Raw genomic sequence first — 56,473 nt, 5'->3', positions numbered from 1 at the left:
CGGCAATCATGCTTTGCAAAAAGCGATTCGCGGTGTGTGACATATCGATGAGATTCCTTGGCTGAGGGGGAGGTGCCGACGAAATTTAGTCTCTCCGACGTGCGGTAAGCCAATTGAATCTCTCTAATTCGGCGATAGGTGGTGGTGTTTATGCTGTAACGACGTTGGCAATGAAATTATTTTTCTGCATTGTGGCGGCGCCGGCACGCGACGCCGCCGCGCGGCCGCGCCTGACTCGCCCGCAGCCGATGCCGAATGCTGTCCGAACGTCTACAGGTACCAGTCGAGTGTCTTCAGGGTGCCCGTCTCGAAGGTTTCCGTCGGCTTCCATCGAAGTTCGCGTTCGAGCTTGCCGGCGTCGATCGCGTAACGGCGATCGTGACCGGGGCGGTCGGCGACGAAGTGCTTGAGACGCGCGTGCGGCGCGCCCTGCGGCCGCCGCACGTCCAGCAGCGAGCAGATCGGGTAGTCGATCATCGGCTTGTCGTACACCGGCATCAGCTGCTTCGATACGGAATGCGCGAGCGGATGGAGCCGGGTGCCGGATCCGCCCGCCAGAATCAATCCCTTACGGCCAGTCGCTGTGTGCATGATGTCCTCGCTGTCATGAAGAAGGGCGGCCCGCGGAGGCGTCAATCCGGGTCGATGCGTCTGAACACGATCGCGAAGCCGGCCAGGTAGACGCTCGCGATCACGGCGAAACCGGCCGCGGTCGCGCGCTCCGGGCTGGCGATCGCGTGCAGCACGACCGACGCGATCGCAACGCCGACCAGCGAGCCGATCTGCCGGCTCGCGTTCAGCGATGCGGCGGCAAGATTCGCGTCCGCGGGGCCGGCCGACTGCATGACGACGAGATTCATCGCAGGGATGGCCTGGCCCGCGCCGAAGTTCGCGATGCCGACCGCGATCGCGAGCGCCGTGTAGGGCAGCGCCTCGATGCCGATCAGCGCGGCGCTGCCGAGCGTCGCGAGCGCGAGGCCCGCGAGCAGCGTGCCGCGCGGGCCGAGCCGCGCGCTCACGCGGGCGGAAGCGAGATTGCCGATACCGAACATCGCCATCAGCGGAAACAGCTCGAAGCCGGCGCGCAGTGCGCTCGCGCCGCGCGTCTGCTGCAGGTAAAGGCTCAGCAGGAAGATCTCCGCGAGGATGCCGAAATTGATCGCGAGCCCGAGCAGTCCGCCCGCGACGAAGCGCCGGTTGCGAAGCAGCGCGGGCGGCAGGATCCGGTCGCGGGCGCGACGTTCGCGCCACACGAATGCCGCGCCGGCGGTGAACGTCGCGGCCGCGCCGGCGACGATGGCGGGCGAGCGCCAGCCGGCGCCCGGCCCCTCGATCAGCGTATAGCTGAGCGCCGCGAGCGCGAGCGCGCCGAGCAGATGGCCGAGCGTGTTCAGCGGGCCGGGATGGCGCGGCGAATGCCCGACATGGCGGCGCGTGAGCCACAGTCCGGCGAGCCCGACAGGCAGGTTGACCCAGAAGATCCCGCGCCAGCCGATCGCGTCGACGAGCACGCCGCCGATGCACGGCCCGATCGCCATCGCCGCCGATACCAGTGCGCCCCAGATGCCGATCATCCGCGTGCGCAGCGGCCCGGCCGGAAACGCCAGCGTGAGCAGGCTGAGCGAGCTTGGCATGAAGAGCGCGGCGCCCACGCCCTGCAGCAGCCGCGCGGCGACGAGCATGCCGCTCGTCTGCGCGGCCGCGCACAGCACCGACGCGGCGACGAACAGCGCGAGCCCGGCGACATAGATCGCACGCGGCCTGTAACGGTTCGCGAGCGCGCCGCCGAACAGCAGCAGCGCGGCGAAGCTGAGCGTATAGGCGTCGACGACCCAGACGAGCGCGGTCAGCGACATGTCGAGACTCGCCTGCATCGCCTTCAGCGCGACGTTCACGATGGTCACGTCGAGCATCGCCATCACGAAGCCGCAGGCAAGCGCGACCATCACGTGTGCCGGCCGCGCGGCAGGCGCGCCGGTCGCGCCGGCGGCGGGGGCGGTGTTCGTGCTCATGCCGCGCGCCCGCCGAGATAGAGGCGCCGCATCTCGTCGCTGTCGAGCAGCTCGGCCGACGTGCCCGTCAGCGCGACGCGGCCCATCGTCAGCACCATGCCGCGATCGGCGATGTGCAGCGCCTCGATCGCGTTCTGTTCGACCATCAGCACCGCAATGTGCTCGGTGTCGCGCATCCGCACGATCGCGTCGAACACCTCGTCGACCATTTTCGGCGACAGGCCGGCCGACGGCTCGTCGAGCAACAGCAGCACCGGGCGCGGCATCAGCGCGCGCGCGAGCGACACGATCTGCCGCTCGCCGCCGGACAGCGCGCCCGCGGGCGACCGATAGCGGCGCCGCAGAACGGGGTATTGCTCGCACAGCTCCTCAATTCGCGTTTCGCGAGGGAACGCGGACATCGCGTGGCCGCCGAGCATCAGGTTCTCGCGCACCGTCAGCGCGCCGAACACGTTGTCGGTCTGCGGGACGAAGCCGATGTCGTGTTCGCGGATCTTGCGGTGTACCGGCACGCGCGCGATGTCGTGGCCATGCATCGTGACCGTGCCGGCGCGGGGCAGCACGAAGCCGGCGATCGCCTTGAGGAGCGTCGATTTTCCGCAGCCGTTCGGGCCGAGGATCGTGACGATGTCGACCGGCCCGACGGACAGCGATACGCCGTGCAGGATGTCGATGTCGGCCGTGTAGCCGGCGACCAGGTCGCGAACGTCGATCATGACGCCCCCATCAGGCGGCGCGCGTGGGCCCGGCCCAGGTAGGCATCGAGCACGCGGCGGTTGCTTTCGAGTTCGGCGGGACGGCAGTCGGCGATCGCGGCGCCGCGATCGAGCACGATGCAGCGGTCGCACAGCTCGCGGATGAAGTGCATGTCGTGCTCGATCACGACCAGCGTGACGCCCAGGCCGCGGATGCGGCGCAGCTCGGCGACCAGTTCGCCGCGCAGGTTGGGGTGAACGCCCGCGGTCGGTTCGTCGAGCAGCAGCAGCTTCGGCTCGGTCATCATCGCGCACGCGATGCCAAGCAGTTTCTTCTGGCCGCCCGAGATCGCCGCGGCGCCCAGTTGGGCGACGTGTGCGAGCTTCAGTTCCTCGAGCAGCGCTGCGGCGCGTGCACGCGTCGCGGCTTCCAGCGTGCGTGTCGCGCGGCTGCGCAGCAATGCCGCGATGGGGCCGTGGCGGGCCGACGACGCGGCCATCGCCAGTTCGAGCACCGACATGCGCGCGGGCATCGACGGCAACTGGAACGTCCGGCGGATGCCGAGCCGTGCGATCCGGTACGGCGCAAGCGTGTCGATGCGACGCCCGGCGAAGCGGATCGCGCCGGCCGCGACGGGCGCGAAGCCCGTGATCGCGTTGAGTGCCGTGCTTTTGCCCGAGCCGTTCGGGCCGAGCAGTCCGACGATCTCGCCGTCGCCGACGGCAAGCGAGAGGCCGGACAGCACCGCGTTGTCGCCATAGCGGATCGTGACGCCTTCAAGGTCGAGCAGGGCGCTCATGGGCGAACCTCCAGCCGTTCCGGCACAAGGCCGCGCGGGCGCCACAGCACGCATGCGAGCAGCATCAGGCCGACGAGGCCGAGGCGCACTGCACCCGCGAGGTCGCTGCCGACGCCGAGCCAGTCCTTCAGGAACGGCGCGAATGCGTAAACCGCCTGCACGATGAGCGCGCCGGCCAGCACGCCGGCGTGGCTGCCGAGCCCGCCGACCATGACGATGGTCCACAGCGCGAAGGTTTCCGACGCCACCATCGCGTCCGGGCCGACGTAGCTGATGTACCAGGTGAGCAGCGCGCCCGCGAACGCCGCGGGCAGCGCGCCCGCGACGCTCGCCCAGGTCTTCAGCGCGACCGGGTCGTAGCCGAAGCAGACGGCGAGCGCGGGCTCCTCGCGCATCACCTTCAGCGCGCGGCCGAAGCGGCCGGTGGTCAGCAGCCGGCATGCGGCGTAGGCGACGGCGAGGCCGCCGGCCGAGACGGCGAGGAACGCGAGATCGGCCCACGGCGCGCGCAGTCCGGGAAAGAGCGGCGCGATGCCGCCGATACCCTGGGCACCGCCCGTCAGCCAGCCCTCGTTCAGCGCGAACGTGCGCAGGATCTCGGCGATCGCGAGCGTCGCGATGCCCCAGTAGTCGGCCGACAGATGGCGGCCGAGCCGCGCGATCGCGACGGCCAGCACGCTCGCCGCGCCCGCCGCGAGCGCCACGGCGGCCGGCAGCGGCCAGCCGAGCTGCGACGCGATGCCGGCGGCGTAGGCGCCGAGCCCCGCGAACGCAACGAAGCCGAAATTGACGAGACCCGCGTAGCCTGCCTGCAGGTTCAGGCCGAGCGCCATCGTCGCGTACAGGCACGTGACGGTCAGCAGATGGACGATGAAACTAGACACGACGCACCTCCCCGTCGAAGATTCCGTACGGCCGGAACACGAGCACGACGAGCAGGATCGCGAACGACACCGCGCCGACGTATTCGACCGGAAAGAACGCGAGCGGCCGGCCGACCAGCCCGCCGAAGTCGACATCGAGCGCGGTCGTCTCGGCAAGCGCGATCAGGAATGCGCCGGCCGCCGCGCCGAGCGGATTGCCGAGACCGCCGAGGATCGCGGCGGAAAACACCGGGATCAGCAGCCCGTAGCCGAGGTTGACGTGCACGCTTTCGGTCGCGCCGAGCATCGTGCCGCCGAGCGCCGCGAGCACGCCGCTGGCGAACGTGATCACGTTGGTCACGCGCTGCGCATCGATGCCCGTCGCGAGCGCGAGCGCGCGATTCGACGCGAGCGCGCGCATCGCACGGCCGAGGCGGGTGCGGTACAGCAGCAGCGCGAAAACGGCGAGCGCGACGCAACCGCACGCGATCGAACCCGCCTGCGCGGACGACATCGCGACGCCCCCGACCATCAGCGGCGGGCGCACCGCCTGCGCGTACTGCAGCGGCCGCGAGCCGGCGGTGCCGAGCATCAGCGCGACGGCGAGCAGCGACACGGCGAGCGAGCCGATCATCGCGACCGCGCTGCCGGAGCGCAGCAGGCGCGTGAACACGAACAGGTTCAGCAGCGTCGCGGCAAGGCCGACCAGCGCGCACGACACGGCGGTCGCAAGCGCGAACGGGATGCCGATGCGCTCGAACCCGAGGGTCGCGAACGCACCGACCATCGCGTACTGGACGTGTGCGATGTTCGGGAAGCGAATCAGCGAGTACAGCGTCGACAGGCCGACGGATACCAGCAACAAGTCGGACGTGCGCATCAGGACATCGATCAGGAATTGCAGCATCGCGTGCTCCCGGTGGCTACTGGGCGACGACGGATTGCCGGTACACGACCTTCTCGTACGGCTGCACCAGCCGCTGGCCGTCGGCATCGAAGGCGATCGTGCCCGTCACGCCGTCATAGGGCTGGCTGGCCGCGAGTTCCGCACGCACCTTCGCCGGATCGGCCGAGTGCGCGCGGTTGATTGCCGCGGCGGACAGCATCGTCGCGTCGTACGCGTAGCTGCCGAACGCCGAGCGCGGCGCCTCGTGATACGCGGCGCGATAGGCCGCCGCGTACGCGGCGGCGCTCCCGCCGAGCGCCGCGACCTCCAGGCCGATCTGCCCCTGGGCGATCTGGGCGGGCGTGTCGCTCGTGCACATCGTCAGGTAGATGCCGTACCACGGCCGCTGGTTGAGGCGCATTTCGAACGCCTGCCGGTTCAGCGTCGCGGCTTCCTGGCCGTACGCGCTGTACACGTAGCCGTCGGGCTGCGCGCGCGACGCCTGTTCCAGCTCGCGCCGGTAGGTCGACTGGCCCTCGGTGTAGAGAACCGTCGAGACGATCGTGCCGCCGAGCGCCTCGAAACGCTTCCTGAACTCGGTTGCGATGCCCTGGCCGTAACCGTTGTTCGGCGCGATCAGTGCGATGCGCCGCAGCTTGCGGTCGTACACGTCCTGCGCGGCGAAGCGCGCGGACTGGTCGTCGAGCCCGATCGTGCTGAACGAGCCCGCGCCGATCTTGCGGACCTGCTGGCTCGACGAACCGATGTTGACGTGCACGTCGCCCTGGCGCACGAGGAATTGTCCGACCGGAATCGTCACCGACGACGAGAATTCGCCGAGCACGAGCGGCACGCGCTCGACGGTCGCCAGCTTGCGTGCGGCGTCGAGCGCCGTGTTGGCCGTGCCGCCCGAATCCTCGATCCGTACCTGCAGCTTCTGCCCGAGCACGCCGCCTTGCGCGTTGATCTTCGCGACCGCGAGCTCGATCCCGCGCCGCTGGTCCTCGCCGATCGACGCGCTCGCGCCTGTCAGCGGCAACACGGCGCCGACGCTCACGTCGGCGTACGCAGGAAATGTTGACCACGCGCCGAGCGCGACGCAGATCCCGAGACTCCAGCAACCCAGCTTCATTTTTGCGCTCCTGACTATGTGTTGAATTGCGTTTGAAATACAGAAGTGTCGACAGAATCACAGAACAAAAATCGTTGGCAAACATTTTTTGGACGAATGTTGCGAGGTCCGTAAAGTGCCCCGGAATGAACAAGAAAATGCCTTGTTTTTGCGCACTAAATGCACAATAAGAGCGACAGTAAACACCAGCGACGGGCATATGCGCCAGATTGGATCAACGTCGAATCGTTTTGAAAAAAGTGTATACAGTCGTGAATATTGATGCTTAGAATTCAACCCACTCGACACGGAAACGGAGGCAGTGCGATGGAGATCAAGCGCTATGGCGCGGGGGAACGGATGAGCCAGCTCGTGGTCGCGGGCGGCTTCGCGTTCATTGCCGGACAGGTGGCCGACGACACCGCGCTCGACGTCGCCGGCCAGACCCGCCAGATCCTCGACAAGATCGACCGGCTGCTCGACGGTGCGGGGCTCGACAAGCGCCGGATCGTGTCCGCGAGTATCTGGCTGGCCGATCACCGGAGCTTTGCCGACATGAACCGGGTCTGGGATGCATGGGTGGCGCAGGGCGACGCGCCGGCGCGCGCATGCGTGGAATCGGCGCTCGCGTTTCCCGAGTACACGGTCGAAATCGCGGCGATCGCTGCGCTCTAGCGGAGACGAGTAATGAGGACGATCGTGCTCGGAGGCGGCATCGTCGGTGTGACGACCGCGTACTTTCTCGCGAAGACCGGCGACGAGGTCGTGGTGGTCGACCGGCGCGACGGCGTCGCGCTCGAGACGAGCTTCGCGAACGCGGGACTGATCGCGCCGGGGCATTCCTATACGTGGGCATCCCCGCGGGCGCCGAAGATCCTGCTCAAGTCGCTGTTTTCGGACGGGCAGGCATTGCGTCTCAAATGGTCGCCGGACTGGCGGATGTGGGCGTGGTGTCGCCTGTTCCTGCGGAACTGCACGGCGGAGCGCTCGCGCAGGAACACGTCGATCAAGGTGCGGCTGTGCCGCTATGCGCAGCAGCAGCTCCAGTCGGCGACCCGCGACGAGGTGCTCGCGTACGACCGGATCAGCAGCGGTTTGCTGTATCTGTACCGGGATCCCGCATCGTTCGAGCGCGGCGTCGCGAACATGCGGATTCTGTCCGACAACGGCCTGCCGCTGGAGACGCTCGATTCGCGCGCGGTGATCGAGCGCGAGCCCGCGCTCGCCGGCGCGGCGGACGCGATTGCCGGTGCGATCTACTGTCCGTCCGACGAGAGCGGCGATGCGCATCTGTTCACCCGAGCGCTCGCCGAACGCTGCCGCGCGCTCGGCGTCGAGTTCCGTTTCGGCGCAACGATCGACGGCGTGCGCGCGAACGCGGACGCGGTGGACTACGTGCAGACGTCGCAGGGCCGCGTGAGCGGCGACCGCTACGTGCTCGCGCTCGGCTCGTACTCGCCGCTCGTCGCGCGCGGGCTCGGCTACCGATTGCCGATCTATCCGGTGAAAGGCTATTCGGTCACGCTGCCGATCGATGCACGCCATGAGCCGCCGACGCTCGGCGGCGTCGAGGAAAACCAGCTCGTCGCGTGGGCGCGGTTCGGCGATCGGCTGCGCCTGACCGCGACGGCCGAATTCAGCGGCTACGACACGACCCACACGCCCGCGGACTTCGCGCACATGCTGGCGACCGCGCAGGCGCTGTTTCCGAACGGCGCCGACTACACGAAGCCGTCGTACTGGGCCGGATTGCGGCCGATGACGCCGGAAGGCACGCCGATCATCGGTGCGACCCGCCATCGCAATCTCTTTCTCAACACCGGGCACGGCCACATGGGCTGGACGATGTCGTGCGGTACCGCGAAGATCGTCGCCGACCTGATCCACGGCCGGCAGCCCGACATCGACATTACCGGGATGACACTCCAGTGAGCGAACTTCTATCGACCCCTGTGCAGCATGGCGCCGGTTCGTACGCGCGCTTCGGCTTCTCGCTCGATGCGGGCATCGCGCGCCGCGCGGCGATCGGGCTCGTCGTGCTCGCGACCGACCATACGATCGAATACGAATGGCGGCGCGTGCTCGCGCTCGACGGCGTCGCGTTCTACGAGAGCCGGATCGCGAACTCCGCCGACATCACCGCGGAGACGCTCGCGCGGATGGACGGCGGGATCGCGGCGGCCGTCGAGCTGATCCGCCCGGGCGAGCGCCTCGACGTGGTCGCGTTCGGCTGCACGTCCGCGTCGATGGTGCTCGGCGAGGAGCACGTGTTCGAGCGGATTCGCGAAGCGCGGCCGGGCGTCGCATGCACGACGCCGATCACCGCGGCGCGGGTCGCGCTCGGCGCGCTGGGTGCGCGCGGCGTCGCGCTTCTCACGCCGTATGAGCGCTCGATCAACGAAGCGATGGCCGCCTATCTGCGTGCGCGCGGCGTCGACGTCGTGCGGGCCGGCTCGTTCGAGCATCGCGACGACAACGAGGTGGCGCGGATCGACCGCGCATCCATCGAGCGCGCGGTGCTCGCGCTGGCCGCCGATCCGGCGGTGGATGCGGTGTTCGTGTCGTGCACGAGCCTTCGGCTCGTCGACGCGCTCGCGGAGATCGAGGCGCGCGCCGGCAAGCCGGTCCTGTCGAGCAATCACGCGCTCGCGTGGCATGCGCTGCGGCTCGCGGGCGTCGACGATCCGGTGCCGGGCTTCGGACGCCTGTTGATGCAATGACGGTGGCAGAAGCACCGGAGGCGTCCGCAGGCCGGTCCATGGCCGATAATGACGATCGCCGACAGACGAAGGAGGAGGCGAGATGGCAGCGAATTCCGTGCTTGGCGGCCGCGAGGCGCTGGCGCCCAGGCGCGCGGGCCTTACGGTCAACGAGATTTACGAGCAGTTGAAGCAGATGGCCGTGCTGTACAAGATCCGGCCGGGCGAGCGGGTCAACGAGCTTGAACTGGCGGAACGGTTCGACGTCAGCCGCACGCCGATCCGGGAAGCGCTGAACCGTCTCGTCGCGGAGAACCTGCTGGTCTTCGTGCCGAATCGCGGATTCTTCATCCGCCAACTGGCAGGGAAAGACGTGTTCGATCTCTTTGAGCTGAGGCGTTCGATCGAGTCGACCGCGGTGATGCTCGCGTGCGAGCGGGCGTCCGACAACGACATCAAGACACTGCGCCGCTTCTGGCGGCAGGTGATGAAGAGCGCATCGCGGATGCCGTCGTCGGAGCTCGTCCTGAAGGACGAACTGTTTCACCTGGAGCTTGCCGCGCTGTCGGGCAATGCGGAGATCGGGCGCGTACTGCAGGGCATCAACGCGCGGATTCACTACGTGCGATGGGTCGACGTCGATCAACGGCGCGACGAGGCCTTCACCGAGCACCTGGAGATCCTGGACGCGCTCGCCGCGCGCGACACCGAACGGTGCGTTGCGTTGACCGACACGCACATCCGCTGGCGGATGGAGGAAATCACGCGGGTCGTGGAAGCGAGCGTTGTCAAGCTGTACGCGAAATAACGAGCGGTCCGCGACGCACACGCGCATCGCGAGGCCGCACCGACGAGACGCAAGGCAACGGAGGACGGGCCGCACGCAACCCGGTGCGGCGCATCGCCACGCTTTCGTTGCGAGGTGCCGTCATGAAACATGGCACGCTGTACAAGCCGTCCGCGGCGCAGATCGACCATCTGCTGGGCTTGCCCGCGCACAGCCCGGCCGTCGTTGCGGTCGACAACTCGCCCGTCGTCGAGCGCGAGCTGCACGCGCTGCTCGCCGCGCACGGTGTCGACGTGGTCGCGAACCACAACCGCGGCGGGATCGCCGGTGCGGGCTTGCAATGTTCGATCACCGGTGGACGGTCGAGAGCTTCCGCCCATATGTGCTCGAGGGAATAGACGCGTTCGGCGCCGCGCGATGCATGTTCGCGTCGAATTTTCCGATCGACCGGCTGCATGCCGGGTATCCAGCGCTGTGGCGAGCGTATTCGGAAATCGTCGCAGGAGCGAGCGACCCGGAAAGGCACGCGCTGCTTGTTCGCAATGCCGAGCGGATTTATCGCATCTGATCCGGTCCTTCAGAAATGAAACCGCGCGCATGCAGTCCCATCTCTATTGGTCATGGTCCGCGACCTGATTGACCGCATTGCGAAGCGCATTGGCGAAGGCAAGCATCGGCTCCGACGGTTGCTCGCCTTTGCGCGTGACGATGCCGTAGCGGCTCATTGACCGGCGAATCGGCACCGGGATCTGACCGAGCAGGCCATCGTCGACATATTTCTCGACCGCGGCGCGTGGCTGCAACGACAGGGTGTCTGTCGACTGAAGCAGTTGCAGCGTCGAGAAAATCGACGACGTTTCGATCATCCCCGCGAGCGACCGGATGCCTGCGGCGGCGATCGTTTCCTCGAACAGTCGCCGGATGGCGGTGGCGGGCGGGTAGAGGATCCACGGCCACGCCGCGAGGTCGGCCAACTCGGGCTGCGCGCACGCCCGCAGCGGATGGTGTCGTCCGCAGACCACCCATACCGGCTCGGGTGCCAGTTCCTCGAAGTCGAAGATCGCCTGATGGCGCGGCTCGGTCAGGCGACCGACCATGATGTCGATCTTTTTCTCCTCGAGCCAGACGGCCAGCTGGTCGCTGCTCTGTTCGATCAGCTTGATCACGAGGCGCGGACGCTCGCGCAGGACGTCGCGAATGCCGGCAGTCACGAGTTGCGCGGCGGACGCGGAAATTGCACCGACCGTCAGATGACCGTGTCCGCCCGCTCGCAGCGTGTCGAGCTCACTGACGAATTTGCCGAGATCCGCGATGGCGTTGCTCGCGTAGCGAATCACGAACAGGCCCAGTTCGGTCGGACGCATGTCGCGCGGCAGCCGGGTAAACAGCGGCGCGTTCAGCATGTCCTCGACGTCCCCTAGGATTTTGGTCGCCGCTGGCTGCGTGATGTGCATGTGTTCGGCGGCGACGCGAAGATTGCGTGTGCGCCCGAGCACGTCGAGCAACTGGAGGTGACGGAAGCGCAGGCGTGTCAGGACGGCGGAGGAGGGCGCGGCGGTCGTGGGGCGCATCAGGTAAACCCGATCGAAGCAATAACTGATTGGAATGAATTCTACTGAATAAGCGATTAGATTGTTATCGAAATTCTCCTTAGAGTGGCGGCTATGTCTCGATCGCCCGTCGCGAGTCAGGCGGGCGCGAGACGACTACGACACTGGAGACGACGATGACTTTGCCGCTTGCACTGAATGCCCGGAACACGCTTCCCGAAGACGGCACCGCCGGCACGCTGGTGGGGCGGGCGTGGCTGCCGGCCACCGCCTCGGCGCCCGCCGGGCCGGCGGTCGTGATCGTGCGCACGGACGGCGTATTCGACATTTCAGACGCTGCCCCGACGATGAGCGACCTGCTCGAGCTGGACGATCCGGTCGCCGTGGTACGGGATACGCCGGGACGCTGGGTTGGCACCCTCGACAGCCTGCTCGCCAACGCACCGGCCGACACCGGCCGCGCCGACACTGCGCACATGCTCGCTCCCTGCGATCTGCAGGTGATCAAGGCAGCCGGTGTCACCTTCGCCGGAAGCCTGATCGAGCGGGTCATCGAAGAACGGACGAAGGGCGATCCGCAAGGCGCCGCACACCTGCGCGAGCAGATCCAGGCGCTGATCGGCGAGAGCCTGGCGACGCTGCGGGCCGGCTCCGACGAAGCGCAGGAATTGAAGCGCCTGCTGATCGCGCGCGGCATGTGGTCTCAATATCTGGAAGTGGGCATCGGTCCAGACGCCGAAATCTTCACGAAAGCGCCGGTGCTGTCGTCACTGGGCTCGGGCACCGAGATCGGCGTGCATCCGGGCTCCGCGTGGAATAACCCCGAACCCGAGATCGTCCTGGCGATCGACAGCCGCGGCCGTGTGCGCGGCGCGACGCTCGGCAACGACGTCAACCTGCGCGACTTCGAAGGCCGAAGCGCGCTGTTGCTGGGGAAAGCCAAGGACAACAACGGTTCGTGTGCAATCGGTCCGTTCGTGCGGCTGTTCGACGAACATTTTTCGATCGATGACGTGAGGCGCGCAACGGTGGAACTGCGCGTCGAAGGGCAGGACGGCTTCGTGCTGCACGGCACCAGCTCGATGGATCAGATCACCCGTGACCCGCTGGATCTCGTCGCGCAGGCGATCGGCGCGACGCATCAATACCCGGATGGCGCGATGCTGTTCCTCGGCACGCTGTTCGCCCCGGTCGAGGATCGTGATACGGCTGGCGGCGGCTTTACCCACAAGCCGGGCGACGTCGTGACGATCTCCAGCCGCCAGCTGGGCGCACTGGTCAATCGCGTCGGAACGAGCGATCGCATTGCGCCGTGGACGTTCGGCGTGCGCGCATTGATGGCCAACCTCGCCACGCGCCGGCTGCTCGGCGCGTCGCGCTAAGCCGTTCCCCCTTTTGCGACCCGGCACGCGGACGAGAAGGCCGGGCGCGACCGACACAAGACACAAGACGCGAGCCGCTCATCCGACGGCTCGGCACCGGAGACACACCATGCAAACTCAAGCCGTACACCGCGATCCCCTGGCCAGCGCCGTGCGCAAGGCCCGCTTGCGCCTGGTTCCGTTCCTCGCGCTGATGTTCGCGCTGTCGATGCTCGACCGTTCGAACGTCGGCTTCGTCAAGCAGGCATTGATGGTCGATTCGAATATCGGCAATGCGGCCTATGCGCTGGGCGCGGGCATCTTCTTCATCGGTTATGCGGTGTTCGAGATCCCGAGCAACCTGATCCTGCACCGCGTCGGGGCAAAGGTCTGGCTCAGCCGCATCATGGTGACCTGGGGGCTCGCGTCGGCCGCGATGATGTTTGCGCATGACGAGACCTCGTTCTACGTGCTGCGATTCGTCCTCGGCGTCGCCGAGGCGGGATTTTCTCCGGGCGTGATCCTCTTTTCGACCTACTGGTTCCCGTCGAGCCAGCGCGGCAAGGCGCTCGGCGTGTACTACTTCGGACTGCCGGTCGCGCTCGTGCTCGGCAGCCCGCTGTCCGGCCTGCTGCTCGACGTGATGGGCGGCCAGCTCGGGCTGCGCAACTGGCAATGGATGTTCATCATCGAAGGGCTCGCGGCAACGGTCGTCGGCGTGATCGCGTATTTCTATCTGGTGAGCAAGCCGCGCGACGCGGAGTGGCTCGATGCCGACGAGAAGGCTGCGCTCGCGGCCGCCATTGCCGCCGAAGATGATCACAAGGTAGCGCATGGCCCGCGTACGGCGCTCGGGGCGCTCGGCAACTGGCAGGTGCTGCGCTTCGTCTCGATCTACTTCGCGATTCAGATCAGCGTGTACGGCGTGATCTTCTACCTGCCGACGCGGATTTCGGAACTGACCGGAACGGCGGTCGGCGCGAAGGTCGGCTTGCTGACCGCGATCCCGTGGCTGTGCGCGCTGCTCGCGTTGCGTCCGATCACCGGCATGGCTGACGCGCGAGGCCAGCATCGCCAGTTCGCGATCGCCATGCTGGCGATGGCGGCCTCCGGCATCGCGCTGTCGACGCTCGGGCACGCGCTCGCGCCGGTGCTGCTCGCGTTTTGCTTCGCGACGATCGGTTTCGTCGTCGTCCAGCCGCTGTTCTGGACGCTGCCGACCGCCTACCTGAGCGGCACCGCGGCCGCCAGCGGCATTGCGCTGATCGGTGCGCTCGGCAACCTCGGCGGCTTTATCGCGCCGACACTCAAGACGGCGGTCGAGACGGGCTTTCACAGTCGGCAGGCGGGCATGCTCGCGCTGGCGATCGCCGGCGGGATCGGTGTGCTGCTCCTGGTGAGCGTCGGCGCACAGGCGCGCCGACGGCAAGTGACGACGCTCGGCTCGTCCGAGGCGGCGTGACGCCAAAATTCCATTCCTGTACTTCGGATCCAACTCATGAGTCTCCTTGGACTTCACTACATCGACGGCCAACGCCGCGGCACGGGCCTACCGCTATTCAGTGTGGACGCGATCACCGGCGAGCGTCATGCAGTGAGCTATTGCGAGGCGACGCCCGACGAAGTGTCGGACGCCGCATACGCGGCGGAACGCGCGTTCCCGGTATTTCGCTCGACGTCGCCCACGGCGCGCGCCGCGTTGCTGGAAGCGATCGCGGACGAGATCGATGCACTGAGCGACGTCTTTATCGCGGAAGCAAGCCGCGAAACGGCTTTGCCGGCTGCGCGTCTCGAAGGCGAGCGCAAGCGCACCAGCAACCAGATGCGTCTCTTTGCGGCTACCGTGCGCCGCGGCGATTTTCTCGATGTGCGCATCGACCGCGCACAACCGGATCGCAAGCCGCTGGCGCGTGCCGACCTGCGCCAATATCGCGTCGGCGTCGGCCCGGTCGCGGTGTTCGGCGCGAGCAATTTCCCGATCGCCTTCTCGGTCGCGGGCGGCGATACCGCGTCGGCGCTGGCGGCCGGATGCCCGGTTGTCGTCAAGGCGCATCCCGGCCACATGGTGACGTCGGAATACGTCGCCGATGCGATCGTGCGTGCCGTCGCGCGCGCGGGGCTGCCGGCCGGCGTCTTCAACATGATCCATGGCACGGCCGCAGCCGGCGCGGCGCTCGTGCAGGCGGCGCCGATCAAGGCCGTCGGTTTTACGGGCTCGCTTGCGGCGGGGCGCGCGTTGTTCGATCTCGCGCAGGCGCGACCCGAACCGATCCCGGTCTTCGCCGAGATGTCCAGCGTGAATCCCGTGTTCGTCATGTCTTCCGCGCTCGGCTATCAAGCCGCGGGACTCGCGCGCGATCTGGCGGCTTCCGTCATGGTCGGCTGCGGCCAGCTGTGCACGAACCCTGGTCTCGTGCTGGGCATGCGGTCTCCGGCTTTCACGGCGTTCGTCGGGCAACTGCGCGACGCGCTTGGCCAGGCCACGCCGCAGCCGATGCTGGGCGACGGAATCCGGCGGAACTTTCAGCGCGGTATCGAGGCGTTGCGCGCAACGTCCGGGGTCGAGCCGCTCGTCGACATGCAGGATGGCAATCGCGTCGGCGGGCACTTGTTCAAGGCGAACCCGAGCGTGCTGCTCGATGGCCAGACGCTGCAAGAGGAGGTGTTCGGTCCGTCGACTGTCGTCGTCGAGCTGGACGACGAGCGCGATTTCATTGCGTTCGCGGATGCGATGCGCGGTCAGTTGACTGCCACCGTGCTGGCGGCTGCCGATGAACTGGTTCGCCACGGCGAGTTGGTTGCGCGACTGGAGGCCAGGGTGGGCCGGCTGTTGTTCAATGGCTTCCCGACCGGTGTCGAGGTCAGTGATGCGATCGTCCACGGCGGGCCCTATCCAGCGACGACCGATGTGCGCGGCACGTCCGTGGGCAGTGCGGCGATCGAGCGCTTCCTGCGTCCGGTGTGCTACCAGAACTACCCCGACGCCGCGTTGCCGCCTGCGCTGCGAAATGCGAATCCATGGCAACTGCCGCGCCTGATCGACGGCGTGGCAACGCCGGCCCGAACGCTTGCCACGCAACCGATGGAGATCGCGAAATGAGCGCCGTCGCACCAAACGAAACGCACCTTGAGGCCGATGCCGGCACCTTGCCGGAAGAGCCGGCGATCCTTCTGCATCCCGACGACGACGTCGTCATCGCGCGCCGGCAACTCGTCGCCGGCATGCCAGTCGCGCCAGGAGTCAGCGTGCGTGGCCTCGTGCCGGCCGGACACAAGGTGGCCGTGCGCGGCGTGCCCGCCGGCGCGGTAATCCGGCGCTACGGACAAGTTATCGGATTTGCGACACGCGATATCGCAGCCGGAGAGCACGTCCATACGCAAAACCTGGCGGTCGGCGAATTTTCGCGCGACCACGCGTTCGGCGCAGATGTCAAGCCGACGGCGACAACACGGTACCGGGCCGAGTTCATGGGCATCGTGCGCGAGGACGGTCGAGTTGCAACGCGCAACTATATCGGCATCCTGACCTCGGTCAATTGTTCGGCGACGGCGGCGCGCGCGATTGCGGACCATTTTCGCCGCGATGTGAATCCACGAGCGTTGGCCGATTATCCGAACGTGGATGGTGTCGTTGCGCTGACGCACGGGCAAGGCTGCGCAATGGACGCGCAAGGCGAGGGGCTGGCGCTGCTGAGGCGCACGCTCGCTGGATATGCGCGCCATCCGAACTTTGCGGCGGTGCTTCTGGTCGGGCTCGGATGCGAAACCAACCAGATCGACGGGCTGCTGGACGCGCACGGCTTGCGAGAAGGCGCGACGTTCAAGACGATGACGATCCAGTCGGCCGGTGGCACGGCGCGCACGGTGGCGGCCGGCATCGCGCAGGTGAAGGCGATGCTGGCGAAGGCGAACCAGGTGCGGCGCGAACCGGTCGATGCGAGCCATCTCGTCGTAGGGCTCCAATGTGGCGGCTCGGACGGCTATTCCGGCATCAGCGCGAACCCGGGACTCGGCGCGGCGGTTGACAGGCTCGTCGCGCACGGCGGGACCGCGATCCTGTCGGAGACGCCGGAAATCTACGGCGCAGAGCACCTGTTGACGCGCCGCGCCGTATCGACCGCCGTCGGAGAAAAACTGATCGAGCGGATTCGCTGGTGGGAAGACTACTGCGCGCGCATGGGCGCCAGCATGGACAACAACCCGTCCGCAGGCAACAAGGCGGGTGGCCTGACGACGATTCTGGAGAAGTCGTTGGGCGCCGTCGCGAAGGGTGGCACGGCCAATCTGGTCGACGTGTATCGCTATGCGGAGCGGATCGATGCGCACGGGCTGGTTTTCATGGATACACCGGGCTACGATCCCGTATCGGCGACGGGGCAAGTGGCGGGGGGCGCGAACCTGATCTGCTTCACGACCGGTCGCGGCTCGGCGTACGGATGCGCACCGTCGCCGTCGCTGAAGCTGAGTACGAACAGCGCGTTGTGGCGACGCCAGCATGAAGACATCGATCTGAACTGCGGCACGATCATCGATGGCACGCAGTCGGTCGATGAAGTGGGCGAAGCGATCTTCCGCCTGATGCTGGCGACGGCATCGGGACAGACGTCGAAAAGCGAGGTGCATGGGTACGGACATAACGAATTCGTACCGTGGCAGCTCGGCGCGACCATGTAGGCGTCGGTCGTATCGGGATCGGGGCGTGTCCGCTTCCTGTGGACACGGTCATGCCCGGCTAATACACCTTGCGAGAAGTGCATCCATTTGGGGTTCATCAGGAAGCGGCGGCCGTCGTCGGAAACGGCGAGGCTGAAGTGGTTCGCAACCGCTTCATGCATGCCCAAGCGGGCGAAAGAGCGGTCGCGTGCGAGCTGCTTCATCACCTGCAGCACTTCACCGACGAGTTCCGGATCCAGTGCGGAAGTCGGCTTGTCAAACAGCGATCGGCTTTGGCTGCGCGCTTGCCCAGCAGGCGTGCGGCCGCTATGTACGCGCGGCGATTCGCGTTTATATCGAGCTGTTCCGCGGCACGCCGTTTCTCGTGCAACTGTTTCTGCTGTACTACGGCGGCCCGTCGTTCGGCCTGACGTTCGATCCGTTGACGGCGGGCGTGGTGGGTCTCGCACTCTATGCGGGTGCCTATTTCACCGAGGCGTTCCGCTCCGGCTTCGAGGCGGTGCCGCGCGGCCATGTCGAAGCGGCTTCGTGCCTCGGCATGACATGGTGGCAAACGACCTTTCGTGTGCAATTGCCGGAGATGATGGTACTGATCCTGCCGGCGCTGACCAATCTGACGATCGTGCTGAGCAAAGAGACCGCGGTGTTGTCGATCGTCACGGTTCCCGAGCTGACGTTCGTGCTGACCGGGATCGGCTCCGCGAGCTTTTCCTTCGTCGAGACATTGCTTGCGCTGTCCGTCTGTTATCTGCTCCTGGTCGAAATGTCGACCTGGGCCGGCACCGCAGTCGAGCGCCGCGTCGCGCGCCGGCTCGCCTGATGCTGTTCGTGGCGGCTCGTAGTCGCCGGTTGAACACGGATGACCGACCTCGCCGATGAAAGCGAGGGCGATTTCGTTTTGACTGGCGATCCCCGTGCCACCAGGGAGCCCGTCGCGTGGTCGCTGTACCGGCACCGCCGCTACGACGGCAGCGACGCGCACACGTGGCTGCGCGGCCGCGTCGTCGAGGTCGCGGAAGTGCTCGAGCGGCATGGCGTCGTGGCGGAGGCTTGGACGGGGCACGCGGCTCAGCCGACGAGAAGCAGCGGCGGCAGCGTCGCGACGTCGGGCTGCTCGTCGAGCCGCCACAGGTAATCGAGCGCCGCGCGGATCTGCGTCGGGCTCCAGTGCCGCCGGCAGTTCTTCGTGAACTTCGCCTCGTAGTCGTCGCGCCGCATCGGCCGCGTCGGCGAGCCGGGCAGGTCGTCCACCTGCTTCGTGCAGGTCGTGCCGTCTTCGCACACGGCCGTCACCCGGTTCGGCGCCTGCGCCGGATAGCGGGCGGTCAGCGCCGGGTCCTCGTGCACCGTGACCCGCTCGATCAGCGCGCGCAGCGCCGGATCGTGCAGCGCGTCGTGCCGGTAGCTCTCGGTCGTGATGTCACCGTCGAGCATCGCACGCGCGACGATGTACGGCAGGCTGTGATCGGCGGTTTCGTGGGTCGACGGCGCCCATTTTTCGCGGTCGCGGCCGGCCGTCACGTAGCCTACCTCGGTGGTGTGGATCTCGATGCGTCGGATGCGGCGCAGGTCGCCGACCTGCGCAGCGACGTCGAGCGCGGCCGGAATCGCGGTTTGCGTGAGTCCTTGCGCGGGATAGAACTTCACGAAGCACTTGCCGATCCGGAACGCGCCGCCGCGCCCGCCGAATTCGCGCGTATCGACGGCGAACGGCCCGGACACCTGCGGAAAGAATCCCGCCATGCCTTCGAAGATCGGCGCGGGGCCGGTCAGCCCGGCGCGCGCGAGCTGCGTCGAGAACACCGCGTTGCGCGCCGCGTCCGCATCCGCGAGCGCCTTCCAGTTCGACAGCTGCTGGACGCGCGTCTGGTTCAGCGCGAGATGGCTGTTGATCGACAGGTTTACCGCCTGCACCAGTTGCGGCGCAGGCATGCGCATCAGCTTGCCGGCGGCGAGCGCGACGGCGGGCAGGCTGTAGCACGTGTGGTCCCAGCCGCGCGGGCTGATCGCGGCGGCGTCCATCAGCCGGCACGCGATCTCGTACGCGATCGCGATCGACAGGATCAGGTCGCGGCCGCTCGCATGCTGCGCTTCGGCGACGGCGAGGCACGCGGACATGTTGTCGCTCGGATGGCCGGTTTCCTTGCCGGCGTACGCGTCGTTGAAATCGTAGTAGCGCAGCGCGGTGCCGGTCGCGAACGCGGCGAGATCGGGGCTCGTGCGTCGGTTCGTGCCGACGATCGTCGACACGCCGCCCGGCGACGCGAGCGCCGCGTCGCGCGCGATCTGCACCGGGCGTTCGTCGTGCGCGGCGATCGCGCAGCCGAGCGCGTCGATCAGATGCGCCTTGATCGTCTCGATCGTCGCGGCGTCGAGGTCGCGATACTGCAGCCCGGCCGCGTAGTCGGCGAGCTGTTGCGCCAGATCGGGACGGCCGGCGGCCGCCGGCAGCGAGCCGGCGCGGGCACGGCCGAGTGGTAGCGCGAGCGCGGCGCCGGTCAGCGTGGAAAGGAAGTGGCGGCGGTTCATGGTTTGAAGACTCCGAAGGTTCCTGAAAGGGCGGGAGAGGCGGGCTCAGAACAGCTTGCGCAGGCCGAGTGCCACGCCCGCGCTGCCGGCGCGGTCGGCGGCCAGCGTGTAGTGGAGGAAGTTGTAGTTGTAGTTGTCGAAATCGAGCGCGGCGCGGCGCGCGTAGCCGCCCGCCAGGTACAGCGTGACGGATTTCGACAGGAAGTAGTTCAGTTGCAGCGTGACTTGCTGCGGGTTGGCCGGGTGCGGTGCGCTCGCCTGCGCGTCCGGCGGATTCTGCGCACGGATGTCCTCGTAATAGAACGCGCCGATCGCCTGCAGGTAAGGGGTGATCATGTAGCGCACGCCGGCCCACCAGAACGTGTAGTTCGTCACGACCGACCGCGTGGCGACGCCGCTCTGTCCGTGCGTGACGCCGGCCAGCAGCTGCGCGCGGTCGACGGACACGATCGCGGCGGCGGCGTAGCGGCGGAAATGCGCGAAGCCGCCAGGCTGCGGCGTGTTGACGTTGTCGAATGCGGCGGCGAACGAGAATGCGGCGCCGGCATAATCGAAGCCGGCGCCGTAGGCGGCATTCGACTGGAACGCACCGGGCATGCCGCCGAACGAATAGTGCGTTTCGAGCGTCAGCGAGCCGATCTTCGCCAGGTACTTGGCGACGTTGTTCTCGCGGAAGTTGACGCCGACGATCGCGCCGGCCGGCTCGTACAGCGTCGAGTACGCGCCCGTCGGCGAATAGCGCTCCATGACGTCGAACAGCGTCGAATACTGGTGGCCGAGCCGCAGCGTGCCCCAGCGCTCGTGCTGCAGCCCGATCCACGCGGAGCGGTCGAAGCCGCCCGCGCCGGTGCCGGTACCGTTGTTCAGGTTGATGCCGCTTTCGAGCCGGAATGCGGCCTGCCAGCCGCCGCCGAGATCCTCGACGCCCTTCAGGCCCCAGCGCGAGCCGCTCTTGCCGCCCGACGCCATCCGCACGAGCGATGCCGACGACTTGTCGCCGGGCGCGGCCTGGTGGGTGAGGAATTCCGTATAGATGTCGGCCACGCCATACAGCGTGATCGCGCTCTGCGCGCAGGCGCCGGCCGATATGAGGCCCAGTCCGCACAATGCGGACATTCGCTTGCCCATGGCTTGTCTCCTTCGAGGGTTTGTTGTTTGTTTGATTGCGGCGCCGCGCGGGTCGAGCGGCGCGGCGGTGCTGCGGGCGACGCTATCCGGGCCGGGCGGCGAACCGGCTGCGTCGCGGCGGGACGCACGCGCGCACCGCGCGACGTGCGCATGTGCTGGGGTGAAGCACGGCGACGCAGGGCGGCGCGCGCATCACCGGGGCGCGCCGTCGGCACGCGCCTGCACGGCCGCGTGACGCGCGAGCACGCGCTTCGCGCGCGCGACGCCGGGCGCGTCGACCATCCTGCCGTCGACGCGCAGCGCGCCGCGCCCGTTCGCGCGCGCATCGTCGTAGGCGGCCAGCACCGCGTTCGCGTCGCGCACCGCGTCGTCGTCGGGGCGGAACGCGCGGTTGAGCGCGCCGACCTGCAGCGGATGGATGCAGGTCGCGCCCGCATAGCCGAGCTCCGCGGACGCGCGCGCGAGGCGCTCGAACGCGTCGAGATCGCGCAGCTCGTCGAGGCCGCCGATGAGGCCGAGCGGCAGGACGCCGGCGGCGCGCGCGGCGATGATCAGCAGTTGCTTCGGCACGCGCAGCACGTCGGCGCTCGCGGCGCTTTCGCAGTTCAGCGCGAAGTCGCCGCCGCCCAGCATCATCGCGACGACGCGCGGCGATGCCTGCGCGATCCGGTCCATCGCCTGGAACGCGCGCGGCGTTTCGACGATCGCGACGATCCGCGTGCGGCCCGGCGGCGCGCCGCTTTCCTCTTCGAGCGCGGCCAGCAGTTCGTCGATCGCCTCGACGTGCGAGCCGCCGCGCACCTTCGGCAGCACGACGCCGTCCACGCCGGCCCGGACGGCCGCGCGCAGGTCGGGCACCAGCAGGTCGAGCGGGCCGTTGGCGCGCACCAGCACGTCGCGGCCCGGCGCGCGCAGCGCCGGCACGGCATCGGCCAGCCCGTCGCGGGCGGCCTCCTTGCATGCCGGCGGGACGCTGTCCTCGAGATCGAGGATCAGCGCATCGGCGTCGCTCGCGGCGGCCGAAGCGACGAAACGGGGGACGTGGGCGGGGACGTACAGCAGCGAGCGCCAGACCGGTTGAGACGAGAAATCCATCGTTGATCTCTAAAAATGAAAGTCGCTTTCATTTTTGTGGTGGATGATGGCGTTCGTCAAGATTATCGTTAACGCCTAGTTTTCAAGGGGATTGCAGGGAAGATGAACGAGCGAATCTGTGTTGATTCATGTTGATGTCGTCGAAGATCTGCGTATAATGAAAGTCACTTTCATTTTTTAGATGCCGGTCGCCGCGCTGCGGCACGACTCTTCCGGCATCGCACGAGGTGGATATGAACAAGGTGGAGACAAGCAATCCCGCAGAGGGCGGCGTGGCCGCGGTCAACCGCGCGCTGACCGCGCTGCTGGCGTTCGGCAACGCGCCCGGCGGGCTGATGCTCGCGCAGGTCAGCGAGGAAACGGGGCTCAACATGAGCACGCTGTTGCGGATGTTCGAGTCGCTCGAGCAGTTTCGCTTCATCAAGCGCCTGCCGGATGGGCGCTACGTGCTGGGGCCCGCCGTGTTCCAGCTCGGGATGATGTATCGCGAGTCGTTTCAGCTGCGCGAGTACGTGATGCCGATCCTGTCGACGCTGTCGGCGGAAACCGGCGAGACGGCCGCGTTCTACGTGCGCGAAGGGGATCAGCGTGTATGCCTGTTCCGCATCCAGGCGCAGCGCTCGGTGCGCACGAATCTGCGCGAGGGCGACCGCTTTCCGCTCGACGTCGGCGCGGCCGGGCGCGTGCTGCTCGCGTTCAGCGGCACGCGCGGTGGCGACTACGAGAAGACGGCCGAGCAGGGCTACGCGGTGTCGATCGCCGAGCGCGACCCGGAAAGCGCGGCGATCGCGTGCCCGGCATTCGGCGTCGGTCGCGTGCTGAGCGGCGCGATCTCGCTCGGCGTGCCGCGCTATCGCTTCAACAAGAAGGTGCAGGCCGACTACCTGCCGCGCGTGCAGGCGGCCGCCGCCGAGCTGACGCGTGCGCTGGGCGGCGATCTGCCCGCCGCGGGCGCGGCGTTTCGCGCAGCCGACCAGCTCGGCGCGCTGCTCGAGTAGCGCCGGCGCGCGGCCGAGCGCGCGCACGTCGAAGTCCGCATCGAACGACACACCCACCAATCAGGAGACAAGCATGCTCGTTCCCGACCCGCAGGCCGCTCACGCGGCCGGCGCGCGCCGTCGCGCGTCCACCGGCCCGATCCATCCGAAACCGTTCGACGCCGGCGCGCAGGGGCCGCTCGCGGGCGTGCGCGTCGTCGATCTGTCGCGCCTGATGGCGGGCAACATGCTGAGCGTGCAGCTCGCCGATTTCGGCGCGGACGTCGTGAAGGTCGAGAGCGAGCGCGGCGATACGCTGCGCGCGGTCGGCGCGGGCGGGATCAGCACGAACTGGAAGGTGTACGGACGCAACAAGCGCAGCGTGTGCGTCGATCTGCGCGCGCCCGAGGGGATCGACATCGTCCGCCGGCTGGTGCGCGACGCGGACGTGTTCGTCGAGAGCTTCAAGCCCGGCGTCGCCGAGAAGATGGGGCTCGGCCCGGACGACCTGCTCGCGATCCGTCCCGAGTTGGTGATCGCGCGGATCTCCGGCTGGGGGCAGACGGGGCCGTACCGCCACAAGCCGGGCTTCGGCACGCTCGCGGAAGGGTATGCGGGATTCGCGGCGATCAACGGCTTCGCCGATCGCGAGCCGGTATTGCCGCCGATGTTCCTCGGCGACATGACGGCCGGGCTGTCCGGCGCGATCGCCGTGCTGGTCGCACTGCATGCGCGCGACGCACACGGCGCGGCGGGGCAGGTGATCGACGTGTCGCTGTTCGAGCCGCTGCTGTCGATCCTCGGGCCGGCCGCCGCGAACTACGTGATGACCGGCGAGATCAAGGCGCGCACCGGCAGCCGCTCGTCGAACACCGCACCGCGCAACGCGTATCGCACGCGCGACGGCAAGTGGCTGTGCCTGTCGAGCTCGACGCAGGCGATGGCCGAGCGGCTGTTCCGCGCGATCGGCCGAGCGGACCTGATCGACGATCCGCGCTACGCGACCAACGTGCAGCGCGTGCATCACGCGGAGGCGCTCGATGCGATCGTCGGCGAATTCATCGCCGTGCGCGATCTCGACGCCAATCTCGCATTCTTCGAAGAAGCAGGCGTGACGGTCGGGCCGATCCAGGACATCGCGCAGATCGTTCAGGATCACTACGTGATCGAGCGCGAGGCGCTCGTCGAGTTGCCGGACGACGACGTCGGCAGCCTGCCGATGCACAACATCACGCCGCGCCTGTCGGCCACGCCCGGTGCGTTCCGCCGGCCCGCGCCCGCGCTCGGCGAGAACAATCGCGAGATCCTGCTGCCGCTGCTCGGCGAACGCGAATACGAGCGGCTCGCCGGGCTGGGCGTGATCCGCGCGCGCTAGGCGCGCCGTGCGAGGCGGCCGCAAACGACGGCCGCCGCACCCTGGACATTGCATGGAGGAGACACCATGAAGCCACGCTGGACCCATCGGCCGCCCGGCTCGAACTGGGGGGATTTCGGCCCCGACGATCAGAAAGGGCGCTTGAACTGGCTGACGGCCGACGCGGTGCTGCGCGGCGTCGCGGAGGTGCGCGAAGGCCGCGTGTTCTCGCTGAGCCTGCCGCTCGACGTGCCGCGCGGCGGCGGGCTGAACGCGCGGCGACGGCCGCCGGCGATCATGCCGGCGCTGCTCGGCGACAAGCCGTACTTCGGCTATCGGGCAGACGAACAGGTTGCCAACGCAACCGATGTGGTTTGCGACGATGCGTTCTGCATGCACTCGCAGTTCTCGACGCAATGGGATGCGCTGTCGCACGTCGGCTCGCTGTTCGATCCGGCGGGCGACGGCGAGCGCGCCCGCGTGTTCTACAACGGCTACCGGATGGACGAGCACATCCAGGTGCCCGAAGCGGGTGCGCCGCGCGGCGGTGCGCGTGCGCTCGGCATCGAGGTGATGGCGCAAACCGGCATGCAGGGGCGCGGCGTGATGGTCGACCTGCGCCGCCACTTCGGCGACGAGCGGCGCAAGATCGGCTACGCGGAATGGATGTCGGTACTGCGCGCGGACGACGTGGTCGTCGAGCGCGGCGACATCGTATGCGTGCATACGGGCTTCGCCGATCGCCTGCTCGACGCCGACGCGCGCGGCGAGCCCGGCGCGCCGGACGTGTGCTGCGTGCTCGACGGCAACGATCCGCGCCTGCTCGAATGGATCGACGCATCGGGGCTCGCCGCGCTCGCGGCGGACAACCACGCGGTCGAGGAGCGTCCGCGCCATGCGTCGGCGCGCGAGCGGCCCGGCGCGCTGATGCCGCTGCACGAGCTGTGCCTGTTCAAGCTCGGCATTCATCTGGGCGAGCTGTGGCATCTGACGCCGCTCGCCGACTGGCTGCGCGCGCACCGGCGCAACCGCTTCCTGCTGACCGCGCCGCCGCTGCACCTGCGCGGGCTCGTCGGGTCGCCCGTCAATCCGGTCGCCACCGTATGAACGCCGGCACCGCGCGCACCCGCGCCGGCGCCCTGTCCGCCGCTTCGCGCAGACCGCGCGGGCGGATCACCGAGGAGTCGCCATGTCCCATTCCCATGCGGCGTCGATCGCCGCGCGCATCGACCGCCTGCCCGCGACGGCCAGTATCTGGACGCTCGTGCTGTTCCTGAGCGTCGGCGGTTTTTTCGAGGTCTACGACCTGTTCCAGATGACCTACCTGCCGCCCGGGCTGATCCGCGACGGCATCTTTCACGCGGGCTCGCACGGCGTGCTCGGCATGTCGGACCAAGGCGCACTCGGTGCGGCGACGTTCGCCGGGCTGTTTGTCGGCGAGATGTTCGTGTCGCGCCTCGCGGACCGCATCGGACGGCGCACGCTGTTCACCGGTGCGCTGCTGCTCTACACGGCGGCAAGCCTTGCGATGTGCGTGCAGACGCATGCGCTCGGCATTCTCGTGTGCCGCTTCGTCGCGGGTTGCGGCATCGGTGCGGAGCTGATCACGATCGGCGCGTTCCTGACCGAGCTGGTGCCGAAAGCCGTGCGCGGGCGTGCGTTCGCGCTGTGCTTCGCGATCGGCTATCTCGCGATGCCGGTGCTCGCGCTGGTGTCGTGGCTATGGGTGCCGCGCGATCCGCTCGGGATGTCCGGGTGGCGCTGGGTCGTGCTGCTCGGCGGCAGCGGCGCGGTCGTCGTCTGGTGGCTGCAGTCGCGGCTGCCGGAGTCGCCGCGCTGGCTTGCCAGCACCGGCCGCGAGGCCGACGCCGAAGCCGTGCTGCAGCGGCTCGAGCAGGCGGTCGAGCGGGAATCCGGCCGGCCGCTGCCGGCGGTCCGGATGCCGGCCGTCGCAACGCCGGCCGCGCGGCGCGCGCCGTCGATGTGGGATGCGCGGCATCGCGGCCGCACGGCGATGCTGATCGTATTCAACGCATTCCTGAGCATCGGCTTCTTCGGCTTCAGCCAGTGGCTGCCGACGCTGCTCGCCGCGCAGGGCGCGACCGTCACGAAGAGCCTCTGGTATGCGTTCGTGATCGCGTTCGCGTATCCGGTGTCGCCGTTCGTTGCCGGCGTGCTCGCCGACCGGATCGAGCGGAAGTGGCTGATCGTCGCGTCGGCGTTCGGCGTCGCGCTGTTCGGCACCGCGTTCGCGATGTCGGCGCAGGCGCCGTTCGTGATCGCGTTCGGCCTGCTCGTCACGTTGTCCAACACGGTGCTCGCGAGTAACGGCACCGCGTACCAGTCGGAAGTGTTTCCGACCGAGATCCGCGGGCGCGCGCTCGGCTTCGTGCATTCGATCGGCCGCCTGACCGGAATCGCGAGCAGCTTCATCGTCGCGCTGCTGCTCGAGCGCGCCGGGGTGTCCGCAGTGTTCGTGCTGATCGGCGGCAGTATGCTGATCGTGATGGTGTCGATCGGTGTGTTCGGGCCGTACACCAATAACCGGGCGCTGGACGAGATCACCAGCCGCAGCGACGATGGCGCCGAGAACGCGGCGGTGCGCGGGCTCGCCGCATTGCCGACTCGGCGTGTCGATGGGCGGCGTAAAGGAGCCGGGGACGGGGCGGTGTAACGGCGCCGGCAGCAACGGGGTAAGGCGTGGATTCGAACGGTTTCAAGACGGCAGACACCGTCGCGTAGTCGATCGAGCGTTGCCGCATCGTGACAGGATTGCCCGGTTTAGAAACGCATCGAAAGCCAATGCCCTTTATCCCGGGAGCCGGAAGTCGCGTCCGTCACGAATCTGCAGCGCAATCTGGATGCACGTGATTCCGTGCTCACCGGCGAAACCTGAAGCGGCAGTGCGCCTGCCGGTATCCGTGCCGAGACACCGAGACGCGAATCACGCCGATTCGCCGGATCTGCCCCGATCGTAGAACATCGCGAACAATTCGGATTGCGATCCGACACCCAGCTTCGCGTAAATGTGCTTCTTGTGCGCACGCACGGTCTCGAACGAAATTGACAGCTTCTCCCCGATCGCGCGTGACGAAAATCCGCTCAATGACAGCATCGCGACTTCGATTTCGCGTGTGGTCAACGTGCCGCGCCCGCTCTTTCCGGTCAGCATCCCGAAGCGCGCCTGCGGGTCGGGCGCTTCGCCTTCGGTCACGCGTGGCGCATCCTTTATCGCGAACGTCTCGAAGCGCAAGCGCTGCTGCATCAACGACAGGACCCAGGGCGTGTACAGCGTGAGCAACGCAATCTCGCGATCGTCGTACTTGCTCGTCTTGCCGAGCGAAAAGCCCAGCGTGTGATCGCGATCGATCACGACGTTGAAATGCACTTCGTCGCCGACGATGTTTTTCTTGAAGTACCGCTGGTAGTACTCGGTCATCCGGAAATTGTCCGGCGCGACGTCGGCGAGCGTGTAGAAGCCCGACGCCTGCGTTTCGAACGCGGCGAGATAGAACGGATCGAGTTGATAGAGGGCGGCCAGATAGTCCTGAAACATCAGGTCGATCTTGCCGTCGGGCATCGCCTGCTCGGCAAGCACGAGAGGCGGCGCAGCACGTGCGAAACGCAGCGCGACCCAGTTGTCGAACTCGAGATGCCGCTCGAGCACACGCGTGAGGCGTGCCCAGAAATGCGGGCCATCGAGGGCGTCGATGGCCGAGCCAATCTCCCGATGAAAAGCGAGATCTCGCCATTCGAAGTCCATCGTGTGCTCCAGTGTGGGTAACCCTGGCGGGGAATTTCAGGTCAAAAATAATAACCCGATAATCGGCCTCGCTTCGACAGGCAGGGGTACACGGCCTGTTTCGCTCGACCGCGCGTCGTATCAGAAGGGCAGGGCAGACGACGCGCAGATGAAAGGCTATTGGAAGGAGACGGTTTCATGCAGGTAGAACTCGCGCAACTCTCGCTGATCGACGGCGACGTCGCGCACAACACGCGCAAGGTGATCGACACGATCGGGCGCGTCGACGTGGCAGGCGGCACGAAATTGATCGTGTTCCCCGAGACGACGTTGTCGGGCTTTCCGACCCGGGACAATGTCGCCGAAGTCGCACAGACGCTCGATGGCCCCGGATTATCCGCGGTACGCGACGCGGCACGACAAAAGGGCGTCGCTGTCGCCGTGGGCCTCGCGGAGCGCGACGGCCAACGGTTTTACAACACCACGGTACTTGTCGACGAGCAGGGCGACATCGTGCTGCGCTATCGCAAGACGCATCTGTGGGCGTCGGATGTCGGTGTCTTCACGCCGGGTGACCGCTTCGCGACGTGCATCTGGAACGGCCTGACGGTCGGTCTGCTGATCTGCTACGACATCGAATTCCCCGAAACGGCGCGAGCCGTCGGCGCGCTCGATGCCGATCTGCTGATTGTCACGAACGGCAACATGGACCCGTTCGGCCCGGTGCATCGCCGCGCGATCGCGGCACGCGCGATGGAAAACCAGATGTTCGCGGTGATGGTGAACCGCTGCGGGGCCGGCGACGACAATCTGACGTTCGCGGGCCTTTCCGCGCTCGTCGATCCGTTCGGCGAAACCGCGCTGGAACTGGGCAGGGACGAGGCGGTCGTGCAGGCGAACCTCGACCTGACGCGTCTCGAAGCGAGCCGCGAACACTACAACTACCTGCACGACACGCGCGTGGCGCTTGATCTCGCGCCGCTCGAACAGTCGGACGGACATCGCGCATTCATGATCGAAGCGCGTTGTCAGCGCGGCGAATAATCCGGTTTCGCAGTCCATTCACGGCATCGCGCGGGCGTCATGCGTCGCTCGGGCGTGCCCGTTCAATCGAAATGTCGGCCGAAGGCACACAGGCATTCGCATCGGCCCCGAAGGTCCAGGAGATAACATGCAAGCGTCGTCATCCCATGAATCGCCAAGCCTGAAGCGCACGCTCGGCCTGCCGTCCGTGTTGCTGTTCGGCCTCGCCTATATGGCGCCGCTGATCGTCTACGGTACCTACGGCGTGCTCGCCAAGGCCAGCGACGACACGGCCGCGCTCGCCTATCTGCTTGCGCTGATTGCCATCGCGTTCACCGCGCTCAGCTACGGCAAGCTCGCACGGCTCTATCCGACTGCAGGCTCAGCCTATACGTACACGCGCAAGACGTTCAACCCGCACCTGGGCTTCATGATCGGCTGGGCGACGCTGCTCGACTATTTCTTCCTGCCGATGGTGATCTGGTTGATCGGCGCTGCATATCTGAACGCCGCGTTTCCGCATGTGCCGACCTGGATCTGGATCGTCGCGTTCATCGTGTTGACGAGCGGCCTGAACATAGTCGGCATCGAACTGGCTGCACGCTTCAATATCGTGCTGATGATCGTGCAGCTCGCGATCGTCGTGATGTTCGTTGCGCTGTGCTGGCACTACGCGTCGGCCGCGGCCGGCCCGGGCGGCATCGCGATGGCGGAGCCGTTCTTCAAGCCGCACGTGCCGTTCGGCGCGACGATGGCGGGCGCCGCGATCGCTGCGTATTCGTACCTCGGCTTCGACGCGGTGTCGACGCTGACCGAGGAAACGATCGAGCCGAAAAAGAACATGCCGCGCGCGATCCTGCTGATTGCGCTGATCGGCGGTGCGATCTTCGTGATCGCAGCATACACGATGCAGCTCGCGCACCCGGGCGTCGAATTCAAGGACACGGATTCGGCCGCGTTTGAGGTCGCGAAGATGATCGGTGGCGATGTGTTCGTCACCGTATTCCTCGCGGGTCTGATCCTCGCTCAATTCGCGTCGGGTATCTCCGCGCAAGCGAGCGTCGGCCGACTCCTCTATGCGATGGGGCGCGACGAAATCCTGCCGAAACGCGTCTTCGGTTTCATTCATCCGCGTTTCAAGACACCGGCGATCAACATCGCGCTGGCGGGCGTGGTCGGCCTGATCGCGCTGAAGCTGGACGTCGCCACGTCGACGTCGTTCATCAACTTCGGCGCGTTCCTTGCCTTTACGGCCGTCAATCTGTGCGTGATTCGCCTGTATCTGTCGGGTCATCACGGCGAGCGCCGGATCGGGGTGTTCGGCGGGCTCGTGTTCCCGGTGATCGGCGCGGTGTCCGATATCTGGCTGCTCGTGAGTCTCGAGAAGGCGGCACTGGTCCTCGGCATCGCGTGGTTCGCGCTCGGGCTGGTATATCTGGGCTGGATTACGCGACTGTTTCGTCAGGCACCGCCGGAAGTGGCGATTTGATCGAGGTGAGGGGGGCTGCAGTGAGGTTGCTATCGACCGGTGCCCGTCGTCGACGTGCGAAATGGCTTCCTGGCGTCGGAATGAATGCCGGTGCCAGAGAGCGTGGAACTAAATTTCGGGCATTTTATATAGTGGAAACCGTTGCTGCCCCGTTGGGCAACTTTATAGGTCGGTGTGTGGCCAACGATCACGGCTGACACGCCCTCGATATGCGCGGATGCTTCGCGTCCCTTCCAGCGTCGGCGATCCCACAGTGCTTGCTTCAGGTGACCATTGCGAGGCAATAATAGTGCAGGTTCGCGTTCTGAGGAGATCGAATGCCGAAATCGTTCCCGCGCTTCACGCTCAAAGTGGCGCTTCAGCACATCGATCCGCCCATCTGGCGTCAGATCGAAGTCGAAGGAACTGAATCGCTGCGCAAGCTGCATCACATTCTGCAAGCAGCTTTCGGATGGGAAGACACGCATCTCCACGACTTCCTGATCGATGGCATGACCTACGCCATGTTCGAGATCGATGACGTGGTGGACTTTGCTGACACGGGCACGACTGCAGATGACCGAAAGGTTCGTCTGCAGGCGGTCCTGAAGCCAGGTTCGCACTTCGTTTACCGATACGACTTCGGGGACGGCTGGAATCACAGCGTCGTCGTCGAGAAGATGGAAACGATCGAGGGCCAACCTTGGGGAGAAGCCCAAGTCATTGGCGGCGCCCGTGCTTGTCCGCCGGAGGACGTTGGCGGTCCATCCGGCTATGAGGCGTTCCTGAATACGCTATCCAACGATCCGGACAGTGAAAAGGCAGAGCGTTACCGAAACTGGATCGGGTCCGGCTTCGACGCGGAATTGTTCGATTTGCGCGCTGCCAATGCAGCGCTGTTGCGCATGGCTTCCAACCGTTGGGGCAATCGGTAACTCAAACTGCGTCAAGACTCTGGACGGCATGAAGACGAGCTGCTGGACTTCATGACTCTAACGAGACCGCAGTATGCCGATAGAACCTTAGTGTTGCGCTGAAGCGGCTGATGTTCGGCGCGGGACGCAACACCTCCAAATGCAATCAATGTCGTAGCCATTTCAAGATGTCGTGGCGCCAGCTAAATAGAAATGTCCGGTTTTGAGGTTGGGGTTAGGGTTGGTTTTGCTGCCTGTTTGTCCTGGTTTATTCGTTACGCCGTGTCGAAGGCGGGCGTCTGAACGGGCAGGGCGCTTGCGTCGGATCCACTGTCCCTTGCAGACCGACGGCCAGGTTTGCGGGGTTGCGGTTGCGCCTGCCTGCGCTCAGCCAAATCCACAATCACTTGCTCGACGTCCGCCTGCACGAACTCGCGCTGCTTCTTCTTGCCCGGCTGAGGTTTGTTTCGATCGGTCTTGGTCGAGTCGCCCCGGTTTGTTCGGGATGGGGCTTTACCGATGCGGCTGTTATCGCGTTGCGCCTGAATCGCCTGAGCGACCTGCAATACGTGACTCAGGCGCTTGTGTTCGACGACTGCGGCTTGATCGATCTCGGCCAGCCGATCGTACTGCCTGCAGGGCAACACCTGATCCTCCGTCCGGAGCTCGATGCGCCCGTCCGGGTACTCCCACACGTCGATGTAGCGGTGAATCAGCTTCCGGTTCTCTGGCGTGTCGTCCAGCAGGTACATCACCCGGTCGTACTGCACCGTCAGCGACTTCGTCACTTTCCGCGGTTCGCGCCACGTAAGCGTCAACTCAAGGCTCTCGTCGTCCCGCAGTGGCCGGTGAGCGTCGAAACTGCTCTTCGGTGGCTTCGCGAAACGTGCGTTGTAGGCCGCCATGAAGGAGGGTGCATAGGCGTTCGCCTCGGCCACCGTGCTGATCCCGCGCAGTCGCATTTCCTTGACCAAGCGATCCTGCAGCGTCAGATGTGCTCGCTCGACTCGCCCCTTGGCCGGACTACTGTTTGCGCAGAACGCGTCGATGTTCAGCTCGTACATCGCGCGACCGAAGTGCGTCACCCGATTACCAGTCTTGCCTGGCGTCACGTTGCGGAACACGCTGTACTTGTCGCTATAGAACGCCCCCGGCTTGCCGTGGCACTCGATGTACGCGCGCGTCGCCTCGAAGTAGCTGAAGGTAGATTCGGTCTGCGTGAAATGCAGCATCATCAGCCGGCTCGTCGCGTCGTCGACGTACACCAGCAACGTGCAGGCCGGCGCCCGTTCCTCGAACCACCGATGGTCGCTGCCATCGATCTGGATCAGTTCGCCCAGACATGCTCGGCGCGCACGCGGCTGGTAGACCTTCGGTGGCCGCTGCCGGCGCGGCACCCATAAACCAGCCTCCGTCATCAGCTTCCTGACTGTTTCCTTGGCCAGCCGGATGTCGTGGCATTCGGGGCGCCTTTGATTTCCATGCGCTTCTCCGGTTAGGCGCCTTGAGGCCTGGCAAGGCCTTGCCTTGCAGCCCTAAATATTTATTCCGATAAAACAATGGGTTAGTGTCTACCCTTCGCGAACAAAGCAGAGGGCGTCCCCAGACGTGGCCGCATCGAAGATGAGCGGTCCCTCGACCGGCGGTCCCAGCTCACCCGTCGTTAGGCGCTTCGACTGGTTGACGGAATGGGGTTGTCGGCCGCGATGCTTGGCAAGATCCGCTTTGCGTACAGTGCCACGGGAAAGTTGAAGGTGCCGCGCAAGTTGATGCCCTCGATATGAGTGGGGGCGATTCGCCTGAGTTGGTCGGTTGCGATCGACTGTCCCCGGCTGGCCTCGATGTCCTCCAGGGCTCGTTGCATGTGGGTGGTGTTCCAAGCCATCAAGATGTTCGAGAGCAAGGTCAACGCCGATGACACAGCGGCAAGTGATTCTTGGCGCCGAGCAAGCTCCGCCGGAATGCGACCGATGTGAATTGCGCGTTGCACGGTATGCACCGCTTCTCCCCGATTCAGCGCATGTTGCAACTCCGACCGAAACGAAGCATTGGTGAAGTAGTCGATCAAAAAGATACTTCTGAATAAGCGGCCGATGTGTACGCCGCCATCGTACACAGCCTGACCTCGAGCAGCCGAGCCGAATCTCGCGATCGCTTCGACAGCTGTGCATTGGCCAGAGTGGATCGAGGCGACGATCCTCACGAATTCGTCCCACACGTCGACGATGAGACCGAGTCGGACGTCCCGATCCGTGACCCCTGCGAGCCGCGCCGGGATCGCCTGGCTGCGAGGCACGTGCAGACGTCGGTCGCGAAGGTGTGAGAGGCGAGGGCATAAATCAAAGCCAAGTGCCCGGGACACGCCCATCGCGAAATCGGTGTAGCCGTGCGTATCGACAGCGAGTTGAGCGATGTCCTTGGTGGCGCTTTGCCGGACGACGCCCTCGATTGCGGCACCTGCCTGCCGCTCATTCAGGACGATGGGTTGGTCGTAGAAAATGCCCCAACGATCCAGCACATGCGTGTACATCCCAATGGATGGAGTCCGGCGACGAGGGTCCGCACGCGCTCGCCAAATCGTTCGGGTTGTCTCCAGCGACATCATGTCAGACGATGCTAGATCGGCTCGGCCCCAGTGGGCGGCGATTGGGTGCTCGTGCATGAATTCGAGAACGGCGTCGGCAGCTGCACGCAGCATTCGTTCGTCCGCGAGACGCTTCATCATTTGACGAATCGCTTCGGTTGACACTTCGGGGACCATCCGAGAAATATCAGCAGCCGTCAGAGAGGTGCCGTGAGCCAGTATCGCCGAATACACCATCAGTAACTCGGTGCGTGACCGCGGCTCGCGTCCAAGCAGGATCCAACTGAAGCGTGTCGCACTATCGATCTCGAGGATGATCTCGGGAAATTGGCCTGGCGGATGAGCTTCGAAGATCTGACGGCGAAGTTGATCGGCTTGTGCGTCTGGATCCTGCGCAGCCATCGGGTCGAGGTGGACAGCAGTATCAACACGGATCGAACCATTGACCACGGCATCATCGAGTAGTGCGAGGCGCTGTTCGAGCTGTTCAAGGATTGGTCCGAGAAATTCGTTCGGGTCTTGGGGCAGGCCGAGGTGTCCATAGTGATTGTTACGCTTTGCCTGCCACTGCTCGGCCGAGATCAGCATATGCGCCTGACTTCTGAACGAGAAGCTGTGGTCGATGAAAACCGAGCCGTTGCGCAAAGCGACACGGAGCGCAAAGAGGGTGGCCCACTCGAAGGCAACCATGGCCCGAAGCCGATCGTAGCCATCAATCGCCTCGCGCCACGCACGCCCAAGCCTGATATTGACCCCGTCGGGTAGAAGATAAGCGCGACGTCGATATAGCACACGTAGTAACGAGAGAGCATCGACTACAGGATGAGCACCCTCGGCCTCGAACGGCAGCTGCACGATCCGATTCAAAAGGTTACGGGCGTAGTACCGCTTTCGGACCAGGCACTGCCGGATCTGGCTCCGACGGCTGGTGGGATGCGGTTGCAAAACATCGTCTGCAAGCACACAAAGCTTCTCACCGAGCTGTTCGCGCGAGAGGGTTTCATCATTGGCGAGTGCTTTGACGGCAAGCGCGAACTCGCGGAGTTGATCCGCGGCCTTCATCCGCATCGCATCCACTTCGCGTGACGTGTCGTTGACAACCTTCAGTACCCATCGCCGGAGCATCTCGAGTACCTGATCAGTCGCAACACAGAGTGAATACCGCATGAAACAGGCGGCTTCGATTCGTCGGCTTTGGGGTTCGATTCGCTTGCTGATCGATGGTGGGCGACTTGCACAACGGCGGGCGTAGTGGCGCACCATGGCATCGTTGCATTCAACCGGCCAACGCGTTGCCACCTCGTGCATCGTGAGCAAATTGACTTTGTCGAGGATCTCGCTCATCTGATGGGTCGAGTTGCGCAGCGGGACGGCCCACAGCCATCGCTGGAGACTCGAATGTTCTCCATGGGGTTGAGCCAGAATTCGCGCCCAACTCTCGAGTTTTTCCATACCGACAGCATGCTCGAGTGCGCTGTGCAGTTGCCCCTCAATGTCGCGTACGGCCTGGACGACAAACTGCCTGAGCATGCGCTCCGGTGGTATTACGATGCGATGGTCGTAGAACCAACGTTTGAGATCGTTCGTCAACTGGCCGCGTTCGGGGCGGCCGGTGAGTTGTTCTTTGAGCCAGCGGATGACATACCGACGTTGATGTTCCGCGACGGCGCGAAAATTGATGGCGTCCCGAGCAAAGCACTGGTGGTCGGATAAGGTCTTGAGGTTGCCATCGTAAAGTGAACGTAACGTGCCGAGGTCTGGCGGCTTTACATTCAGTTGCCGGCCAAGATGTCGCCAGAGAACCGTGGGGATCTGCTTGTACGAGCCGAGCGGCCTGCCGGTCATGCGCAGAAAGCCGATGTGCAACGCGACCGCGAGCCGAAAGAGATCGGTGCGTCTTGAATCGATAGCAACACGCTCCCGCTTGGAGAACGTGAAGAATGTGGCGAGCTCGAATTCGCTCAGCTCACGCGGCACTTGTCGGATCCCGAGATAAGCCAATCGCCAGTGGTCCATCAGCGACTCCGAATCGATGACGAGAGCGGCCAAGCGTAGCGAGGCAAAAATTGAGGTGCTACGGGGAAAGTCGGGATGGCAGCTGTAGCTGTCGATCGCCTAAGAATGGTGTCGGAACGAAAACGAGCCGCGGCGCTCAAGCTGAGCGAGCTGTCGTCGTAGAGACCAGATGGCGTGCGTCAACAAGGAGCTTGCTCGACGCAGTATTTTCTTGCGACCCTAAAAAATCGCTAGTTCACCTTATGTAAAATTGGTTAGGATTACATATGGCGTGAGTCGTGGGATGCAGGTCGCGCACCACGCTCGTCAACGGCGGCAGCGCAAGCGGCGATTGCACGACAAACCTTAAAGGTACTTGGTGATGGCTTTCAGCTCGCTCAGCGCGGTGTCGGCGCTCTGCTCGCCAGTCCGGATCGCATGATCGAGGCAATGGTCGATGTGGTCGTGCACGAGCGCGTGCTTCGCGTTACCGACCGCGCTCTCGACCGCCTGCAACTGTTGGGCGATTTCGACGCACGGGCGCCCTTCCTCGAGCATTGCGATGACGCTTCTCAGATGCCCTTCGGCGCGCTTTAACCGTTTGATAATGTCTGGATGTGATTCGTGGATCGTCACGGAACCCCCGCTATTGAATGCGTGGTGAACAGGAACTCGGGAGCGAACAAGCCGCTAATGGGCCGCCCTGCATTATCGGTTCGCCACCTATCCCCCCGGATAGGATGTTACACTAAACCGATTGCGCCCGCCGGACAGGCGGGTCCGACACGAACACAGGTGCATGCAGTGGGACTGGCCCGCGCGGCGATCCACTTCGCCTTTTTGATGACCGTGATTTTGGGTGCGCTGGTGCTTGGAACCGGCGCGCATGCGTCGCTGAACGACAAGTCGGGTCTGTCCGCCGACCTGGTTCACGATCATGGCCAGATGCCGGCTGCGCAAGCCCATGACACATGCGAGCCGGATCACGCGAGCATCTCTCATCCCGACTCACAGCACGAGCACAATCCGTCCGACCATTCACACGAAGTCGCACAGGCATGCGGGCGGCTGGCCGCGACGCGCACCGCGACTGGCATGCCCCCGGGCTCCCACCCACCAGCATTCCCCATTCAGGAGCCCCTCTCCCGAATCGACCGCCCTCCGATGACGATCTCGTCGACCTGACCGCGGCCGCCCGTCGGCGGCCCGGATGTTCGATCAACCGTCATGGGAGTCTTCATGCAAGAACCGTATTACGGGCGCTTGCCGTTCGACCACGAACGGCAGCTGCGCCATGTCATTTGCATCGCGTTGGGTGTGCTATCGCTGCTGTTCGCGTCGAACGCATTCGCCCATGCCGTCACGGCCGGCGACAAGGGATACATCCAGGAAATCTCCGGCGTCAACCTGCTGCCGTTCGTTTATCTCGGCGCCAAGCACATGATGACCGGCTACGACCACATCCTGTTCCTGTTCGGCGTCATCTTCTTCCTGTACCGGGCAAAGGATATCGGCACGTACGTCAGCCTGTTTGCGCTCGGGCATTCGACCACAATGCTGCTCGGCGTGTACTTCAACATCGGCGTGAGCAGCTATGTCATCGACGCGATCATCGGGTTCTCCGTCGTCTACAAGGCGCTGGACAATCTGGGTGCCTTTCGGCGCTGGTTCGGCTTCCAGCCCGACACGAAGATCGCGACGCTGGTGTTCGGCCTGTTCCATGGGTTCGGTCTGGCCACGAAGATCATCGACTACCGGATCTCGCCCGACGGGCTGGTGCCCAATCTGATCGCGTTCAACGTCGGCGTCGAGATCGGCCAGTTGCTCGCGCTAGGCGCCATTCTGATCGCGATGGGCTACTGGCGCCGGACCGCCGGCTTCTGGCGGAACGCGTACCGCGCCAACGTCGCGATGATGACCGCTGGTTTCGTCCTGGTCGGCTACCAACTGACCGGCCTGTTCGTTTCCTGAGTTTCCTCGAGTGAGTCGATATTCCATGTTCAATGCAGATATGCCGTCGCGCGCCGAGCTGCCGACGTCGAAGCAGTTGTTCCGTTCGACCCTGATCGCTGCCGTGTCGGCCGCGTTCATCCTCGTCGCCTTCGTCCTGCCGTCCGAGTACGCGATCGATCCGACCGGCATCGGCCGTGCGCTCGGCTTGACCAGAATGGGCGAGATCAAGTCGCAGCTCGCGGCCGAGGCCAAGGCGGACAGGGCGGCGGCAACGCCCGCCGTCGCCAGCATCGCGCCCGGACGCGAGACGCCCCGTCGCGACGAAATGACGTTCACGCTGGCGCCGGGAGAAGGGATTGAGGTCAAGCTGCGCATGCGGGAGGGTTCCAAGGCCAGTTTCGTTTGGACCGCCGAAGGCGGCGTCGTGAACTTCGATACGCACGGCGATGGCGGCGGCCGTTCGGTCAGCTACGGCAAGGGGCGCGGAGTGGCGTCCGATACGGGCGAGATCGACGCGGCATTCGACGGCAACCACGGCTGGTTCTGGCGAAACCGCGATCGGTCGGATGTGAGGATCGTGCTTCGCACGGAAGGGAACTACGCGGAGATCAAGCGGATGCTTTGATTGGGAGACCGATCACCACTTGTCCGATCCAGAGCCGCGCCGCGGCTGACCTTTCGACGCACGTTCGCGCGTGCGTCGAATCGCACACCCGCGAAATTGGCCGGCATCAGGAGTAGGTGCCTATTCTAATTTCCTCAACGGGTAGTGCATTGGACGGAGTGTGCATCGATTGCGAACCGGGAATTTCCCGGCGAGCCCGACAAGACCCGACCGTGGTATCAGTGATGATGCCCCTCGGGTTCGACCATCCTGAACGGCAGGAGCTGCGTTTCATCCTGACTCGACAGCCGCAGCTCGGCGTCGAATTCATGCGGCTCCGCAGGCGCCACCGTGCTTTCGAAACGGTTGCGTGCCGCATCCGACCGGACGAGCGGCAGTCGCTCGATCTGCCCGCCTGGACGCGATATCTCGACGACGGCCTCCAGGTCGCCTGCCGGTTCTCGCACACTCAGACGCATGCGCTCCCCGTCAGCCGTGTCGACGATTTCAAGCAGGCCGGATGCGATCGCGCAGTCGAAGCGGAACGGCTCCGGCGCATGATGATGCGCGTCCGCATCGGCGCGAACGACTGCGGGCTGTGCGCCGCTGGTGTCGAACTGCACGGTGGCGGCGTCGAGCGACGGCAGATGGTCGCGCAACGTGCTCTGCAGCGCCAGCGTGATGCCGTTGGCCTGCGCGACCGACAGCGCCGGATCGACCGCGACAGTCAGCTCCGCGCGCAACCGGTGCCCCAGCCAGCGCGCCTTGACGTCGACGATGCGAGCGACACCCGGCACATGCGCGATCGAATGGCGGATGTCCTCGAGCACGTCCGGACCGATGCCGTCGAGGCTACGCGTGATCACCGCGCGCGCCGACTGCCAGACGATGCCGAAAATGGCGATCGTGATCAGTAGGCCGATGATCGGATCGGCCAGCGGGAAACCGGCCCACACACCGATCGCCCCGACCACCACCGCGAGGCTCGTGAGGCCGTCCGTCCGAGCGTGATAACCGTCCGCGATCAGCGCCGCGCTGTTCATTGCGCGCCCGACGCGAATGCGGAACACCGCAACTACCTCGTTGCCGATGAAGCCGATCACGCCCGCCACCGCGACCGCCGCCAGTTGCGTGATGGGTTGCGGATGGATCAGGCGGTCGATCGCCTCGTAGCCCGCCACGAGCGCGCTGATCAGGATGATCACAACGATCAGCATCCCGGCGATGTCCTCGACTCGCCCCAGGCCGTAGTTGAACGTCACGGTCGGCTTGCGGCGCACGAGCACGAACGCGATCCACAACGGAATCGCGGTGGTGGCGTCACCCACGTTGTGAATGGTGTCGGCCAGCAGCGCGACGCTGCCGGACGTGAAGACTACGATCAGTTGGAGGATCGACGTGATCGCGAGGATCGCGAACGACCACTTGATCGCCCAGATTCCACGTTCGGACGTGGACAGACTCGGATCGATCACCCCATGCGTATGGCCGTGCGGCCCCGCGCCGTGTGCGTGCACGTGCGCGCCGTGCCCGTTATTGCCCTCGTCGCCGCCAAAGCCGAACCATTCCTTGACCTTCGCCCACATGGTGACCTCCCGGTTATCCCGATTCGCGATGCATCGGTGTCGCGGTACGACATGCGGCCCGACGGAACACCTTAATACGCTTACAACCTATCCTCCCGGTGGGGATGTTACACTACGCGCGCTTGATTCGGCAGGCCGATACATCGCTACTGCCGTTGCGTCATGGAATGATTAAACCGCACGGTTACCCAAGGATGACTCTCGATGATCCGGTGAAGGTGCTCGCCTGGCTGCAGCGCCGCCCTTCGGCCAGCGAACTGCGCTCGGCCTTTCCCGCCGAATGGGACAGCATGGAACACGAACTGGAAGGCGCGCTGCAGGCGCGCGATCCGAGCCGCCTGCATCGCTTGCTGAACGCGGAGGCGCCGTCGTCCGGGCGCCGCGTGCGCGGTACCCCCGGCCGCAAGGAAAAGCAGGCACTGGTTCGCATCGCGATTCGTCAGCAGATGGCACGCGTCGCCCTCCAGCGCTATGCGATGGCGCTCGCCACCGGTCGTACATCGGGCAAGATTCGTTTCAACCTGTTCAATGGTTGGCTCACGCCGCGTCTGCTGTTCCGACGCGGCCTCGAGCGCAAGCCGGTTTCGATGACCTGGTTCCGGCTCCTCTGGCCACTGGTCTGGCAGAAGCGCTATCTGATGCCGCTCGTCGAGCCCAAGGGAATCTACTGCTTCTATTCGAAGCAGTTCGTCCGCCAGTTGAAGGAAATCATCGGGGGACGCGGCTGCCTCGAAGTCGGCGCGGGAGATGGAACCTTGACGCGATTTCTGCAAGAGGCCGGCGTACGCGCAACGGCCACCGACGACCATAGCTGGGCACACCGGATCACGTACCCGGAGTCCGTGATCCGGATGGACGCACATGCCGCCCTGCACGAATACCCGTCGGCCGTCGTCATCTGCTCGTGGCCGCCGGCCGGCAACGACTTCGAGCGCGAGATCTTGCGCAGCGACGACGTCGACATCTACCTGGCGATCGTCAGTGTTCATCGCGCGGCGAGCGGCAACTGGCGCGACTACGAACAGCAGACCCGTTTCACGCTGGAGCGCCGGCCGGATCTCGCGCGGTTGCTGGTGCCGCCGGAACTCGGCTGCGACGTGCTGCTGTTCAGGCGCAGGCCCGCCGCGGCTGCGTGACCGAATCGCCTGCCCCGCGGGTTTGCGCGAGCCCGCCCGCGATCGCGGAATGACAACTTCTGGAGCTCAACGTGCTGGACGTCTTATCCAATCGAACCTATCGACATCTGTTCCTGGCCCAGGTCATCGCACTCGTCGGTACGGGGCTTGCGACCGTGGCGCTCGGGCTGCTCGCCTATAATCTGGCCGGCGCAAACGCGGGCAGCGTTCTCGGCACCGCGCTTGCCATCAAGATGGTCGCATACGTGTTGATCGCACCGATCGTCGGCGCATTCGCCAACCGCCTGCCGCGACGCGCATTCCTCGTCGCGATGGACCTCGTGCGCGCGTTCGTCGCGCTGTCGCTGCCGTTCGTCACGCAGGCATGGCAGATCTATGTGCTGATCTTCCTGCTGCAATCGGCGTCCGCCGCATTCACGCCGACGTTTCAGGCCACCATCCCGGACGTGCTGCCGGACGAGAAGGACTACACGCGCGCCCTGTCGCTTTCGCGCCTCGCCTATGACATGGAAAGCCTCGTCAGCCCGATGCTGGCGGCGGCCTTGCTCACCGTCATCGGCTTTCACTGGCTGTTCGGCGGCACCGTGATCGGCTTCCTCTGCTCGGCTGCGCTCGTGGTGTCGGTTCGGCTGCCCCAATCGCGCGCGGTGCAGGTGGTCGGCAGCATCTATGAAAAGACCTTCCGCGGTATTTCGATCTACCTGCGCACGCCTCGGCTGCTCGGCTTGCTTGGCCTGAACCTGGCTGCGGCTGCGGCAAGCTCGATGGTCATCGTGAACTCGGTGGTCTATGTCGAGGGCAAGCTTGGTCGCCCGAGCTCGGACGTCCCGTTCGCGCTCGCCGCATTCGGCTTCGGCTCGATGCTGATGGCCCTGATCCTGCCCAAGCTCCTGGACCGGCGCCCGGACCGGCCGGCGATGCTGCTCGGCTCGTCCATTATGGCCATCGCGCTCGGCGCCGGCATGGTCATCTCGACACTCGGCGGGCGATACGAGTGGCACGCGTTTCTCGTGACCTGGTTCGTGATCGGTCTCGGCTATTCGATGACGCTGACGCCGAGCGGCCGCCTGCTCCGCCGTTCGGCCTCCGCAGCGGACCGGCCGGCCGTCTTCGCCGCGCAGTTCTCGCTGTCGCACGCGTGCTGGCTGATCGCCTATCCTATAGCAGGGTTTCTCGGCGCCAGGGCGGGTATGCCCTCGACCTTCGGCGTCCTCGGGCTGATGACGGTGCTTGGGGTCGCACTGGCCTGGTGGGTATGGCCTCGCGTGGATCCCGACGTCGTTGTGCATGAACACGCGGCAGCGGAAGACGACGCGCATTTCGCCGAAGGCGAGCAAACCGGGCCCAATACGCATCAGCATCCGTTCACGATCGACGACAAGCATTCGAAATGGCCGGGCCGGCGGACATAATCCCTGGTGCGGACAAGCCGCCATATCGTTAGGCATCCCGGATCGAACCTTCCGACTCCGGGTGCCGATCTTCAGAAGCGGTGGCGAATCCCCAGATTGACGCGAGCCTGAGATGCGCGTCCCGCGTCGATGTCGGTCGCGCCGATCACGGCCTGTGCTTCGCCCGTTCCGTTTCGACCCGCCGCATGCGTGTAGCCGAGAATCGCGTAGATGTCCGTACGCTTGCTGAGCAGATAATCTGCGCCAAGACTGACCTGATGATAGCGGGCCGACGAATCACCCGACGACTTCAGGTAGTTGTAGCTGATTTCCATCTGCAAGGTCGGAGCCGGCATCCAGACGCCGAACACCGATGCGTTCCGGTATACCTCGGTGCGATGGAACGTCGAACTCGCGTCGGCCGCGTAGCGCGAATCGCTGTAATAGGCGCCGAGCGTCACGGTCGCGATCTTGTATTGCGCCGCGATCCGGTAGATGTCGATCGACTTCGCCGACGCGTACGCCGCGTTCACCGAGCTGTTGAACAGCGTATCGGCTGACGACGTACCTCGGCTCGACACGGACGGATTACCCCGGTCGATATGCAGGTAGCCGCCCGCGACAGTCGCGCTTGCCGCGGCGAACGCCAGCGCCGCGCTATAAGACTGCCCCGATGCGACCGATCCGGCCACTTCGCCGAACCCGTACATCAGCGAGCCGGTGAAGCCAGCGCGCGTCGGGCTCGTCCATTTCATCGCGTTGTTGAAGCGCGCGCTGCTGTCGGCGTTGTCGACGTCACCCGGCGACGTGAACGTCTGGCCGAGATAGCCGTCACCCTGGATCGGCTGGACGAGGTCGGTCAGTGGGTCGTACACGCGGCCCGCGGTCAGCGTGCCGAACGTGCTCGACTTGAGCCCAACGTAACTCTGGCGCCCGAATAGCCGTCCGCCCTGATTCATCTTGCCGGTATTCAGGTTGACCCCGTTCTCGAGCTGAAAGATCGCCTTAAGGCCGCCGCCCAGATCCTCGGCACCCTTCAGCCCCCAGCGCGAACCGGACAGGCTGCCGCTATTCAGACCGACCTGTGTCGACTTTCCGCCGCTGTTGTGCGTATAGACGATGCCGTTATCGACGATCCCGTACAGCGTGACCGAGCTTTGCGCGTGCGCGGCGCCGCTCAGTGCCACGATCGTTGCGATGCTCGGCGGCAGGCGCCGGCTCATGTGCAAAAGAATTTTCATCGCAACAAGTTCCTCACAGGTATTTCAGCCACCAGATGTCACGACGACGCTGCTTGAGGCGCGCGAACCAGCGGACGGGTATGTAAAGCGGCACAACGAGCAGCAACCACCACAGCCAGATGCCCGACAGATGGTCGAAGCCGTAATACTTGCCCTGATTCGCGCCCCAGACGGCAAACGCGATCAGATAGAGCGCCTTCAGCACATACAGGTGCAACAGATAAAAGAACATCGGTGCACCGCCCAGCGTCGCCAGCATCGGCATCGCGCGCGCGTCCTGGATTTTCTCGAACCACGCGAGCAGTACGAGGCCCAGACCGAGGGTAGGCAGCAGGAACATCAGCGACGGCGGATACTTGCGCGCGCTGAAGAAGCTCATCAGCGTGCGCACGGTATCGCCGGTGTGCACCCAGGGCTTATCGCCGTAAAAGTTCAGGTAACGGATCACGAAGAACGCGACGATCAGGCCAATGCCCCATTTCATCAGGCGCTCGGTACGTGTTTTCGTGTCGACGGTCTTCGCAAACCATGGCCCCATCGCGTAGCCGAGCAGGATCACGCCGATCCAGGGCAGCACCGGATAGGTTGTCCGCGCCCGTGTGACCCCGCCGAGATCGATGAAGACTCGCTGGTGCAGGATCGACCACGGCACGAAGAATGGCGAATCAGGGCCGAGCACGATGCCGTCGGTCAGGTTGTGACCGAACACGATCGCAGCGCCGATCACGATCTGCCATGGTCGCGGCAGATGAAGCAGTACCGCGAGCGCCATCATGCAAATCCCAATGCACCAGATCACCTGGAGCCAGAGCGTCTTCGGCGGAAATTCGGCAGTCCACGCGAAACAGACGAACGTCAGTTCGAGAAAAACGAGGAACAATCCACGCTTGAGCAAGAACGCGGACGTTTCGCGCGGGCTGTGCGATTGCCCGTACAAATAGGCGGACAGCCCGGTAAGCAAAATGAACACCGGCGCACAAATCTCGCTGACCATGCGCGTCAGGAACAGATCGGGCGAGATGGTCAACGCATCCATCGGGTCCGTTACCTGCCGATGCAGGAAAAACGTCTCGCGGACGTGGTCGACGAGCATGCACAGCATCACGAAGCCACGCAGCGCGTCGATCGCGAGAAGGCGTGTTCGTGTCTGCACGGCCGGTACGGCGGCGGATTGCGTGGCGATCGTGTCGCCGCGCGTGGAAAATCCGGATGAGATATTCATGTGTGCCTCGCACAAAGGACAAGGTCGGACATCGGTTGGGAAACGCTCGCCGGGACGGGCGAGCGGCAAAGCATGCCGCGAGATCAGCCGTGCGGACGGAACAGGCGCGCGTAGAAGCCGTCGGCATGCACCTTGATGACGACGTCCTGATCACCCCGATTGCGCCAGTACCATCCGTGCGTGCCGTCGAACGGCGCCGTGAATGCCCCTTGCGCGCCCGTCTGATCGGCTGCTTTCCAGTAGCTGGTGAATGCCTTGCCGGCATTCGGACGTTCGCCGTGCATATCGACGTTCACCGGGCCGCCGACGGCCTCCCAGCGAAACACGAAGTGATCGCCTTTAACCATCTGCGCTTTGATCTCCGCACCGGCGTTGGGCGGCAACACGAGTTCCATGTCGTCGCTCCGGTAGGCCGTCGTCTTGCTGATCGTTTGCCGGTTGGGGACGGGAAACTCGCCCGCGGCGATCGTCAAATCGGGCATCGGTGATTTGGCGCCGGTGCTGGCCATCTTCGTCAGACCGAGCAACCCGCCGACTCCGGTCACATCGACGCCGCGCTCGGCGGGCAGCACGAAGAGCGTAAGAATGGCGGCTGCCGCTACGAGCGCCGTCGCAGTCGCTTTCGCAAGCGTCTGATTCGATACTTCGATGCTGCTCATGTCATACCCCGCTGGGAAGGAGGAACTGCATCAACTGGAAACCGGTTAGCACGAATCCTGCGGTCATCAGTGCCGTATTCGCGGCGACTGCCGTGCGGGTGAACGACGGTGAACGCCGCCACGCATTCATTGCGAGCAGGATCAGGCTCAGCGCGAGCAGTTGGCCGATCTCGACACCGACGTTGAACGCGATGATGTTCGGCACCCGGCCGTCCTGCGACAGCGTGAGCTCCTGCAGCTTGGTCGCCAGACCGAAGCCGTGACAAAAGCCGAAGATCAGCACCGCCGCTTTCGTGTTCGGCTGAAACCCGAGTACCGCGCGAAATGCGCCCAGGTTGTCGAGCGCCTTGTAGGCGACGGACAGACCGATGATCGCGTCCACCAGATACGGATTCGCATGGATGTTCGCAATCACGCCCACGAGTAACGTCGTGCTGTGTCCGATTGCGAACAGCGTCACGTACTGGCCGACGTCCTTCAGGCGATACAGGAAAAAAATCACGCCAACCAGAAACAGCAGATGGTCGTAACCCGTGACCATGTGCTTCGCGCCGAGATAGATGTACGGAACCAGATTGATGCCGGCGCTGCCCTCAATGAATGCCTTGTCGTCGTCGGAGACGCCGTGCGCGTGTGCAAGAACCGCCGCGCACGCGAGGCCGGCGACGACGAGCCATTTCATCCATGCGACGCATGTATCGTGTCGCGCAGTTGCATCGAGTGTCGTGCTCGTCACGTCGTCCTCCCGGCGTCTATTTGACTTTGAATCGGGCGCTGACCTTGGTCGTGCCGTCCGCCATCGTCAGCAGCGTGGTGACCTTGGCGCCGGGCTTGACCGTCACACCTTTCGCGCGCAACTGGTTGCCCGATACGGACGCGATCGACGCTTCCTGCTTGCCGTCCGGATTCGTCACGGTTAGCACGCCTTTCACGTTGTGTGCGTCCACGGGGGCATCGTCGTCAGTCAGATACAGGTCCACGGTGCCGTTGCCGGAAACCATCTCGACTGCGACGAGCCCCGCATCGTCGACCAGGCCGCCGTGCTGGGGCATCGGCACACCATGTGCCCACGCGTGGGTCGCAAGCAACATGCAGCCGAGCCAGGCGGCCGTCTTGAAGAATGCATTCATGTCGTCCCCTTATTTCTTGTTCAGGCGCGCGATTTCGGACGCGGGCAGCGTCGACGGCGGGCGCGGCAGCGGCGTCGCACCGCTCGACTGGTTGAATGCCAGCGTCGAGCTGAAACTTTTGATCGCGTACTTCTCGGTCACGTTTTCCGTGTTGACCCGCTCGCCGGGCGTACGGTCGCGAAACTCGACACCCACCACATAGATGCCTTTCCACGGCAGCGGGAACGACACCTTGCCCTCGCCGTCGGTCGTGCCGAGGTAATCCCAGCCCGACGCCGACGACATCGTCACCGGCTTGTTGGTGAGCGGCTCTTTCTGATAGAACACCTGGAACTGTGCGCGACCGCCGTCGACGCCGCCGGTCGGCACGATGTCGAGATCCAGTTCAGGCGCACGCGGGCGCAGATCGCCGACCCAGCGCGTCGCAACCGTCCAGTAGGTGTCGACCACAGCGCCTTCGTCGTGCAACTTGAAGATCGGGTACTTCTGATCGACTGCGATCAGCGTGTCGTCCTTGCCGACTTTCTGCGCGACATCGAAGAAGTCGCGATGCAAGGTCATCTCGAGCGGCTTCTCGCCGTCCTTGGTGATCAGCTTGCCCTTGAGCGCGCGGAAACGGTCCATGCCGCCAGGCGTCACTTCGAGCATGTTCTTGTCGTACTCACCGTAGTAGAGCTTGAATGCATTGCCGGCAGTCGGTTCGAACCAGATCTGATGGGCAAAGGCCCCACCTGTTGCGACAGCCAAGCCGATACCGATTGCCAGCGAGCGGATGCGAGTTGCTTTCCTTTTCGAGTTCATTGCTATGTAGTCCATATCAAATGATCCATGAAATCGCCTGAAGTCTTGTCGTGATCCATACGTTCAGGTGCGAGGTATACCGATTCTGAAATCGGCAAGACAGTACATCGATGATGAAACGGCGGTTCGGGATGGTGAACGTCGTTGAACAGTCGATCGCGCCGGTCTGGCTGCCCCTCGCCTTGCAGCTCGCTTGCTCGCAGACGTCGAATGGATTAAAGCAACGGATGAACCCTGAAAGGAATCAATTGCGGCGCCAAGACGATGCGGTCGTGCGGTTTTACATGGTCGAAACAGCGAATCGTGCTATGCGCACCGACTTCACTCGCGACTCATCGCTGCTCGCACTGGAGCAGGGCAGCAAGCCCCAATTCGTGGCAAACCGAATCGCGATACGACAGCCAGAACAAAATAAATTCCTATAGGACGTTTCGTTCGGACAAGCGCGCAATTTCTCGTGAGTTGCACGCCGGTGATCGCTTCAGCCTTGGGAACACGCACATCACTTCGGCGATAGCCGGATACCTGAAGCTGGTGACGGTGATGAATATCAGGGGCTGTGCGTACCACTCGCACGGTGGTCCGGGACGCGTGGACGGGCCGATGATGATCGTCGCTAAGGGCGTGCCGGGCACTCAAGCATGGGCAAGGTCGGTTAGCGCGGGAATGCCCTCTTTCTCGGGGGCGACGTGCCTCGAGGTGCGGAGAGCCGATCGCAGTTGCCGGCTTGTTTGGATGCACGGCCCGTTCTCGGCATTTTCAATCAACCCCAGTTATTCGGTCCGGTCGCGACGATATGTGACAAGCGCGCCAAATGGTTAACTTGTAGAAGTGATAACAAGTGAGTAGCATCTACTACATGAGCACGATATCTACTTGGTCAATCCTTGTTCTGACCCTTCCAACGGAAAACGCGACAGCCCGCATGCGGTTCTGGCGCGCGCTCAAGGCAAAGGGTTGTGCGGTGCTGCGCGACGGCGTTTACCTGCTGCCCTACACCGAAGAGCATGAAGAGGCGCTGCGCGAGCTCGCGGACGCAATTGCCGAGAGCGGGGGCGTAGCGCACCTGTTGCGCGCGCCGAGCCTGACCACGTCCCAGGAGGTGGAATTCCGGGCGCTGTTCGACCGGGCCGACGATTACGCGACCTTCACGAAGACGCTTGCCGACGCGCGCAAGACACTTGCGGGGCAGTCGGCCACGGAACTGACGCGCCTGCTGCGCCGCATGCGCAAGGATTTCGACGCCGTTCGGGCGATCGACTACTTCCCGGGCGATTCGGCCACCCGCGCCGAGGTCGCGCTGCAGGATTTCGTCGCGCTGGTCGACACCGTACTGTCGCCGGGCGAGCCGCATGCCGCGGATCGCGCCATTCGCCCGCTGGCGATCGGCGAGTACCAAGGCCGCACCTGGGCGACGCGGCAGCGGATGTGGGTCGATCGCGTCGCCAGTGCGTGGCTGATCCGCCGGTTCATCGATGCGCGAGCCAGCTTCATCTGGCTCGCGTCGCCGGCGGATTGTCCGACCGACGCGCTCGGTTTCGACTTCGACGGCGCCACGTTCACGCATGTCGCCGAGCGGGTGACGTTCGAGGTGCTGCTCGCCAGTTTCGGGCTCGACAGAGACCCTGCGCTGATGCGGCTCGGCGAGATCGTGCACGCGCTCGACGTAGGCGGTCCTGCCGCGCCTGAAGCGGTGGGCTTCGAAGCCGTGATGGCCGGCACGCGCCAGCGGGCAGAGAACGACGATCAGTTGCTCGAGCAGATGGGCGCCGTACTCGACTCCCTGTACGCGCACTTCACGTCGAACGGCAAAAACCAAACCGCGGCCAAATCATGACCACTGCCATCGCCTCCACTGAACCGACCTATTCACTTGGCGAGCTGGTCGCCTATATGCTGCGCCTCGGCACGTTCGGTTTCGGCGGGCCGGTCGCGCTCGCGGGCTACATGCGCCGCGACCTGGTCGAACGACGCGGTTGGATCACCGAGGCCGACTACAAGGAAGGGCTCACGCTGGCCCAGCTCGCACCGGGGCCGATGGCGGCCCAGCTCGCGATCTATCTCGGCTTCGTCCACTACCGCCTTCTCGGCGCGACGCTCGTCGGCTTCGCGTTCGTCCTGCCGTCGTTCCTGATGGTGGTTGCGCTCGGGTTCGCGTACTCACATTTCGGTGGGCTGTCCTGGATGCAGGCCGTCTTCTACGGCGTCGGCGCCGCGGTGGTCGGCATTATCGCGATGAGCGCTTACAAGCTCACGACCAAGACCGTCGGCAACGACAAGCTCCTTTGGGCGATCTTCCTGACTCTGGCCGCCGTGACCTTCATCACGGAATCGGAAATCGCATGGCTTTTCGTCGCTGCTGGCCTGATCGGCTGGCTGTGGCGCGCCCCGCCAAAGTGGCTGCAGCGGGGCGGGCTGAATGCGGTTGCCGCGGCCAACTTGCCGGCGGCCAGCGGGTTACTGAGCGGCATCGACCTGCCGCAGCTCGTCCAGATCGGTGCGTTTTTCATGAAGGCTGGCGCGTTCGTGTTCGGCTCCGGACTCGCGATCGTGCCGTTCCTTTATGGCGGCGTCGTCACCGAACATCACTGGCTTAACGACAAGCAATTCGTGGATGCCGTTGCAGTCGCGATGATCACACCCGGCCCGGTCGTGATTACCGTCGGCTTCATCGGGTATCTGGTGGCGGGCTTCCCGGGCGCACTCGTCGCCGCACTCGGCACGTTCCTGCCTTGCTATCTGTTCACGGTCATCCCCGCACCTTACGTGAAGAAGTATGGGCACCGGCCGGGCGTCAAGGCGTTCGTCGATGGCATCACGGCTGCAGCTGTCGGCGCAATCACGGGCTCGGTCCTCGTCATCGCGAAGCGATCGATCGTCGACATTCCGACCGCACTGCTGGCCGTCGCAACCGTGCTGCTGCTGTGGCGCTTCAAGAAGCTCCAGGAACCGGTGATCGTGACGGCCGCCGCCGTCATCGGACTCGTGGTTTTCCCTCTTCTCCACCACTGACTCGCGTCACTGGGAGACGAACATGACGTACCAGATGAAAGCGTTGTCCTGTGATCCGACCGGACTGCCGGGCCTGTCCGAATGGCTGATCCGCAGCCACTACGAGAACAACTACGGCGGAGCCGTCAAACGCCTGAACGCGATCACCGAACAGTTGGCGGGGATCGATCCGTCGAGTGCGCCCGTGTTCGTGCTGAACGGTCTGAAGCGCGAAGAGCTCATTGCAGCCAATTCGATGATCCTGCACGAGATCTATTTCGACTCCCTCGGAGGCAGCGATTCGCTCGGCGGTGCGCTGGGCCGCGCGATAGAACGCGACTTCGGCAGCATCGATCGGTGGCGTGCCGAATTCGTGTCGATGGGCAAGGCGCTCGGTGGCGGCTCCGGGTGGGTGCTGTTGAGTTGGTCGCCGCGCCTCGGACGACTGACGAACCAGTGGGCATCGGACCACGCACACACGCTCGCCGACGGCGTACCGCTTCTCGCGCTCGACATGTACGAACACGCGTATCACATCGATTTCGGCGCCAAGGCCGGCGCCTATGTCGACGCATTCATACAGAACGTGAACTGGCGAAGCGCGGAAGCGCGCTTCCATGCGCTGAACGTCTAAACCAACGCCGCAGTCTGATCGACGCTCTGGAGCGCGACATGCCTAATTCCGACCGATTGATGGGCGTAGCGACGCTCGTCTTGTCCATAGGCGTGCTGGTCAGGGCATGTGACGATCGCCCTGTCGGTGGGGCGAGTGAAGTGATCGCCGATATGTCGCAATTGCCCGGCCCCGTGAAAGCCGCGATCGTTCAGCGGGCCATGGGGCGCAGCGTGAGCGACATCGAACGGAAAACGAACGGGAATACCGTCAGCTTCGGGGTCACGCTTGGGTCGTGGCGTCAGAAGGAGCAGTTGATCATCGATCCCAGTGGACGGATCGTCAGTACCGCAACGGACACATACATCGATTGAGTCCCGCGCCGAAACTCGACGCCAACCCGCTTCCACACCGACAGCAGGAGGTGCTTCATGAAATGGATCACGCGTGAACGGCCGAAGATCGATCGAATCGCCTGCCCGTGGCTGATTGCCCGGTTCATCGACAAGGCCCCCGAGTTTCTCTACGTACCGGGCCCAGACGTGTTGCGGATCGCTGCGGAAACCGGCGCAACGCCCTACGATGTGCCGAACGTGGAACTCGGGCATCACGGCGAGTCGTGCAGCTTCGACGCATTTCTCGAGAAATACGCGCTGCGCGATCCTGCGTTGCTCAAGCTCGCCGGCATCGTACGGGGCGCTGACACGGGGCGGCTCGATCTCGCGCCGGAAGCAAGCGGCCTATATGCCATTTCGGTGGGACTGTCCGACAACTTCCAGGACGATCACGAACAACTGCGTCATGGCATGGTGATGTACGACGCGCTCTACGCCTGGTGCCGGCGAGATGCACGCCCCTAGCAGCCGCTTCGCAGCCGCGCTCGCCGGCCGGCTGCTGCCGGCCGGCGTTGACAACGCCGCATGGCTGATCCTGGCGAGCCGCGGCATGCGCGGCTTCTGCGACGGATTCATTGCCGTGCTGCTGCCCGCCTATCTGCTCTCGCTCGGGTTTTCGCAGTTGCACGTCGGCTTGATCAGCACCACGACGCTGATGGGCTCCGCGATCGCGACGATTGCGGTCGGCATGCTGACTAGCCGCTTCACGCACCGCCGAATGCTGACACTCGCGGCGGGGCTGATGGCCGCAACGGGCATCGGCTTCGCGAGTCTGTCCGCATTGTGGCCGCTGCTCGTCATCGCCTTCGTCGGCACGCTCAATCCGAGTTCGGGCGACGTCAGCCTGTTTCTGCCGCTCGAGCAATCACGCCTGGCGGAAGCCGCCGCCGGCGATGCGCGCACCGCGCTGTTCGCCCGTTACAGCCTGGTCGGCGCCGTATCGGCCGCATTCGGTTCCCTGGTGGCGGGTCTGCCGCTGTGGATTGCCGCGCACACCGGTATTTCGGCGCTGGATGCGATGCGCGGCATGTTTGTCGTCTATGCCATCACTGGCGCCACCGTCGGCATGTTGTATCGAAGATTGCCGCGCCCGAAAGCGCACGCGTCCAGGCCGGCGCCGCCGCTCGGACCGTCGCGGCCCATTGTCGTCCGGCTCGCGATGCTGTTCAGCGTCGACGCGTTCGCGGGCGGTCTCGTCGTCAATTCGCTATTGTCACTGTGGCTGATGCAGCGATTCGGACTCTCGATCGCTGCTGCCGGCCAGTTCTTCTTCTGGGCGGGATTGCTGTCCGCCGGCTCGCAGCTTGCGGCCGCGCCTCTTTCGCGCAAGATCGGCCTGCTGAACACGATGGTGTTCACGCATATCCCGTCGAGCGTCTGCCTGATCGGCGCGGCTTTCGCGCCGTCGTTGCCGCTGACATTGACGCTGTTGCTGATGCGAAGCGCGCTTTCGCAAATGGATGTGCCGACCCGCACTGCCTACGTGATGGCGGTTGTCACGCCGGCGGAACGTCCGGCCGCGGCCAGCTTCACGTCCGTGCCCCGCAGCCTCGCGGCCGCAGTCGCGCCAACGCTGGCGGGCGGCCTGTTCAGCCTTGGCTGGCTCGGCGCGCCGCTGGTCGCATGCGGCGCGCTGAAGATCGCCTATGACCTTTCGTTGCTCGCCGCTTTCCGCCACATCAAACCCGAGGAAGGGGCCAAGCCATAACGGGATCCACGATCACGCCGCGAGGAAGCCAACACGAAGCGAAGCATCACCGCACGACAAGAATGCGCGCTTTTCACTTACCAACCGTCAATGGAGGCATGACCCATGTCACGTCCAAGCAAACTCATCCAAGCGGCCGCCGCCGTATTGATTGCCGGCGCAGTTGCCGGTCAGGCCTGCGCGCAGCAGCATCCCGCGATAAATACCGCGCAGATCGAGCAGATCACCGGCATGAAGGGAACCTATTCGGCGAAGGAAAACGTCTTCAAGGTCACAAAGCCACGCAGCGACGTGAAAATACAGGTGGATGAGTGGGCGATGCCGCCGTTCATGGGGCTAACGTCGTGGGCCGCGTTCACGCCGGGGCATCACGGGCAGACGATGATGATGGGCGACACCGTGGTGTTCGAAGACGAAGTCAATCCCGCGATGAGTGCGGCGCTCAATGCCGGACTCGAAGTGACGGCGCTGCACAACCATTTCTTCTTTGACCGACCCAAGGTCTTCTTCATGCACATCGCCGGCACGGGCGACCCGGCGAAGCTTGCTGAAGGCGTGAAACAGATCTACGACAAGATCGCGGAGATCCGCGCCGCGCACCCGACTCCGGAAAACGTCTTCCCCGGTCACATCGCCGAGCCGAGCACCATCACGGCCGCGCCGCTCGAGGCGGTCTTCGGGTCGAAGGGGCAGACGAACAATGGCATGTACAAGATCGTGATCGGCAAGCCCTCGAGCATGCACGGCGTCAAGATCGGCAACGAGATGGGCGTCAACACCTGGGCGGCATTTGCTGGCTCCGACGACGAGGCCGTGGTCGACGGCGACTTCGCGATGCGCGAGAGCGAACTGCAGGCCGTGCTGAAGAGCATGCGCGCATCCGGGATCAACATCGTTGCGATCCACCAGCACATGGCGGACGAATCGCCGCGCATCCTGTTCCTGCATTTCTGGGGCAAGGGCAAAGCCGTCGATCTGGCGAAGGGTGTGAAGGTTGCGCTGGATGCCCAGGCGGCCGTCGGTCACTGACGTTTGTGGCATCGCGTCGCCGCTGCACTCGGCTTGCAGAGGTGTGGCGGTGGCGGTTGTCACTGGGTGAAATCATGAAACACATTCGAAACTGGCGTTTCCGCCTTTTCGTGCTCGTCGCAATGCCCGTCGTGTTGGCGGCAACGGGCGTTGTTGTCCAACGGGTCGACGCAGCGGCGGACGATCTCTCGCTCGGTAGCCTGCCGTTGAAGCATGTCGCGGACGTTCCCCTGCCCGGGCGCGCGACACGGCTCGACTATGCGAGCCTGGATACGGGCCGCAACCTGTTGTTCATCGCACATCTCGGCGATGGCGAAGTGATCGTATTCGATACGAAGGCGTCACGCGTAATCGCACGGATTGCGGATGTCTCGTCAGTGCACGGCGTCCTTGCCGTTCCGGAGCTGTCGCGCGTGTACGCATCCGCAACCGGTACGGACGAGATCGTGGCGATCGATGCTGCGACGCTTAAAATCGTCGCGCGCATGTCTGGAGGACATTACCCGGACGGGATAGCCTACGCGCCCGCCGTGCACAAGCTGTACGTTTCCGATGAATACGGGAAAACGGAAACGGTCATCGATGTCCAGAGCAACCAGCGCGTCGCGACGATCCAGCTTGACGGCGAGGCAGGCAACACGCAATACGACCCAGTGTCCCGCCATGTCTTCGTGAACGTCCAGACGCGGCGTCAGCTCGTTGAAATCGATCCGGCGACGGACCGAGTCGTTGGCCGCTTCGATTTGCCGGGCGCCAAAGGCAATCACGGCTTGTTGATCGATCCGCGTGAGCATCTCGCCTTTATCGCGTGCGAAGGCAACGATAAGTTGCTCGTCTTCGATATGCGCTCGAAGCAGGTCATCCAGTCGTTCGCTGTCGGGGGGAATCCCGACGTGCTGGCGTTCGACCCGACGTCATCAACGCTCTACGTGGCAGGCGAGGATGGCGTCGTTTCACTATTTCGCTTCAAGGCAGGTACGGGTGACAAGATCGGCGAGGGTCGTCTCGGGCCGAATGCGCATGTCGTCGTGGTCGATCCGACCACACACCGGTCGTACTTTCCACTGAAGGGTGTTGGTGGCAGGCCGATGCTGCGTGTGATGGAGCCCGGATAAGCGCGCTGGCTCACGGAAGCTACCTCAATTGAACCATCAGGATGTCGATGCTCTACCGCTAACCGACTAGTTTGGGGCTTCGCGACAACGCAATGGTGGTTCCCTGAAGGAGCGTGAAACACCCCCCAGACAGAAAGCACTTGATTTCACTGGAAATTATTTTAGGGGCGGACTCGAAGCCGTTGTCGCACCTAGATTAGGCTACCCGGCAAAAAGCATCGAAATCAAGGTAAGGCCCATTCGTACAGCTTCTCGCAGGCCAGCGTCGGGCCGAAGTCCGCGTAGCGATCCCGGATGATCGACAGCGCCCGATCAGTCGTCATGCTATCCAATCGGTTGTTGCTGGGCTTCGCGCGCCTTTGCGACACGAGACCTTGCGGCCCGTGCTCACGCAATCGGCCGACCAGTCGCCGGATCTGCCGTGTCGTCAGTTCGAGTCGCTCAGCCGCGCGCCACGGCTGAAGCTTGCCGTCCGCGACATCCTGAACGACCTTGAACCTGTCCAGCTCGTGCATCGTCATCGTGATCCGTTCCGTTCCAGCCATCAAAGCCTCCGGCGCTGGATTCCCAGCGGCCGATCAGCTTACGATGGGTCGAAAAGCGGACATTTGAACTTGGCTAGAAGCGGACATTACAACTTAGCCGCCACAAT

The 56,473-nt window shown here is 64.9% G+C and carries 54 protein-coding genes and 3 pseudogenes (1 of these 57 cut by a window edge); 33 read left to right on the top strand and 24 right to left on the bottom strand.

Annotated elements, in window-relative coordinates; translation table 11 throughout:
* From U4Y91_RS19560 to U4Y91_RS19525, 8 genes are all read right to left on the bottom strand, one after another.
* Positions 1-10 carry the 5' end (the start) of a catalase gene (locus U4Y91_RS19560; RefSeq protein WP_415750482.1) on the bottom strand. 1,493 nt of this gene lie to the left of the window's left edge, so the window shows 10 of its 1,503 coding nt (coding positions 1-10); the start codon lies at positions 8-10; the stop codon falls past the left edge of the window.
* A gap of 260 nt (positions 11-270) precedes the next feature.
* Positions 271-591, bottom strand: coding sequence for a sugar phosphate nucleotidyltransferase (locus U4Y91_RS19555; RefSeq protein ID WP_321806444.1), 321 nt, complete (start codon positions 589-591; stop codon positions 271-273).
* A gap of 41 nt (positions 592-632) precedes the next feature.
* On the bottom strand, positions 633-2,012 hold the full coding sequence (locus U4Y91_RS19550) for an MFS transporter (protein WP_321806443.1): 1,380 nt from the start codon (positions 2,010-2,012) through the stop codon (positions 633-635).
* Positions 2,009-2,728 carry an ABC transporter ATP-binding protein gene (locus U4Y91_RS19545; protein WP_321806442.1) on the bottom strand — a complete coding sequence of 240 codons (720 nt, stop codon included), beginning with the start codon at positions 2,726-2,728 and terminating at the stop codon, positions 2,009-2,011. The genes U4Y91_RS19550 and U4Y91_RS19545 overlap by 4 nt, the downstream gene beginning before the upstream one ends.
* Positions 2,725-3,507 carry an ABC transporter ATP-binding protein gene (locus tag U4Y91_RS19540; protein ID WP_321806441.1) on the bottom strand — a complete coding sequence of 261 codons (783 nt, stop codon included), beginning with the start codon at positions 3,505-3,507 and terminating at the stop codon, positions 2,725-2,727. Before U4Y91_RS19540 ends, U4Y91_RS19545 begins: the two co-directional genes overlap by 4 nt.
* Positions 3,504-4,391 carry a branched-chain amino acid ABC transporter permease gene (locus U4Y91_RS19535; RefSeq protein ID WP_321806440.1) on the bottom strand — a complete coding sequence of 296 codons (888 nt, stop codon included), beginning with the start codon at positions 4,389-4,391 and terminating at the stop codon, positions 3,504-3,506. Before U4Y91_RS19535 ends, U4Y91_RS19540 begins: the two co-directional genes overlap by 4 nt.
* Positions 4,384-5,277, bottom strand: a complete 894-nt coding sequence (locus U4Y91_RS19530; RefSeq protein WP_321806439.1) for a branched-chain amino acid ABC transporter permease — start codon at positions 5,275-5,277, stop codon at positions 4,384-4,386. The genes U4Y91_RS19535 and U4Y91_RS19530 overlap by 8 nt, the downstream gene beginning before the upstream one ends.
* A gap of 16 nt (positions 5,278-5,293) precedes the next feature.
* Positions 5,294-6,388 (bottom strand): ABC transporter substrate-binding protein, encoded by a 1,095-nt coding sequence (locus tag U4Y91_RS19525; protein ID WP_321806438.1) that lies wholly within the window; start codon positions 6,386-6,388, stop codon positions 5,294-5,296.
* 306 nt (positions 6,389-6,694) lie between these two features.
* On the opposite strand from U4Y91_RS19525, the gene U4Y91_RS19520 reads away from it, so the two are divergent.
* The 6 genes and pseudogenes from U4Y91_RS19520 to U4Y91_RS19495 all read left to right on the top strand — a co-directional run.
* Positions 6,695-7,042, top strand: a complete 348-nt coding sequence (locus tag U4Y91_RS19520) for a RidA family protein (RefSeq protein WP_321806437.1) — start codon at positions 6,695-6,697, stop codon at positions 7,040-7,042.
* Positions 7,043-7,054: 12 nt separating this feature from the next.
* Positions 7,055-8,299: a D-amino acid dehydrogenase gene (locus tag U4Y91_RS19515; RefSeq protein WP_321806436.1), complete on the top strand. Its 1,245-nt coding sequence runs from the start codon at positions 7,055-7,057 to the stop codon at positions 8,297-8,299.
* On the top strand, positions 8,296-9,087 hold the full coding sequence (locus tag U4Y91_RS19510) for an aspartate/glutamate racemase family protein (protein WP_175961841.1): 792 nt from the start codon (positions 8,296-8,298) through the stop codon (positions 9,085-9,087). The genes U4Y91_RS19515 and U4Y91_RS19510 overlap by 4 nt, the downstream gene beginning before the upstream one ends.
* Before the next feature lie 82 nt (positions 9,088-9,169).
* Positions 9,170-9,874, top strand: coding sequence for a GntR family transcriptional regulator (locus U4Y91_RS19505; RefSeq protein ID WP_321806435.1), 705 nt, complete (start codon positions 9,170-9,172; stop codon positions 9,872-9,874).
* 122 nt (positions 9,875-9,996) lie between these two features.
* On the top strand, positions 9,997-10,251 hold the full coding sequence (locus U4Y91_RS19500) for a hypothetical protein (protein ID WP_321806652.1): 255 nt from the start codon (positions 9,997-9,999) through the stop codon (positions 10,249-10,251).
* Positions 10,185-10,421, top strand: a pseudogene (locus U4Y91_RS19495) (amidohydrolase family protein); the annotation flags it as partial. The gene U4Y91_RS19500 and the pseudogene U4Y91_RS19495, both read left to right, overlap by 67 nt.
* 43 nt (positions 10,422-10,464) lie before the next feature.
* On the opposite strand, the gene U4Y91_RS19490 reads toward U4Y91_RS19495, so the two are convergent.
* A complete protein-coding gene (locus U4Y91_RS19490) occupies positions 10,465-11,424 on the bottom strand; it encodes a LysR family transcriptional regulator (protein WP_321806434.1) in 960 nt (319 codons plus the stop codon).
* A gap of 155 nt (positions 11,425-11,579) precedes the next feature.
* Here U4Y91_RS19490 and U4Y91_RS19485 point away from each other — a divergent pair, with 155 nt between their 5' ends.
* The 6 genes from U4Y91_RS19485 (at position 11,580) to U4Y91_RS19460 (ending at position 18,573) form a co-directional block, all read left to right on the top strand.
* Complete coding sequence (locus U4Y91_RS19485) at positions 11,580-12,785, top strand: fumarylacetoacetate hydrolase family protein (protein WP_321806433.1); 1,206 nt, start codon at positions 11,580-11,582, stop codon at positions 12,783-12,785.
* Between the two features lie 109 nt (positions 12,786-12,894).
* Positions 12,895-14,226, top strand: a complete 1,332-nt coding sequence (locus tag U4Y91_RS19480) for an MFS transporter (protein WP_321806432.1) — start codon at positions 12,895-12,897, stop codon at positions 14,224-14,226.
* A gap of 36 nt (positions 14,227-14,262) precedes the next feature.
* Entirely contained in the window at positions 14,263-15,864 is a 1,602-nt protein-coding gene (locus U4Y91_RS19475) for an aldehyde dehydrogenase (NADP(+)) (RefSeq protein WP_321806431.1), read from the top strand.
* On the top strand, positions 15,861-17,438 hold the full coding sequence (locus U4Y91_RS19470) for an altronate dehydratase family protein (RefSeq protein ID WP_321806640.1): 1,578 nt from the start codon (positions 15,861-15,863) through the stop codon (positions 17,436-17,438). Before U4Y91_RS19475 ends, U4Y91_RS19470 begins: the two co-directional genes overlap by 4 nt.
* Before the next feature lie 238 nt (positions 17,439-17,676).
* Positions 17,677-18,258 (top strand): amino acid ABC transporter permease, encoded by a 582-nt coding sequence (locus U4Y91_RS19465; RefSeq protein ID WP_321806639.1) that lies wholly within the window; start codon positions 17,677-17,679, stop codon positions 18,256-18,258.
* Positions 18,259-18,297: 39 nt separating this feature from the next.
* Positions 18,298-18,573 carry a hypothetical protein gene (locus U4Y91_RS19460; RefSeq protein WP_321806430.1) on the top strand — a complete coding sequence of 92 codons (276 nt, stop codon included), beginning with the start codon at positions 18,298-18,300 and terminating at the stop codon, positions 18,571-18,573.
* Here U4Y91_RS19460 and U4Y91_RS19455 read toward each other — a convergent pair.
* From U4Y91_RS19455 to U4Y91_RS19445, 3 genes are all read right to left on the bottom strand, one after another.
* Entirely contained in the window at positions 18,507-19,967 is a 1,461-nt protein-coding gene (locus tag U4Y91_RS19455; protein ID WP_321806429.1) for an MmgE/PrpD family protein, read from the bottom strand. The two genes, U4Y91_RS19460 and U4Y91_RS19455, sit on opposite strands and share 67 nt — an antisense overlap.
* A 45-nt stretch (positions 19,968-20,012) precedes the next feature.
* On the bottom strand, positions 20,013-21,095 hold the full coding sequence (locus U4Y91_RS19450) for a porin (RefSeq protein ID WP_321806428.1): 1,083 nt from the start codon (positions 21,093-21,095) through the stop codon (positions 20,013-20,015).
* 192 nt (positions 21,096-21,287) lie between these two features.
* A complete protein-coding gene (locus U4Y91_RS19445; protein ID WP_321806427.1) occupies positions 21,288-22,190 on the bottom strand; it encodes a CoA ester lyase in 903 nt (300 codons plus the stop codon).
* 233 nt (positions 22,191-22,423) lie between these two features.
* Between U4Y91_RS19445 and U4Y91_RS19440 the strand changes: the two genes are divergently transcribed.
* The 4 genes from U4Y91_RS19440 to U4Y91_RS19425 all read left to right on the top strand — a co-directional run bounded on the left by U4Y91_RS19440 (position 22,424) and on the right by U4Y91_RS19425 (position 27,195).
* The gene (locus U4Y91_RS19440; RefSeq protein ID WP_321806426.1) at positions 22,424-23,188 is read left to right on the top strand and encodes an IclR family transcriptional regulator; all 765 of its coding nucleotides are present in this window, start codon (positions 22,424-22,426) and stop codon (positions 23,186-23,188) included.
* 73 nt (positions 23,189-23,261) lie between these two features.
* Positions 23,262-24,542, top strand: a complete 1,281-nt coding sequence (locus U4Y91_RS19435; protein WP_321806425.1) for a CoA transferase — start codon at positions 23,262-23,264, stop codon at positions 24,540-24,542.
* Between the two features lie 66 nt (positions 24,543-24,608).
* The gene (locus U4Y91_RS19430; RefSeq protein WP_321806424.1) at positions 24,609-25,628 is read left to right on the top strand and encodes a cyclase family protein; all 1,020 of its coding nucleotides are present in this window, start codon (positions 24,609-24,611) and stop codon (positions 25,626-25,628) included.
* Between the two features lie 82 nt (positions 25,629-25,710).
* On the top strand, positions 25,711-27,195 hold the full coding sequence (locus U4Y91_RS19425) for an MFS transporter (protein WP_321806423.1): 1,485 nt from the start codon (positions 25,711-25,713) through the stop codon (positions 27,193-27,195).
* Positions 27,196-27,465: 270 nt separating this feature from the next.
* Here U4Y91_RS19425 and U4Y91_RS19420 read toward each other — a convergent pair whose 3' ends face one another.
* Positions 27,466-28,284 (bottom strand): helix-turn-helix transcriptional regulator, encoded by an 819-nt coding sequence (locus U4Y91_RS19420; protein WP_321806422.1) that lies wholly within the window; start codon positions 28,282-28,284, stop codon positions 27,466-27,468.
* A 177-nt stretch (positions 28,285-28,461) separates the two neighbouring features.
* Here U4Y91_RS19420 and U4Y91_RS19415 point away from each other — a divergent pair, with 177 nt between their 5' ends.
* The 3 genes from U4Y91_RS19415 to U4Y91_RS19405 all read left to right on the top strand — a co-directional run bounded on the left by U4Y91_RS19415 (position 28,462) and on the right by U4Y91_RS19405 (position 31,689).
* On the top strand, positions 28,462-29,307 hold the full coding sequence (locus U4Y91_RS19415) for a carbon-nitrogen hydrolase family protein (RefSeq protein ID WP_321806421.1): 846 nt from the start codon (positions 28,462-28,464) through the stop codon (positions 29,305-29,307).
* 127 nt (positions 29,308-29,434) lie between these two features.
* Positions 29,435-30,775 (top strand): APC family permease, encoded by a 1,341-nt coding sequence (locus U4Y91_RS19410; protein ID WP_321806420.1) that lies wholly within the window; start codon positions 29,435-29,437, stop codon positions 30,773-30,775.
* Positions 30,776-31,092: 317 nt separating this feature from the next.
* The gene (locus tag U4Y91_RS19405) at positions 31,093-31,689 is read left to right on the top strand and encodes a plasmid pRiA4b ORF-3 family protein (protein ID WP_321806419.1); all 597 of its coding nucleotides are present in this window, start codon (positions 31,093-31,095) and stop codon (positions 31,687-31,689) included.
* Positions 31,690-31,943: 254 nt separating this feature from the next.
* On the opposite strand, the pseudogene U4Y91_RS19400 reads toward U4Y91_RS19405, so the two are convergent.
* The 3 genes and pseudogenes from U4Y91_RS19400 to U4Y91_RS19390 form a co-directional block, all read right to left on the bottom strand.
* Positions 31,944-33,134 (bottom strand): annotated as a pseudogene (locus tag U4Y91_RS19400) (ISNCY family transposase); the annotation flags it as partial.
* A 197-nt stretch (positions 33,135-33,331) separates the two neighbouring features.
* A complete protein-coding gene (locus U4Y91_RS19395; RefSeq protein WP_321806418.1) occupies positions 33,332-36,268 on the bottom strand; it encodes a Tn3 family transposase in 2,937 nt (978 codons plus the stop codon).
* 345 nt (positions 36,269-36,613) lie between these two features.
* The gene (locus U4Y91_RS19390) at positions 36,614-36,883 is read right to left on the bottom strand and encodes a metal-sensing transcriptional repressor (RefSeq protein ID WP_321806417.1); all 270 of its coding nucleotides are present in this window, start codon (positions 36,881-36,883) and stop codon (positions 36,614-36,616) included.
* Between the two features lie 168 nt (positions 36,884-37,051).
* On the opposite strand from U4Y91_RS19390, the gene U4Y91_RS19385 reads away from it, so the two are divergent.
* The 3 genes from U4Y91_RS19385 to U4Y91_RS19375 are packed head-to-tail and all read left to right on the top strand — an operon-like array spanning position 37,052 to position 38,825.
* Positions 37,052-37,432, top strand: a complete 381-nt coding sequence (locus tag U4Y91_RS19385; RefSeq protein WP_321806416.1) for a hypothetical protein — start codon at positions 37,052-37,054, stop codon at positions 37,430-37,432.
* 54 nt (positions 37,433-37,486) lie between these two features.
* The gene (locus U4Y91_RS19380; protein ID WP_321806415.1) at positions 37,487-38,218 is read left to right on the top strand and encodes a HupE/UreJ family protein; all 732 of its coding nucleotides are present in this window, start codon (positions 37,487-37,489) and stop codon (positions 38,216-38,218) included.
* Between the two features lie 25 nt (positions 38,219-38,243).
* The gene (locus U4Y91_RS19375) at positions 38,244-38,825 is read left to right on the top strand and encodes a transmembrane anchor protein (RefSeq protein WP_321806414.1); all 582 of its coding nucleotides are present in this window, start codon (positions 38,244-38,246) and stop codon (positions 38,823-38,825) included.
* A 218-nt stretch (positions 38,826-39,043) separates the two neighbouring features.
* Here U4Y91_RS19375 and U4Y91_RS19370 read toward each other — a convergent pair whose 3' ends face one another.
* Entirely contained in the window at positions 39,044-40,390 is a 1,347-nt protein-coding gene (locus U4Y91_RS19370) for a cation diffusion facilitator family transporter (protein WP_321806413.1), read from the bottom strand.
* A 167-nt stretch (positions 40,391-40,557) separates the two neighbouring features.
* On the opposite strand from U4Y91_RS19370, the gene U4Y91_RS19365 reads away from it, so the two are divergent.
* Both U4Y91_RS19365 and U4Y91_RS19360 read left to right on the top strand, forming a co-directional pair.
* Positions 40,558-41,526, top strand: coding sequence for a hypothetical protein (locus U4Y91_RS19365; RefSeq protein ID WP_321806412.1), 969 nt, complete (start codon positions 40,558-40,560; stop codon positions 41,524-41,526).
* 71 nt (positions 41,527-41,597) lie between these two features.
* Positions 41,598-42,938: an MFS transporter gene (locus U4Y91_RS19360; RefSeq protein WP_321806411.1), complete on the top strand. Its 1,341-nt coding sequence runs from the start codon at positions 41,598-41,600 to the stop codon at positions 42,936-42,938.
* Positions 42,939-43,009: 71 nt separating this feature from the next.
* Here U4Y91_RS19360 and U4Y91_RS19355 read toward each other — a convergent pair whose 3' ends face one another.
* The 6 genes from U4Y91_RS19355 to U4Y91_RS19330 all read right to left on the bottom strand — a co-directional run bounded on the left by U4Y91_RS19355 (position 43,010) and on the right by U4Y91_RS19330 (position 47,916).
* Positions 43,010-44,140, bottom strand: coding sequence for a porin (locus tag U4Y91_RS19355; protein ID WP_321806638.1), 1,131 nt, complete (start codon positions 44,138-44,140; stop codon positions 43,010-43,012).
* Positions 44,141-44,171: 31 nt separating this feature from the next.
* Positions 44,172-45,449 (bottom strand): DUF1624 domain-containing protein, encoded by a 1,278-nt coding sequence (locus U4Y91_RS19350; protein ID WP_321806410.1) that lies wholly within the window; start codon positions 45,447-45,449, stop codon positions 44,172-44,174.
* 14 nt (positions 45,450-45,463) lie between these two features.
* Positions 45,464-46,039, bottom strand: a complete 576-nt coding sequence (locus tag U4Y91_RS19345; RefSeq protein WP_321806409.1) for a hypothetical protein — start codon at positions 46,037-46,039, stop codon at positions 45,464-45,466.
* A gap of 1 nt (position 46,040) precedes the next feature.
* On the bottom strand, positions 46,041-46,721 hold the full coding sequence (locus tag U4Y91_RS19340) for a HupE/UreJ family protein (protein WP_321806637.1): 681 nt from the start codon (positions 46,719-46,721) through the stop codon (positions 46,041-46,043).
* Between the two features lie 70 nt (positions 46,722-46,791).
* The gene (locus tag U4Y91_RS19335) at positions 46,792-47,169 is read right to left on the bottom strand and encodes a hypothetical protein (protein ID WP_321806408.1); all 378 of its coding nucleotides are present in this window, start codon (positions 47,167-47,169) and stop codon (positions 46,792-46,794) included.
* 9 nt (positions 47,170-47,178) lie between these two features.
* Positions 47,179-47,916: a DUF4198 domain-containing protein gene (locus U4Y91_RS19330; RefSeq protein ID WP_321806407.1), complete on the bottom strand. Its 738-nt coding sequence runs from the start codon at positions 47,914-47,916 to the stop codon at positions 47,179-47,181.
* 185 nt (positions 47,917-48,101) lie between these two features.
* On the opposite strand from U4Y91_RS19330, the gene U4Y91_RS19325 reads away from it, so the two are divergent.
* The 9 genes from U4Y91_RS19325 to U4Y91_RS19285 all read left to right on the top strand — a co-directional run bounded on the left by U4Y91_RS19325 (position 48,102) and on the right by U4Y91_RS19285 (position 55,821).
* Positions 48,102-48,395, top strand: coding sequence for a hypothetical protein (locus U4Y91_RS19325; RefSeq protein WP_321806406.1), 294 nt, complete (start codon positions 48,102-48,104; stop codon positions 48,393-48,395).
* 434 nt (positions 48,396-48,829) lie between these two features.
* A complete protein-coding gene (locus U4Y91_RS19320; protein ID WP_321806636.1) occupies positions 48,830-49,807 on the top strand; it encodes a chromate resistance protein ChrB domain-containing protein in 978 nt (325 codons plus the stop codon).
* The gene (locus U4Y91_RS19315; RefSeq protein ID WP_321806405.1) at positions 49,804-50,982 is read left to right on the top strand and encodes a chromate transporter; all 1,179 of its coding nucleotides are present in this window, start codon (positions 49,804-49,806) and stop codon (positions 50,980-50,982) included. The genes U4Y91_RS19320 and U4Y91_RS19315 overlap by 4 nt, the downstream gene beginning before the upstream one ends.
* Positions 50,983-51,004: 22 nt before the next feature.
* A complete protein-coding gene (locus tag U4Y91_RS19310; protein ID WP_321806404.1) occupies positions 51,005-51,595 on the top strand; it encodes a Fe-Mn family superoxide dismutase in 591 nt (196 codons plus the stop codon).
* A 38-nt stretch (positions 51,596-51,633) separates the two neighbouring features.
* A complete protein-coding gene (locus U4Y91_RS19305) occupies positions 51,634-51,948 on the top strand; it encodes a hypothetical protein (protein WP_321806403.1) in 315 nt (104 codons plus the stop codon).
* 57 nt (positions 51,949-52,005) lie between these two features.
* A complete protein-coding gene (locus U4Y91_RS19300; protein WP_321806402.1) occupies positions 52,006-52,434 on the top strand; it encodes a chromate resistance protein ChrB domain-containing protein in 429 nt (142 codons plus the stop codon).
* The gene (locus U4Y91_RS19295; RefSeq protein WP_321806401.1) at positions 52,421-53,677 is read left to right on the top strand and encodes an MFS transporter; all 1,257 of its coding nucleotides are present in this window, start codon (positions 52,421-52,423) and stop codon (positions 53,675-53,677) included. The genes U4Y91_RS19300 and U4Y91_RS19295 overlap by 14 nt, the downstream gene beginning before the upstream one ends.
* 105 nt (positions 53,678-53,782) lie before the next feature.
* A complete protein-coding gene (locus U4Y91_RS19290) occupies positions 53,783-54,706 on the top strand; it encodes a DUF1259 domain-containing protein (protein ID WP_321806400.1) in 924 nt (307 codons plus the stop codon).
* Positions 54,707-54,780: 74 nt separating this feature from the next.
* Complete coding sequence (locus U4Y91_RS19285; protein ID WP_321806399.1) at positions 54,781-55,821, top strand: YncE family protein; 1,041 nt, start codon at positions 54,781-54,783, stop codon at positions 55,819-55,821.
* A 239-nt stretch (positions 55,822-56,060) separates the two neighbouring features.
* Here U4Y91_RS19285 and U4Y91_RS19280 read toward each other — a convergent pair.
* Positions 56,061-56,366: pseudogene (locus U4Y91_RS19280) on the bottom strand (helix-turn-helix domain-containing protein); the annotation flags it as partial.
* Positions 56,367-56,473: the final 107 nt, after the last annotated feature.

The organism is Burkholderia sp. BCC1993 (assembly GCF_905339865.1).
Taxonomy (GTDB): domain Bacteria; phylum Pseudomonadota; class Gammaproteobacteria; order Burkholderiales; family Burkholderiaceae; genus Burkholderia.
The sequence above is the reverse complement of the archived record's forward strand: the minus strand, read 5'-3'. Positions and strand labels throughout refer to the sequence as shown.

Bases quoted from the DNA above. Each gene is read 5' to 3' on its own strand.
- U4Y91_RS19555 (WP_321806444.1), bottom strand. From the start codon at position 591: ATGCACACAGCGACTGGCCGTAAGGGATTGATTCTGGCGGGCGGATCC.
- U4Y91_RS19550 (WP_321806443.1), bottom strand. From the start codon at position 2,012: ATGAGCACGAACACCGCCCCCGCCGCCGGCGCGACCGGCGCGCCTGCC.
- U4Y91_RS19545 (WP_321806442.1), bottom strand. From the start codon at position 2,728: ATGATCGACGTTCGCGACCTGGTCGCCGGCTACACGGCCGACATCGAC.
- U4Y91_RS19540 (WP_321806441.1), bottom strand. From the start codon at position 3,507: ATGAGCGCCCTGCTCGACCTTGAAGGCGTCACGATCCGCTATGGCGAC.
- U4Y91_RS19530 (WP_321806439.1), bottom strand. From the start codon at position 5,277: ATGCTGCAATTCCTGATCGATGTCCTGATGCGCACGTCCGACTTGTTG.
- U4Y91_RS19525 (WP_321806438.1), bottom strand. From the start codon at position 6,388: ATGAAGCTGGGTTGCTGGAGTCTCGGGATCTGCGTCGCGCTCGGCGCG.
- U4Y91_RS19520 (WP_321806437.1), top strand. From the start codon at position 6,695: ATGGAGATCAAGCGCTATGGCGCGGGGGAACGGATGAGCCAGCTCGTG.
- U4Y91_RS19515 (WP_321806436.1), top strand. From the start codon at position 7,055: ATGAGGACGATCGTGCTCGGAGGCGGCATCGTCGGTGTGACGACCGCG.
- U4Y91_RS19505 (WP_321806435.1), top strand. From the start codon at position 9,170: ATGGCAGCGAATTCCGTGCTTGGCGGCCGCGAGGCGCTGGCGCCCAGG.
- U4Y91_RS19500 (WP_321806652.1), top strand. From the start codon at position 9,997: ATGAAACATGGCACGCTGTACAAGCCGTCCGCGGCGCAGATCGACCAT.
- U4Y91_RS19490 (WP_321806434.1), bottom strand. From the start codon at position 11,424: ATGCGCCCCACGACCGCCGCGCCCTCCTCCGCCGTCCTGACACGCCTG.
- U4Y91_RS19485 (WP_321806433.1), top strand. From the start codon at position 11,580: ATGACTTTGCCGCTTGCACTGAATGCCCGGAACACGCTTCCCGAAGAC.
- U4Y91_RS19480 (WP_321806432.1), top strand. From the start codon at position 12,895: ATGCAAACTCAAGCCGTACACCGCGATCCCCTGGCCAGCGCCGTGCGC.
- U4Y91_RS19475 (WP_321806431.1), top strand. From the start codon at position 14,263: ATGAGTCTCCTTGGACTTCACTACATCGACGGCCAACGCCGCGGCACG.
- U4Y91_RS19470 (WP_321806640.1), top strand. From the start codon at position 15,861: ATGAGCGCCGTCGCACCAAACGAAACGCACCTTGAGGCCGATGCCGGC.
- U4Y91_RS19460 (WP_321806430.1), top strand. From the start codon at position 18,298: ATGACCGACCTCGCCGATGAAAGCGAGGGCGATTTCGTTTTGACTGGC.
- U4Y91_RS19455 (WP_321806429.1), bottom strand. From the start codon at position 19,967: ATGAACCGCCGCCACTTCCTTTCCACGCTGACCGGCGCCGCGCTCGCG.
- U4Y91_RS19450 (WP_321806428.1), bottom strand. From the start codon at position 21,095: ATGGGCAAGCGAATGTCCGCATTGTGCGGACTGGGCCTCATATCGGCC.
- U4Y91_RS19445 (WP_321806427.1), bottom strand. From the start codon at position 22,190: ATGGATTTCTCGTCTCAACCGGTCTGGCGCTCGCTGCTGTACGTCCCC.
- U4Y91_RS19440 (WP_321806426.1), top strand. From the start codon at position 22,424: ATGAACAAGGTGGAGACAAGCAATCCCGCAGAGGGCGGCGTGGCCGCG.
- U4Y91_RS19435 (WP_321806425.1), top strand. From the start codon at position 23,262: ATGCTCGTTCCCGACCCGCAGGCCGCTCACGCGGCCGGCGCGCGCCGT.
- U4Y91_RS19430 (WP_321806424.1), top strand. From the start codon at position 24,609: ATGAAGCCACGCTGGACCCATCGGCCGCCCGGCTCGAACTGGGGGGAT.
- U4Y91_RS19425 (WP_321806423.1), top strand. From the start codon at position 25,711: ATGTCCCATTCCCATGCGGCGTCGATCGCCGCGCGCATCGACCGCCTG.
- U4Y91_RS19420 (WP_321806422.1), bottom strand. From the start codon at position 28,284: ATGGACTTCGAATGGCGAGATCTCGCTTTTCATCGGGAGATTGGCTCG.
- U4Y91_RS19415 (WP_321806421.1), top strand. From the start codon at position 28,462: ATGCAGGTAGAACTCGCGCAACTCTCGCTGATCGACGGCGACGTCGCG.
- U4Y91_RS19410 (WP_321806420.1), top strand. From the start codon at position 29,435: ATGCAAGCGTCGTCATCCCATGAATCGCCAAGCCTGAAGCGCACGCTC.
- U4Y91_RS19405 (WP_321806419.1), top strand. From the start codon at position 31,093: ATGCCGAAATCGTTCCCGCGCTTCACGCTCAAAGTGGCGCTTCAGCAC.
- U4Y91_RS19395 (WP_321806418.1), bottom strand. From the start codon at position 36,268: ATGGACCACTGGCGATTGGCTTATCTCGGGATCCGACAAGTGCCGCGT.
- U4Y91_RS19380 (WP_321806415.1), top strand. From the start codon at position 37,487: ATGCAAGAACCGTATTACGGGCGCTTGCCGTTCGACCACGAACGGCAG.
- U4Y91_RS19375 (WP_321806414.1), top strand. From the start codon at position 38,244: ATGTTCAATGCAGATATGCCGTCGCGCGCCGAGCTGCCGACGTCGAAG.
- U4Y91_RS19370 (WP_321806413.1), bottom strand. From the start codon at position 40,390: ATGTGGGCGAAGGTCAAGGAATGGTTCGGCTTTGGCGGCGACGAGGGC.
- U4Y91_RS19365 (WP_321806412.1), top strand. From the start codon at position 40,558: ATGATTAAACCGCACGGTTACCCAAGGATGACTCTCGATGATCCGGTG.
- U4Y91_RS19355 (WP_321806638.1), bottom strand. From the start codon at position 44,140: ATGAGCCGGCGCCTGCCGCCGAGCATCGCAACGATCGTGGCACTGAGC.
- U4Y91_RS19345 (WP_321806409.1), bottom strand. From the start codon at position 46,039: ATGAGCAGCATCGAAGTATCGAATCAGACGCTTGCGAAAGCGACTGCG.
- U4Y91_RS19340 (WP_321806637.1), bottom strand. From the start codon at position 46,721: ATGAAATGGCTCGTCGTCGCCGGCCTCGCGTGCGCGGCGGTTCTTGCA.
- U4Y91_RS19335 (WP_321806408.1), bottom strand. From the start codon at position 47,169: ATGAATGCATTCTTCAAGACGGCCGCCTGGCTCGGCTGCATGTTGCTT.
- U4Y91_RS19325 (WP_321806406.1), top strand. From the start codon at position 48,102: ATGGTGAACGTCGTTGAACAGTCGATCGCGCCGGTCTGGCTGCCCCTC.
- U4Y91_RS19320 (WP_321806636.1), top strand. From the start codon at position 48,830: ATGAGCACGATATCTACTTGGTCAATCCTTGTTCTGACCCTTCCAACG.
- U4Y91_RS19315 (WP_321806405.1), top strand. From the start codon at position 49,804: ATGACCACTGCCATCGCCTCCACTGAACCGACCTATTCACTTGGCGAG.
- U4Y91_RS19310 (WP_321806404.1), top strand. From the start codon at position 51,005: ATGACGTACCAGATGAAAGCGTTGTCCTGTGATCCGACCGGACTGCCG.
- U4Y91_RS19305 (WP_321806403.1), top strand. From the start codon at position 51,634: ATGCCTAATTCCGACCGATTGATGGGCGTAGCGACGCTCGTCTTGTCC.
- U4Y91_RS19300 (WP_321806402.1), top strand. From the start codon at position 52,006: ATGAAATGGATCACGCGTGAACGGCCGAAGATCGATCGAATCGCCTGC.
- U4Y91_RS19295 (WP_321806401.1), top strand. From the start codon at position 52,421: ATGCACGCCCCTAGCAGCCGCTTCGCAGCCGCGCTCGCCGGCCGGCTG.
- U4Y91_RS19290 (WP_321806400.1), top strand. From the start codon at position 53,783: ATGTCACGTCCAAGCAAACTCATCCAAGCGGCCGCCGCCGTATTGATT.
- U4Y91_RS19285 (WP_321806399.1), top strand. From the start codon at position 54,781: ATGAAACACATTCGAAACTGGCGTTTCCGCCTTTTCGTGCTCGTCGCA.